Source organism: Bernardetia aquimarina (assembly GCF_042180575.1).
Classification (GTDB): Bacteria; Bacteroidota; Bacteroidia; order Cytophagales; family Bernardetiaceae; genus Bernardetia.
In genome coordinates this window covers 5,246,029-5,303,699 of the sequence record NZ_CP170094.1, presented here as the reverse complement: position 1 = coordinate 5,303,699, position 57,671 = coordinate 5,246,029, and the positions used below count along the sequence as shown (strand labels likewise).

Annotated in this window: 53 protein-coding genes (2 of these 53 only partly in view); 25 read left to right on the top strand and 28 right to left on the bottom strand. The window is 31.0% G+C overall.

All coding sequences use genetic code 11. The features are described 5' to 3' along the window. Positions 1–78, top strand: the end of a protein-coding gene (locus ACE193_RS22950; protein ID WP_375560518.1) for a PLDc N-terminal domain-containing protein. The gene continues 330 nt to the left of window position 1, outside the view; the window shows 78 of its 408 coding nt (coding positions 331–408); its start codon lies beyond the left edge, outside the window; it ends in the stop codon at positions 76–78. Between the two features lie 80 nt (positions 79–158). Here the strand turns inward: ACE193_RS22950 and ACE193_RS22945 are convergent, their stop codons facing one another. Together ACE193_RS22945 and ACE193_RS22940 are read right to left on the bottom strand one after the other, a co-directional pair. After that, positions 159–971 (bottom strand): hypothetical protein, encoded by an 813-nt coding sequence (locus ACE193_RS22945; protein WP_375560517.1) that lies wholly within the window; start codon positions 969–971, stop codon positions 159–161. Between the two features lie 178 nt (positions 972–1,149). Further along, the gene (locus tag ACE193_RS22940; protein ID WP_375560516.1) at positions 1,150–1,650 is read right to left on the bottom strand and encodes a thioredoxin family protein; all 501 of its coding nucleotides are present in this window, start codon (positions 1,648–1,650) and stop codon (positions 1,150–1,152) included. A gap of 486 nt (positions 1,651–2,136) precedes the next feature. Between ACE193_RS22940 and ACE193_RS22935 the strand changes: the two genes are divergently transcribed. Continuing rightward, complete coding sequence (locus ACE193_RS22935; RefSeq protein ID WP_375560515.1) at positions 2,137–4,296, top strand: hypothetical protein; 2,160 nt, start codon at positions 2,137–2,139, stop codon at positions 4,294–4,296. Positions 4,297–4,387: 91 nt separating this feature from the next. Here ACE193_RS22935 and ACE193_RS22930 read toward each other — a convergent pair whose 3' ends face one another. After that, entirely contained in the window at positions 4,388–6,688 is a 2,301-nt protein-coding gene (locus ACE193_RS22930; RefSeq protein ID WP_375560514.1) for a VWA domain-containing protein, read from the bottom strand. A gap of 319 nt (positions 6,689–7,007) precedes the next feature. Here ACE193_RS22930 and ACE193_RS22925 point away from each other — a divergent pair, with 319 nt between their 5' ends. The 3 genes from ACE193_RS22925 (at position 7,008) to ACE193_RS22915 (ending at position 10,924) form a co-directional block, all read left to right on the top strand. Continuing rightward, positions 7,008–7,784, top strand: coding sequence for an alpha/beta fold hydrolase (locus ACE193_RS22925; protein ID WP_375560513.1), 777 nt, complete (start codon positions 7,008–7,010; stop codon positions 7,782–7,784). Between the two features lie 280 nt (positions 7,785–8,064). Then, positions 8,065–8,763, top strand: a complete 699-nt coding sequence (locus tag ACE193_RS22920; RefSeq protein WP_375560512.1) for a CBS domain-containing protein — start codon at positions 8,065–8,067, stop codon at positions 8,761–8,763. A gap of 154 nt (positions 8,764–8,917) precedes the next feature. Further along, positions 8,918–10,924 carry a DUF3857 domain-containing protein gene (locus ACE193_RS22915; RefSeq protein WP_375560511.1) on the top strand — a complete coding sequence of 669 codons (2,007 nt, stop codon included), beginning with the start codon at positions 8,918–8,920 and terminating at the stop codon, positions 10,922–10,924. Positions 10,925–10,976: 52 nt separating this feature from the next. On the opposite strand, the gene ACE193_RS22910 is transcribed toward ACE193_RS22915, so the two are convergent. The 7 genes from ACE193_RS22910 to ACE193_RS22880 form a co-directional block, all read right to left on the bottom strand. Beyond that, positions 10,977–11,558, bottom strand: a complete 582-nt coding sequence (locus ACE193_RS22910) for an NAD(P)H-dependent oxidoreductase (protein WP_375560510.1) — start codon at positions 11,556–11,558, stop codon at positions 10,977–10,979. 95 nt (positions 11,559–11,653) lie between these two features. Next, complete coding sequence (locus ACE193_RS22905; RefSeq protein WP_375560509.1) at positions 11,654–12,220, bottom strand: Crp/Fnr family transcriptional regulator; 567 nt, start codon at positions 12,218–12,220, stop codon at positions 11,654–11,656. A gap of 61 nt (positions 12,221–12,281) precedes the next feature. Next, positions 12,282–13,049 (bottom strand): TIGR00266 family protein, encoded by a 768-nt coding sequence (locus ACE193_RS22900; RefSeq protein ID WP_375560508.1) that lies wholly within the window; start codon positions 13,047–13,049, stop codon positions 12,282–12,284. A gap of 82 nt (positions 13,050–13,131) precedes the next feature. Then, on the bottom strand, positions 13,132–13,968 hold the full coding sequence (locus ACE193_RS22895; protein ID WP_375560507.1) for a hypothetical protein: 837 nt from the start codon (positions 13,966–13,968) through the stop codon (positions 13,132–13,134). An 86-nt stretch (positions 13,969–14,054) separates the two neighbouring features. Then, a complete protein-coding gene (locus tag ACE193_RS22890) occupies positions 14,055–14,567 on the bottom strand; it encodes a hypothetical protein (RefSeq protein WP_375560506.1) in 513 nt (170 codons plus the stop codon). Positions 14,568–15,233: 666 nt separating this feature from the next. Continuing rightward, the gene (gene ffh, locus ACE193_RS22885; RefSeq protein ID WP_375560505.1) at positions 15,234–16,571 is read right to left on the bottom strand and encodes a signal recognition particle protein; all 1,338 of its coding nucleotides are present in this window, start codon (positions 16,569–16,571) and stop codon (positions 15,234–15,236) included. Between the two features lie 262 nt (positions 16,572–16,833). Beyond that, on the bottom strand, positions 16,834–18,567 hold the full coding sequence (locus ACE193_RS22880) for an OmpL47-type beta-barrel domain-containing protein (protein ID WP_375560504.1): 1,734 nt from the start codon (positions 18,565–18,567) through the stop codon (positions 16,834–16,836). Positions 18,568–19,252: 685 nt separating this feature from the next. Here ACE193_RS22880 and ACE193_RS22875 point away from each other — a divergent pair. The 6 genes from ACE193_RS22875 to ACE193_RS22850 all read left to right on the top strand — a co-directional run bounded on the left by ACE193_RS22875 (position 19,253) and on the right by ACE193_RS22850 (position 26,220). Next, on the top strand, positions 19,253–19,798 hold the full coding sequence (locus ACE193_RS22875; protein WP_375560503.1) for a hypothetical protein: 546 nt from the start codon (positions 19,253–19,255) through the stop codon (positions 19,796–19,798). 90 nt (positions 19,799–19,888) lie between these two features. Next, positions 19,889–20,923 carry an iron chelate uptake ABC transporter family permease subunit gene (locus ACE193_RS22870; protein ID WP_375560502.1) on the top strand — a complete coding sequence of 345 codons (1,035 nt, stop codon included), beginning with the start codon at positions 19,889–19,891 and terminating at the stop codon, positions 20,921–20,923. Positions 20,924–21,067: 144 nt separating this feature from the next. Next, positions 21,068–22,621 (top strand): 2,3-bisphosphoglycerate-independent phosphoglycerate mutase, encoded by a 1,554-nt coding sequence (gene gpmI, locus ACE193_RS22865; protein WP_375560501.1) that lies wholly within the window; start codon positions 21,068–21,070, stop codon positions 22,619–22,621. Positions 22,622–22,746: 125 nt separating this feature from the next. Beyond that, entirely contained in the window at positions 22,747–23,934 is a 1,188-nt protein-coding gene (locus ACE193_RS22860) for an ISL3 family transposase (protein ID WP_375558606.1), read from the top strand. Positions 23,935–24,054: 120 nt separating this feature from the next. After that, on the top strand, positions 24,055–25,020 hold the full coding sequence (locus ACE193_RS22855) for a hypothetical protein (protein WP_375560500.1): 966 nt from the start codon (positions 24,055–24,057) through the stop codon (positions 25,018–25,020). 318 nt (positions 25,021–25,338) lie between these two features. Further along, on the top strand, positions 25,339–26,220 hold the full coding sequence (locus ACE193_RS22850) for a neutral zinc metallopeptidase (RefSeq protein WP_375560499.1): 882 nt from the start codon (positions 25,339–25,341) through the stop codon (positions 26,218–26,220). A gap of 246 nt (positions 26,221–26,466) precedes the next feature. On the opposite strand, the gene ACE193_RS22845 is transcribed toward ACE193_RS22850, so the two are convergent. Then, entirely contained in the window at positions 26,467–27,072 is a 606-nt protein-coding gene (locus tag ACE193_RS22845; RefSeq protein ID WP_375560498.1) for a hypothetical protein, read from the bottom strand. Between the two features lie 124 nt (positions 27,073–27,196). On the opposite strand from ACE193_RS22845, the gene ACE193_RS22840 reads away from it, so the two are divergent. From ACE193_RS22840 to ACE193_RS22810, 7 genes are all read left to right on the top strand, one after another. Further along, entirely contained in the window at positions 27,197–28,801 is a 1,605-nt protein-coding gene (locus tag ACE193_RS22840) for a hypothetical protein (protein WP_375560497.1), read from the top strand. 299 nt (positions 28,802–29,100) lie between these two features. Continuing rightward, positions 29,101–29,556: a MarR family winged helix-turn-helix transcriptional regulator gene (locus ACE193_RS22835; protein ID WP_375560496.1), complete on the top strand. Its 456-nt coding sequence runs from the start codon at positions 29,101–29,103 to the stop codon at positions 29,554–29,556. 208 nt (positions 29,557–29,764) lie between these two features. Next, entirely contained in the window at positions 29,765–30,328 is a 564-nt protein-coding gene (rimM, locus tag ACE193_RS22830) for a ribosome maturation factor RimM (protein WP_375560495.1), read from the top strand. Between the two features lie 86 nt (positions 30,329–30,414). After that, positions 30,415–31,650, top strand: coding sequence for an esterase-like activity of phytase family protein (locus ACE193_RS22825; RefSeq protein WP_375560494.1), 1,236 nt, complete (start codon positions 30,415–30,417; stop codon positions 31,648–31,650). 193 nt (positions 31,651–31,843) lie between these two features. After that, on the top strand, positions 31,844–33,193 hold the full coding sequence (locus ACE193_RS22820) for a UDP-glucose dehydrogenase family protein (RefSeq protein ID WP_375560493.1): 1,350 nt from the start codon (positions 31,844–31,846) through the stop codon (positions 33,191–33,193). Between the two features lie 127 nt (positions 33,194–33,320). Further along, the gene (locus ACE193_RS22815; protein ID WP_375560492.1) at positions 33,321–33,491 is read left to right on the top strand and encodes a hypothetical protein; all 171 of its coding nucleotides are present in this window, start codon (positions 33,321–33,323) and stop codon (positions 33,489–33,491) included. Positions 33,492–33,520: 29 nt separating this feature from the next. Next, positions 33,521–33,643: a hypothetical protein gene (locus ACE193_RS22810; protein WP_375560491.1), complete on the top strand. Its 123-nt coding sequence runs from the start codon at positions 33,521–33,523 to the stop codon at positions 33,641–33,643. A 73-nt stretch (positions 33,644–33,716) separates the two neighbouring features. Here ACE193_RS22810 and ACE193_RS22805 read toward each other — a convergent pair whose 3' ends face one another. From ACE193_RS22805 to ACE193_RS22785, 5 genes are all read right to left on the bottom strand, one after another. Then, a complete protein-coding gene (locus tag ACE193_RS22805) occupies positions 33,717–34,127 on the bottom strand; it encodes a protein-export chaperone SecB (RefSeq protein WP_375560490.1) in 411 nt (136 codons plus the stop codon). Between the two features lie 12 nt (positions 34,128–34,139). After that, a complete protein-coding gene (locus ACE193_RS22800; protein WP_375560489.1) occupies positions 34,140–34,640 on the bottom strand; it encodes a hypothetical protein in 501 nt (166 codons plus the stop codon). Beyond that, positions 34,640–35,068, bottom strand: coding sequence for a hypothetical protein (locus ACE193_RS22795; protein ID WP_375560488.1), 429 nt, complete (start codon positions 35,066–35,068; stop codon positions 34,640–34,642). The genes ACE193_RS22800 and ACE193_RS22795 overlap by 1 nt, the downstream gene beginning before the upstream one ends. Positions 35,069–35,095: 27 nt before the next feature. Beyond that, the gene (gene nhaD / locus ACE193_RS22790) at positions 35,096–36,454 is read right to left on the bottom strand and encodes a sodium:proton antiporter NhaD (RefSeq protein ID WP_375560487.1); all 1,359 of its coding nucleotides are present in this window, start codon (positions 36,452–36,454) and stop codon (positions 35,096–35,098) included. A 364-nt stretch (positions 36,455–36,818) separates the two neighbouring features. Beyond that, positions 36,819–38,150, bottom strand: a complete 1,332-nt coding sequence (locus tag ACE193_RS22785) for an OmpA family protein (RefSeq protein ID WP_375560486.1) — start codon at positions 38,148–38,150, stop codon at positions 36,819–36,821. Between the two features lie 191 nt (positions 38,151–38,341). Between ACE193_RS22785 and ACE193_RS22780 the strand changes: the two genes are divergently transcribed. From ACE193_RS22780 to ACE193_RS22765, 4 genes are all read left to right on the top strand, one after another. After that, entirely contained in the window at positions 38,342–39,889 is a 1,548-nt protein-coding gene (locus ACE193_RS22780; protein WP_375560485.1) for a hypothetical protein, read from the top strand. Between the two features lie 115 nt (positions 39,890–40,004). Then, positions 40,005–41,531: a Na+/H+ antiporter NhaC gene (gene nhaC, locus ACE193_RS22775; protein ID WP_375560484.1), complete on the top strand. Its 1,527-nt coding sequence runs from the start codon at positions 40,005–40,007 to the stop codon at positions 41,529–41,531. Positions 41,532–41,914: 383 nt separating this feature from the next. Then, positions 41,915–43,096, top strand: coding sequence for a TerC/Alx family metal homeostasis membrane protein (locus tag ACE193_RS22770; RefSeq protein WP_375560483.1), 1,182 nt, complete (start codon positions 41,915–41,917; stop codon positions 43,094–43,096). A 115-nt stretch (positions 43,097–43,211) separates the two neighbouring features. After that, positions 43,212–43,559, top strand: coding sequence for a hypothetical protein (locus ACE193_RS22765; protein ID WP_375560482.1), 348 nt, complete (start codon positions 43,212–43,214; stop codon positions 43,557–43,559). Positions 43,560–43,641: 82 nt separating this feature from the next. Here ACE193_RS22765 and ACE193_RS22760 read toward each other — a convergent pair whose 3' ends face one another. After that, positions 43,642–44,994: a metallophosphoesterase gene (locus ACE193_RS22760; RefSeq protein ID WP_375560481.1), complete on the bottom strand. Its 1,353-nt coding sequence runs from the start codon at positions 44,992–44,994 to the stop codon at positions 43,642–43,644. A gap of 437 nt (positions 44,995–45,431) precedes the next feature. Between ACE193_RS22760 and ACE193_RS22755 the strand changes: the two genes are divergently transcribed. After that, positions 45,432–47,648: a tetratricopeptide repeat protein gene (locus ACE193_RS22755; protein ID WP_375560480.1), complete on the top strand. Its 2,217-nt coding sequence runs from the start codon at positions 45,432–45,434 to the stop codon at positions 47,646–47,648. Positions 47,649–47,681: 33 nt separating this feature from the next. Here ACE193_RS22755 and ACE193_RS22750 read toward each other — a convergent pair whose 3' ends face one another. The 6 genes from ACE193_RS22750 to ACE193_RS22725 all read right to left on the bottom strand — a co-directional run bounded on the left by ACE193_RS22750 (position 47,682) and on the right by ACE193_RS22725 (position 52,274). Continuing rightward, entirely contained in the window at positions 47,682–48,362 is a 681-nt protein-coding gene (locus ACE193_RS22750; protein ID WP_375560479.1) for an RNA-binding domain-containing protein, read from the bottom strand. A gap of 299 nt (positions 48,363–48,661) precedes the next feature. After that, a complete protein-coding gene (hpt, locus tag ACE193_RS22745; RefSeq protein ID WP_375560478.1) occupies positions 48,662–49,225 on the bottom strand; it encodes a hypoxanthine phosphoribosyltransferase in 564 nt (187 codons plus the stop codon). 200 nt (positions 49,226–49,425) lie between these two features. Further along, positions 49,426–49,821 carry a hypothetical protein gene (locus ACE193_RS22740; RefSeq protein ID WP_375560477.1) on the bottom strand — a complete coding sequence of 132 codons (396 nt, stop codon included), beginning with the start codon at positions 49,819–49,821 and terminating at the stop codon, positions 49,426–49,428. Positions 49,822–50,395: 574 nt separating this feature from the next. After that, entirely contained in the window at positions 50,396–51,238 is an 843-nt protein-coding gene (cysQ, locus tag ACE193_RS22735) for a 3'(2'),5'-bisphosphate nucleotidase CysQ (protein ID WP_375560476.1), read from the bottom strand. Between the two features lie 231 nt (positions 51,239–51,469). After that, positions 51,470–51,886, bottom strand: coding sequence for an ATP-binding protein (locus ACE193_RS22730; RefSeq protein WP_375560475.1), 417 nt, complete (start codon positions 51,884–51,886; stop codon positions 51,470–51,472). 52 nt (positions 51,887–51,938) lie between these two features. Beyond that, on the bottom strand, positions 51,939–52,274 hold the full coding sequence (locus tag ACE193_RS22725) for an STAS domain-containing protein (RefSeq protein WP_375560474.1): 336 nt from the start codon (positions 52,272–52,274) through the stop codon (positions 51,939–51,941). Positions 52,275–52,578: 304 nt separating this feature from the next. Between ACE193_RS22725 and ACE193_RS22720 the strand changes: the two genes are divergently transcribed. Then, on the top strand, positions 52,579–52,728 hold the full coding sequence (locus ACE193_RS22720) for a hypothetical protein (protein ID WP_375560473.1): 150 nt from the start codon (positions 52,579–52,581) through the stop codon (positions 52,726–52,728). 155 nt (positions 52,729–52,883) lie between these two features. Then, positions 52,884–53,063: a hypothetical protein gene (locus ACE193_RS22715; RefSeq protein WP_375560472.1), complete on the top strand. Its 180-nt coding sequence runs from the start codon at positions 52,884–52,886 to the stop codon at positions 53,061–53,063. Positions 53,064–53,125: 62 nt separating this feature from the next. On the opposite strand, the gene ACE193_RS22710 is transcribed toward ACE193_RS22715, so the two are convergent. The 5 genes from ACE193_RS22710 to ACE193_RS22690 all read right to left on the bottom strand — a co-directional run. After that, a complete protein-coding gene (locus ACE193_RS22710) occupies positions 53,126–53,845 on the bottom strand; it encodes a LytR/AlgR family response regulator transcription factor (protein ID WP_375560471.1) in 720 nt (239 codons plus the stop codon). 405 nt (positions 53,846–54,250) lie between these two features. Beyond that, on the bottom strand, positions 54,251–55,564 hold the full coding sequence (locus ACE193_RS22705) for an ammonium transporter (protein WP_375560470.1): 1,314 nt from the start codon (positions 55,562–55,564) through the stop codon (positions 54,251–54,253). 237 nt (positions 55,565–55,801) lie between these two features. Further along, on the bottom strand, positions 55,802–56,713 hold the full coding sequence (locus tag ACE193_RS22700; protein ID WP_375560469.1) for a hypothetical protein: 912 nt from the start codon (positions 56,711–56,713) through the stop codon (positions 55,802–55,804). A 129-nt stretch (positions 56,714–56,842) separates the two neighbouring features. Further along, on the bottom strand, positions 56,843–57,253 hold the full coding sequence (mce, locus tag ACE193_RS22695; RefSeq protein ID WP_375560468.1) for a methylmalonyl-CoA epimerase: 411 nt from the start codon (positions 57,251–57,253) through the stop codon (positions 56,843–56,845). 122 nt (positions 57,254–57,375) lie between these two features. Beyond that, positions 57,376–57,671, bottom strand: the 3' portion of a protein-coding gene (locus tag ACE193_RS22690; protein ID WP_375560467.1) for an aminopeptidase. The gene runs 790 nt beyond the window's last position; only the last 296 of its 1,086 coding nucleotides appear in the window; its start codon lies off the right edge, out of view — the gene reads right to left on this strand; it ends in the stop codon at positions 57,376–57,378.

Genomic DNA, 57,671 nt, shown 5'->3' with positions numbered 1-57,671 from the left:
TATTTTGTTCGTATTTGGAACAGAAAAAAAGGTGGGATTTTGAGAAATAATGAAAAGTATAAAATGGCTGATTTTTAATTTTAGCTCAGAAAAATAGATAAACGAAAAAGGATTTTTTGTATTCATAGTAATACAGAAATTCCTTTTTTATTTGTAATTTACTTCTTAAAAAATCGTTCTTCTTGTCCTTCAAAAAGCAAATAATAAGCTCCCAAATTGAGATTCGAACAATCTACTGTAAGTCCATTTCCTTCTAAAACTAGCTTTCCATTATTATCTAAGATTTGATACTCTGTAGAACGAGAAAAAGTAATTCTATTAATAACACTTTTAGGATAAAAAGTAATTTGTTGTTCTCCTTCAGATACAAATTTTATTTCAGGTGAATAATAATATTTTCCTGTTACATCTAAGTATTTTAGCCTATAAATATTTTCTCCCCCACGATGTGTAAGAGGTAAAGTATAAACATTTTGTTGTGCACTTCCTTTGCAGCTAATTACCTTTTCTACTATCCAAGTGCGATTATTTTTGATTTGAATAAAAAATTGACCAAACTTTTTTTCTCCTCGTGTTACCCAAATCATCGTATTCATATCTACATTTATGGATGAAAAACGAAAAGGAAGTCGGTCTTTGATAGCTTGTGGGTTTAGTACCTTTGGAGTACAATCTGTTGCATGAATAATTCTGACAACTACTTCGTCATTGATTTTCAAAAAGGACATATTAATATCAAATGCTGTCGTAGCAGGAAATTTTACGACCTTATTATTTACAAAAATTTCTTTGATACAGTATTCTGTATTGCTAGTTTGAGGGTTTTGAACATACAGATTTGTACCATGATAAACCCCTTTTATAACTAATTCTTTCTTTGTATTGTCTTGAGCAAGGAGAGAAGTAGAATATAAAACAGAAATTAAAACAGTAAGAAAACTAAATAAATAAAAGAATATTATTTTTTTCATACATCTGTATAAATAAAAATCAAGTATATAAAACAGTTTAATAAATGGGTACACCAAATTAATCAAAAAAAAACAGTTTCCTAAATTATACCCATAAATTGTTAGTTTGTGAATTAAATTTAATTAGAAAACTGTTGGTATGAAAATGTGCATTTTTTTCACAAAAATTAGACGGTTTTTATTGATTAGCAGCCTTGAATTGTTCTAACATTTGTACAAAACCATCTTTATCACGATAACCAGGAGCAACGGCAACTTCTTTTTTACTATTTATCAAAACAATAGAAGGATAACCTGTAACTTTAAAAACACCTCCAGAAAGTTGTCTGTAAGTTAGTTTCTGTCCATCAAATGAAGTAGCATCTTCACTTTCGGCATCTAGTTTTACAGCGTGATAATTTTGAGCTACATATTCAATTACTTCATCAGTTTGAAATGTATTCTTATCCATTTTTTTGCACCAACCACACCAATCTGTATAAACATCTACAAAGATAGGTTTCTTATCTTTGGCTGATTTTTCCATAGCTTCTTCGAAAGTAAGCCATTCTATTTTTTGTTTTTTTGCCGTTTCTATTGTCTTAGGAGTTTCTTTTACATCATTTTTAGAGAAAACAACGAATCCACTCACAGTAAAAAAACAAAACATAAGAGCTACCAATACACTAACTTTTTTCATGCGATTTAATTTTTAGAATAAAATAGTTAAATAAATAAGACTTTCACAAAGTTAATATTTTACAATACTTTTTTTTGATGTAATTTTGAACATTAGACCTTAAATTTTAAAGGAGTAGAATTACTAACCATAAAGTTAAAATCTAATTAATACAGCTTTTAAAACCAATTAAATAACAAAATTAACTTTGAAAAGTTATATAAACAGAAACTCTATTTGTTTTATCATACTAAAGTTGCTACTTTTCATTTTTAATTAAAACAAATGCAACGCCAAACTTCATAATAATAACTATTGATTGAATCAATTTATAATAAAATTAATAAAATAGCTATTAATTTATCCTAAAAGCCTTAAATTAGCGTTCTTAAATCAATTTCAAAATTCAAAATATAATAATAGGTAGCGTTTTTCTATTTTTTGACCTCACTTTACTTTTTTAGCCTTACCCTTTTCCTATCCTTATTAAATATTATTTTAATTCTCATGAGAAATCTCAAAAAAATCAAATATCCTTTTCTTCTCTTTTTCTGTGCTTATTTTTTATCTTTTGTAATGGTTAGTTGTGGCTCTGCTCCTCAGACTATTTCTAAAGACTCTTATAAAGTGTATAAAAAACAAGCAAAATCAGGTAGCTCTACAGCTATGCTCAAAATTGCTAATGCTTTTAAAGGTGATATGTTTACAAGTAACGAGCTACGAGATTATGAAAATGCCATAAAATGGTATTCTCAAGCTATGGCAGCAAGTTCTACACAGAAAGTACCAGCAGCCAAAGAGCTATTCAAAATTTATATGACAGGAAGTGAAGATGTTCCTAGAAATATTGATGCAGCCAAAAAATGGTTAAAAGTAGTAGCTGATAGTATGGATGTACATCTCTATTATCAAGACAACACAGACCTTTATTTGATGGATATTTTTGATAAATATAAAGAAGCTACCAAAACAGAACCTAGTGCAGAAAGCCAGTTTTTGTTGGGACGTTATTTTTTAGAGTTTGAGATTGACTACAATACAGGAATTCGTTTTTTGGATAAAGCAGCTACTATGGACAGTGCAAGATATAGTCAAGATGTCAATTATCTCAAATCAAAATGGCAATTTTTTAGAAACCGTCGCAGTGATTTTATTAATGATATGCCTTTTGCTTATCAAAAAGATAAAGCACATCAAGTCATGAAACGTTTTGCTGATGAGGGAAGCGAACTAGCTAAATTAGAGTATGCAAATTATATCGTTCATAATGCAGAAAAGCCACAAGATGTAAAGGAAGACACACAAAAACTTCTTCGTAATTTTGTCGTGGCTAAGTTTGTCAACAAAGAACAACAATTAAAAGCAACTTATTTAGTAGCCTTGACACAAGAAGGCAAAGACCATGTTATTGCTTTTCGCAAATTATATGCACTCAAAAATCAAAACTTTAGTGCAGAACAGTTTCCATATATGGACAATGCCATTGATGAATATAAAGAAATTGCCAATCAATTAGAAACCCTTACAGGATTAGGAAAACTGACTGCCGAGCGTCCAATGTTTATTGATATTCCTTTAGAATTACCTAAATATTATCAACATTATGATGGAGATATTCGTCCTTTGGTAGCCGTAAAAGATGCCATAACGACAGAGGAAAATATGGAATTTTTGACACCTCAAAATGTAGAAAAATACAAACAGACACTTTTAGAACAGGTAGATGATATTTTTGCAAAAGCAAATACACCTTCTGAATTATATAGCTTTAAAAATGCTTTGGAAAAAGATAAGTTTTTTGCGCCTCTTGCAAAACCTTATTTGGATAGTCTTATTCAGAAACAACTAGATGCAAAAGGACTTGTACAAGAAGACTTGGTTTATGAATATGAAAAAGGACGTTTGGAAAATATTACTTTTTATAATTTAGAAGAAGGCAGAAAATTTATAGAAAATTTATCTAAACGAAATGACTTAGACCCAGAGCCAGAAGCTCCAAAAAGTCGTTGGGCAAGAAAACCTACAAAACAAAATACTCGTAAGAATGCTCTTCTAAAACGTGCTAAAATAAAAGTTTTAGAAGATATTTATGGTTCTTCACCTACCATCAAACAAATTGAAGAACTTAATAAAACTATTCCTAGATATTCTTGGCTTGCTCCTGAAGGCAGAGAATGGGCAGTTGGATTGAAAGGGAATAGTGATAGCTGGTTTACAGGAATTGTTGATGTAGCAAAAACTCGCACACAATATTTTTATGAAATCAAACGCTTTGGAGATTCTGACCGTTTTTTGATGGAAATAAAATCCATTAAAAATAATAAATCCAATAACGCATATAGTACTAATATTGAGGTAGAACAAATAAAAAAAGGTGGAGAATCTGGCGATGTAGAAGGATATAATGTTACTATTTTTGGAGCAAAATATCAAACGTATGGTTGGAAACAGAGCAAAACAGACTTTTTTAGAGTTATCTGTAAACCCAAAAAGAGTAAGTTAGAGGATGCTGTTTGTACAGGATATATGGCAATTAATAGAGATAAATCTTTTTCAGATGATTTTTTGAAAAAACATGATGTGTCTTCTAATTCTCAAAAAGATTCTATTCGTGCTGTTGTACGTTATTTTATCTTAGAAATGCACCAAAATTTAGGAATTCGTTAAGACCATTTTTTGAATAAAGCAAAAACACCTTTTATGGAAATTAAGCCATAAGAGGTGTTTTTTTATTGATGAAATAGTTATCAATTCTCTACTATTTTATTCTACTTAATATTTCACTGTATTGAGCAGCTTGTTTGACCAACTCTTGTATAATTTCATCTTCTAAATTTGGATAAAGTCGTTTTATTTCTGCAATGGTTTCATCTAGTTGAGCTTTTGCACCTTTAGCATTTTCTTTGACAAACTCTTCAGCCATTACTTTCATGCTTTGATTCAGAACAGCAATAGCATATAATCGTTGGTCTTCTGCTGCCATTTTCATTTCTAGCTCTTGATTTTCAGGATTCCATTCTAAATAGGCTTTTGTTTCTTCTGTATAGGTTTTGCCATCTATTAGATTTTTGTAGCTTGTCTTGATGATTACAGGTTCTTTTGTTATTGATTCTGTTGGGTTTTTGACGACAAATTTTACCAACGCCAAATCCCTCAAACCATCATATACATTATTGAGTTTTAATACTACTTTTCCTTCTCGCTTTTCTTCTACCTCAAAACCCATTAATTGTGTAAAAAATAGATTTTTATTATAAAGAACTTCTACTTTTACTTTTTTGGCTATTGGAGCAGTCAAACTATTTAATTCTTTTTCAAAAACAACAGGAAGTCCATCTGCATCAATCGTTGTTTCCATAAGCCCACCTCCTACAGTAGCCAAATGATGCAACAAACCTCTATTATACCCTTCTCCTACACCAACGGCTGAACATTCTACACCATCATCTTTATAGCCTTGCACTGTTTCAACCATTTTATCTACTGGTGTAACTCCATAGCCATCAGTAAGAAGAATCAAACGATTGGTCGAATTTTTCTTAAATTGTTTTTTTACTTCAATATATCCTTTCTCTAATCCATTATAAATATTTGTACCTCCGTCGGCTTCCAAACGAGAAATAGCAAACAAAATCTCCTTTTTATTATCTTTTATTTGTCCTGCTGGAATAATCGTTTCAGCTTCATCATTAAAAACAACCAATGAAAATGTATTCTCTTCTGGTAATTGTTCGACAAATTTAGCTAATCCTTTACGCAGATAATCAATGCGTTTTTCGCCTGCCATCGAACCACTAATATCCACAATCGCAACAATATTTACAGGCGCAGTAACAGAAGAATTAAGTTTTGCTGAAAAAGTTACTTCTAATAGAGCTTGTTTGGATGAAGGAGTAATAGAATTGAGAAAATTAGCTCGGATAGCAAAATCTTGTCCTGTTGGGGGTGCTTTTATTTCTTTTGTTAGGTATTGTTTGAATCCTTCCAAAATAAGTTCTGCTGGACTAGGAATAAAACGCTCTGGATATTGATAACGCTCTAAAGGTGAATAAGTAACTTTCTTATATCCATAACCAATTCCTCTAGAACGAGAAAAATCTAAAACATCAACATCAAGCTGATAACGAAAATCAATCATATATTTTTTACCTTTTGGAAGTAAAAAAACGGCTTCCCCTTCGTCATTTGTATAGGCTTCATATACTTTTTTTTCTCCAATTACTTTCAAAAAAACAGGCTCTTTTTTCCAAAAACTACCATCTGATTTTGTGGCTGTTACTTTGCCTAATACTCTTGAACTTGTTCCGTTTTGTCCTTCTGGAAGAACTTGTGTTATTGTATCTCCTCTATTTGTTTCGGTAATTTGGGTAGGTTCATAAGTAAAGTTTGTCCCTGCCATATAAAATTTTCTATTTGGAATATCAACATACTTATAACTCTCAATTCCATCAATATCAATTTCATAATCAGTATTCTTCGGAACAAGAAAATAAGCTGTTCCTGTACGGTCAGTTTTGGTTGTCCATGTTTTGAGATGCTTGTAAGATGTAATACTAATTGTATAATTTGATAAAGGAGCTCTGTTTAATTTTTTTATATTTAAACGAATAAGAGCTTCATCTTCGGTAGGTTTTAAACTTGAATTAACAGGAAAATCTATTTTTTCTATCTCCAACAAAGAACGGTCAATGGCTGGACGACTTTCTCGCTCATAATTTTGATAATCATAAGTAGTGGTTATCTTTTGTGAGCTTGTTCCTCGTTGTGGCGCACGCAACTGCCATTTATAATAATTTTTTATTTTATCAATATTGTACTGCCAATATTTTCCTCCTTCCAGTTTTACTTTCAAGATACCTTGACTATTGGTTGATTCGGTAACTGTTTTTTTGGTTTGCATCTCCACAAAATCAACTTTTTTGTTGGCAAATGGACGACCTTTATTATCCAAAACTTTTAATTGTAATAAAATATCTTGACCAAAAATAAAAGAAGTAGGCAAACAAAAAAACACAAAAATGAGTAATAATTTGCTCAAAGAAACTGGAATGGTATTCATACGTGAAATCATAAGGAAAGTAGTATTTTTTGAAGTAATAAGATAAGAATAAATGATTATATTTTAACATCTATTTCGCTTTTTTTATAGAAACGAGAGAATAATTCTTTTATTACATCATTATTTTATTTAGATGATATTAAAAAATGAATTACACCAAGCCAAGTAGATATTTTTTTGAGCCACAAGCCAAAAAACACTTTGACTAATGACTATAATTATGTTATGTTTGTAGATAGCGACTTTTAGGATGTATAATTTTTGTAAATTTGTCGTTTAAACTATATCTAAACTCATTATACCATTCAATTTTACGAGCATGACAATAAAAGAAAAAGGAGGATATCAATATATAGATGAAGGCGAAGGTGAAGTTCTTTTGCTTTTACACGGGCTTTTTGGCGAAATGAGTAATTGGGAAGGCGTAGTAGCTCATTTTTCCAAAAATTATAGAGTTTTGATTCCGATGATGCCGATTTATACGATTTCCCTTCGAAAGGCGCATTTAGAAGGTCTGATAGATTTTGTAGAAGGATTTGTACAGATGGAAGACTTAAAGGATATTACTTTAGTAGGCAATTCTTTGGGTGGACATTTGGCTCTTATTTTTATGCTTCGCAATAAAGATATTTCTAAGAGAATGGTCTTGACAGGTAGTTCTGGGCTTTTTGAAAACGGCATGGGAGGTTCTTTTCCGAAGCGTGGAAATTATGAATACATAAAAGAAAAAGTACAATATACATTTCATGACCCAAATATTGCAACAAAAGAACTAGTAGATGACGTATTCGAAGTAACAAACAACAATGCAAAGTGCTTGCGTATGATTACGATTGCTCGTTCGGCACAGCGCAATAATATGGCTAAAGAAATTCCACAGATAAATATTCCTACGCTTTTGGTTTGGGGATTGAATGATACGATTACACCACCTCTTGTAGCTCATGAGTTTCATAGACTGTTGAGAAATAGTGAACTTCGTTTTATTGATAAATGTGGACATGCTCCTATGATGGAACATTCAGCCATTTTTAATGCGTATTTTGATGAGTTTTTGAGAAAAAATCCATTAGAAAAAACTGCTCATTTGGTTTAATATTGTTTTTTTTGAAACGACTAACAAAATAAAAAATAGTGAGTGGATTTGATACGGATGTAAAACATAAAATTTGAACAGTTTTTTTAATAAAAGTAATTTGAATTGCCTATTTAACTAAAAATAATAGCGTTTCTAAATAAATTAGCATACAAATTGTTATTCTATTATAGTAGCAAAGTATTTTATTTTTTGTAATCTTTCATTATTTCAAATAAATTAGAATAAAATAAATAAAAAACCTTTTTGCTATCTATTGCCTTATCCAAAAACAACCACTATGACCGATACATATAATACTACTACTTCTATTATGGTCGCTGCTGACCTTATAAACGAAATGATTCCTCCACTAAAGAGTAATGATAGTGTAAAAAAGGCTCTTAATTGGATGGATGCTTTCAGAATTACGCAGCTTCCTATTGTCGAAAATAATGTTTATAGAGGCATTATTACAGAAGATATGCTCTATGAAGTCAATAATCCAGATGCGACTATTGATACGATTGAGCCACTTTATGAAGAGGTTTTTGTAGGCGAAGACCAACACTTTTATGATGTCATGCGATTAGCAACTGACCATAATTTACGTATTATTGCTGTTGTAGATACTACGAATCTTTTTGTAGGTGTAATTACGGTAAGGGATACATTGGCAGCCTTTGCTCGTACATTTGCCAATCAAAGTGCAGGTGCAATTATTGTTTTGTCGATGAATTATAGAGATTATTCTTTGTCGCATATCAGTCGTTTGATAGAAGAAAATAATACCAAAATTTTGAGTAGTTATGTAGATACAGACCCGTATGACACTAATCTTATAAAACTTACTCTAAAACTAGATAAAACAGAACTTACGCCTATTTTGGCAACTTTAGAGCGTTTTGAGTATCGTGTCATTGCCAAATTTCAAGAAAACCCAGATGCAGATATTCAAAAAGAACGTTTGGATATGTTCTTTAGATATTTTGATATTTAATTGTCAGACATCCCAACCTATAAAGTTTTGAAAACCTTATAGGTTTAAAGAAAATTGAAAAGCATTTTTCTATCTACATCGGAAAATGCTTTTCTTATTTTATAAAAATTCTATTCTGAATTATTCATTATACCAATCATTTCTTATTTATTCCATGAATTTAATTAAATCAAATTTATTTTTTGTCGCCTTGTTTTTTCTAACTTGTCTTTCTTTTTCTGTTTTAGCAAAAAAAGATAAACACCAATACGCAGATTACGATTGGGAAGAAAACCGAAAAAGGAATGAAATTCCTTCACATTTAGAAGAGGTCGGCTCAGTTGTTTTTTTAGATAAAAATATGATAGAATATTTTTATTTAGAAGAAGAACAAAATGTAGTTCTTTACAAAACACATCATATTATTCGTTGGCTCGGAAGCACAGATGCTGTTGAGCGTTATAATGCAATTTTTATTCCTTTGGGAGAAGGAACACTAGAAAAATTAAAAGTTCGTTCTATTTCTCCAGATGGAAAAGTAGTTATTTCTGACCAAGATAATCTCAAGGAAATAAAAGACGAAGAGTCTGGACGTGGGTATAAAATGTTTGCTATCGAAGGAATAGAAAAAGGTAGCGAAATTGAATATTTTTATACAACTAAAGAACCTGTTTTTGGTGGAAATCAAGAGGGAAGAGAATACATGCAGAGCAGTACACCTACTAAAAATGTTTTGTTTGAGCTTATTAGTCCATCTTTTTTAGATTTTGAAGTAAAAAGCTATAATGGTTTGGCTGATGCAGAACTTATCGAAGATGAAGAAAGTGAAAAGCGAATTCAACGTATAGAACTAGACAGTATTGCTCCTCTGAATGGAGAACCTTTTGCATATTCAGACCCAAATAAAATGAGAATTGATTATAAATTAGCTTATAATTTGGCTACTAATTCTCGCCAACGTTTTTATACCTTTACAGATGCTGCAAAACAAATTTATGGTATTTATTGTCAGACTAGAGATAAAAAAGAGGAAAAAGCACTCAAAAAAATCTATAAAGAAATAGATATAAAAGACAAAGATTCAGAAGAAACACGCATCCGTAAAATTGAAAATTATCTGAAAGTAAAAATACAAGGTACAGAATCTCCTGCTCCCGATTTTTCAAGTATAGAAGAAATTGAGAAAACAAAAATTGCTAACGAGCGTGGATTGGTTCGTCTTTTTACTACTATATTCGAATTGGCAGAAATAAATTACGAATTAGTCTTGACTTCGGATAGAAGTGAGGTGAAATTTGATGGCGAATTTGATTATTGGGGAAATATGCGTGAGTTTTTGATTTACTTTCCAAGCACAAAAAAATACCTTGTACCTGCTGTTCCTTTGTATCGTTATGGAATTGTACCTGATACGTGGACGGCTACTGACGGACTTTTTATTCGTAGAATGAAAGTAGGAGATCAAGTTTTTGGAATGGGAACTGTCAGAGAAATAGAACCACTAGAAGGCGAGCAAAATTTTAGTAATATTCATCTAAAAATGAATTTTAATGAAGATATGGATGCCGTAGAATCTGAACTTAAATATGGTTTTGGTGGACTTTCGGCTGTGGGACTTCAACCAATTATTCCCTACTTATCAGAAGAAAAACGTACTGAAATGATAGAAAATGTTTTGAAAGGACTTTCTGCAGATGCTGAATTTGAAAATATCAAATTAGAAAACGAAGCAATGAATACAGACCTTTTAGAAAATGAGTTTGCTATCAAAGCTAATTTTTCCTCTAAATCTTGGATAGAAAAAGCAGGAAATAAATATCTGTTTACAATCGGAAAATGTATAGGACCTCAATCTGAATTGTATCAAGAAAAAGAACGAAAACTAGCTGTAGAAAACGGACACAATCGCATTTATAAAAGAACATTAATTTTTGAAGTTCCAGAAGGCTATCAAATCAAAAATTTAGATGATTTGAAACTGAATGTTATTTTTGATAAAGACGAAAAAAAGAATTGTGGTTTTGTTTCAGATTACAAACAAGATGGAAATACCGTAACTGTTGATGTTTTTGAATATTATTATGAAATTTATCTTCCTTTAGAGGATTTTGAAGAATATAGAAAAGTCATAAATGCAGCAGCCGATTTTAATAAAATGGTCTTGGTTTTAGAGAAAAAATAATTTTTGTATAACAAACTGGTTCAAGCGTCGACGCTTGAACCAGTTTGTTTTTTTATTTTTGATTCATTCCTAATTTCTTAATTTTTTCTAGCCATTTTTCTCTCTGTTCTTGTTTAGATGTTTTTACAATTCCTATGTAAGTTACTTTTACAGGCTTGACACCACAAAATTCTAATGTATTTTTTTTGAGTTGTTTTGTGCTTGGCTGACCGTTTATGAATTTGTAATACCAACTTGGTTGGTCTAATGTTGTGATAATATGTGCTGTTTTTCCTTTCAAAAGTTTGTCCCAAAAGATAGAATTTTCTCTATATGCAAAAGCAAAATTAGGCAAAAATAATCTATCAATAAACCCTTTCATAATAGCTGGCAAACCTCCCCACCAAACAGGATGAATCCAAACCAAATGCTCTGCCCATTTTATTTTTTCCCAAGATTCTATCAAATCAGGTTCTAATTCTGTTCTTTTTTGATAGCCATATTGTAGATTTGGGTTAAAATTTAGTTCTGAAATAACGATTTCTTTAATTTCTGCATTCGAACTTTCTGCGCCCATTTTATAGGCTTCTGCAATTCCAAAATTAAATGAATCTTTGTTTGGATGTCCGTTTATAATCAAAATTTTCTTACTCATTTGCTTACTATTTATTCTAAATTTAGTCTAATTGATTTAGAGCTTTGTGATAAACAAAGGTAGAAAAGAGCTTTATGAGGATATAGGACAAATGTCTAAAAAGTAATTTCTTTACGAATCCGACTTAAATGTCTTTGAGTAATTCCCAAATAGGAAGCTAAATAGTTTAATGGAATTTGTTGAATATATTGAGGCTGATTTTCTATTAAATCTTTATAACGTTGAACAGCATTGTCTTTTTGGAGTTGGAAAACTCTTTTTTCTAATTCAATGTATTGTTGTTCGGCTATAATTTTGAAAACTTTGAGCCAGTTTATATTCTCTTGTAGTAAATTATCTACTTTATTTTTTGAAATAACTAATAATTCAGTTTCTGTAATAGCTTGTATATTTTCAGAAGTTGGTTCTCCTCTAATAAATGAAGAATAAGCAGCCAAAAAATTATTCGGAAACATAATACAATACGTAAACTCTTCACCTTTATTCGAAGTATAAAAAGAACGAAAAGTACCAGATTTAATAAAAGCTATTTCTTTGCAAATTTCGCCTTCACGAATAAAAAAATCAGATTTAGTGAGTTTTTTTGGAGTGGTATTTTTTACAAAATCATCAATTTCTGTTTCTGAAAGAACTTCAAATGTTTGAAGATATTTTTTAATCATATTTTTATCTTAAAACTTACCGAACGGTTCGCTTTGAGCGAACCGTTCGGTACGGTAATTATTAATCTCCTCCCAAAATTCCACCTAAAGAAGTAGCCTTTGAAGCTGCTTTACTCATTGGAGAAAGTGCTTGAACGAGTTTTGAAAGTGGCATTGATTGCAACCAAACTTTTCCAGTTCCACTAAGCGTAGCTAAAAATAGTCCTTCTCCACCAAAAAACATAGATTTTAAATCCCCTGCTTTTTTGATGTCCATTGTTATTCCTTCTTCGAAAGCAACAATACAACCTGTATCTACTTTCAATGTTTCTCCTTTGAGTTCTTTTTCAATAACAGTTCCTCCAGCGTGAAAAAATACCATTCCATCGCCTTGTAATTTTTGCATAATAAACCCTTCACCTCCAAAAAAGCCAGAGCCAAAACGTTTGTTTAAATGAACGGAAATTTTTGCACCCAAAGCAGCACATAAAAAACTGTCTTTCTGAACAATCAAAGTACGATTATTACAAGAAGCAAGTTGAACAGGTGTAACCGTTCCAGGGTAAGGTGCAGCAAAAGCAACTTTTCCTTTTCCACTTCCTCGCTGTGTAAAGTGTGTCATAAAAAGAGATTCGCCCGTTATCATTCTTGCGCCTGCTGACATAAGTTTTCCAAAAATGCCTTGTTCGGGTTCAGAACCATCCCCCATTTTAGTTTCGAAGTTAATATTTTCTTCCATGTAAAGCATTGCACCAGCTTCTGCAATAACCGTTTCATTTGGGTCTAATTCGACTTCTACAATCTGAATATCGTTTCCGATAATTTTATAATCTATTTCGTGTGATTTCATAGGAAAAGAAAAAGTTTTTTGTTAGAAAAGAATAATTATCAAAAAATACGGATTTTGTAAATCAAATGCAAAGTTGGAATTGTTATTTTACTTCAAAAAAAGTAACCTCATGATATTCTTCTTTTGTAAAAGGAGCATAATAAGTTTTTTGAGTTTTGATAATTCCATTTTGCCATTCTGTTTCGGTGGTAAAGTCCCATTCCTCATTTTGATAAACTTCCTTTTTTATTACTTGATTTTCATCATTGTAACTATAAATGAGCTTAAATTTTTCATCTGTTTTAAAATCTAAGCTCAATTCTTCTATTAAATTATTATTTTTATCATATTTATATGTTATTAATCTTATTTTTTCCTTACCCATAGCTTGAGTAAGCTCAATCAAATTGCCTTTTTTGTCGTATTTGTTCTTAGTATAAGAAGCGTATTTTTTAGCAAATTCTTTTGGAACACCTTCAAATCTACCAATCGTTTCTATTAGATTTCCATTTTTATCATATATATTTTCTTGATTGATTGTTTTTACTTCTTCGTTATTAGTCAATATTTGTCGGAGTAACTGATTATACTCGTCTCTCTCAAACTCACTACTTTGAAAAAAAGAACTATCATTGAGTATATATTCTTTCTTTTTGACATCTTGATTTTTTGTATAAATAATACGTTCTATATTTTTACCTTCTTCTCCTATCCAATAGCGTTCTTCTTTGGCTAATTTATTACTCTCATCATACCATTTTAGAGCAGACAAAACAGTATCACTTGTTATTTGATTTTGTTCAACTTGATACATATAACCTTTTACTATTCTTAAATTTTGATGTTTAGTTGTTGATGCATCTGAATTTTGAGTTGTTTTTTTAGCTGAACCACAAGAAAAAAGTAAGACAAGTGAAAAAGCTATATAAATAAATTTCATGATTTAGGATTAAAGTGTGAAGTTGTTTAAGAGTGAAGTTAAACTGTATTTTGTTGGTGTCGCAATGCTAAAATACCAACATGGGATTAAGGAATAATGAATTGACAAGAATCTACATGTATATTTTGATAACCATAATACTTCCAATCTTTCTTCTTTGTATCACAACACAATTTTGATTCTTTATCTTTGTATTTCAAATAGATATTTTCCAAATCAGTAATATTAGTATTTTCATCTATTAAAAATTCACTAATAAAATAAGATTTAGTCAAACTGTCTGTTGGGATATTAAGATAGTAGGGGTATTTGCTTATTCTGATGCTATCTATGTACCAACGACTTTCCCTTGGTCTAAGTTCATATACCATATTTTCATTAGAATCAATCTTCGCTACATATATTCGTTTGGGTTCTAAGGTTCTTCCAAAAGGAAAGTTTCCAGAAAACACATACGTATAAATAGAATTAGGACTTGAATATTTTTTGTGTAAATTATTTTTATATATTTCCATTATATTCTCCTCTTGTTGCTTATTTTCCACTCTATTTACGCAAGAAAACTGAAATAACATAATTATCAATATAAATAGTCTCATTTTTATTTGAAATATTTAGTTCTGGGAACTACGGAAAACTCAAAAAACTGATTATACAACATATAAATATTGTTTACCAAAAGAATAAAATTTGGATTTGAACTATAAAAGTTATTATTCGAATACTTTTTGACTGAAAAACAGAATTTTATTTTTTTTAAGATGTGTTTGTAAGTCATTGATAATCAATTAGTTAATAACTACTCCGTAGTTCTCAGTTAGTTTTTAAACTCTATTTTGAAAAAAGATATAATACCAAAATAAAAACTATTTTTCCCTTTAAACCTTGTCTTTTTAGTTTACGAAAACTAAAATTTTCAGTACATTTTTCTCACGCTAAAGCGTAAGCTACAAGAAAAGTCATTATTAAAAAGGATTGTTTTGTTAGTGAACTGTAGTATTTATTTTGGAATAACTCCAAGAAAGAAATTTTTAAGAATAAAAAAAGCGTCTTAGAGTTAATCTAAAACGCTTTTAAAAGTTCATTTACTAATAATTAAGGGTTGTTTGACAATTTTTGTGGAAGTCGTCGGTGGGGACACCAACAACAGCAGAAAAAGAGTTTTGTACTACTTCCTCGCCATTGTCGGTGTCCCCATCGACAATTTTTTGCCCATTCACACAAAAATTGTCAGATAATCATAATTAATAACTAAACGCTAATCACTATTTCTTGCCTTTCATCATTTTAGCTAATTTTTTACTTCCACCTGCTCCTTGGAACTGGTTCATTTTACGCATCATTTTACGCATTTCACCAAACTGTTTGATAAGGTTGTTTACTTCTTGAATTGTACGCCCACTACCAGCAGCCAAACGACGACGACGACTTCCATCTAATACATCTGGATTTGCTTTTTCGTGAGCCGTCATTGAATTGATAATTGCTTCGATAGGACGGAACGCATCATCATCAATTTCAAAATCTTTCATTTTTGAGCCAATCCCTGGTAACATTCCTACCAAGTCTTTGATATTACCCATTTTCTTGATTTGTTCGATTTGAGAAATAAAATCGTTGAAATCAAATTGGTTTTTACGTATTTTTTTATTGATTCTTCTTGCTTCATCTTCGTCATAAGCCTGTTGCATACGATCAACAAGTGAAAGAACATCACCCATTCCCAAAATACGCTGTGCCATACGGTCTGGATAGAAAGCATCTATTCCGTCCATTTTTTCACTTGTACCGATAAACTTAATAGGCTTATCAACTACTCTACTAATAGAAAGGGCAGCACCACCACGAGAATCACCATCTAATTTTGTAAGAACAACACCATCATAATTGATACGGTCATTGAATATTTTTGCAGTTGTAACAGCATCTTGACCTGTCATGGCATCTACTACAAAAAGCGTTTCAGAAGGATTCAGAACTTTTTTCATTTCTGAAATCTCTGTCATCAAAGATTCATCAATCGCCAAACGACCAGCCGTATCGACAATAATGATTTTCTTTCCTATACTTTTACCATGTTTGATAGCATTTTCTGCAATCTGAATAGGGTTTTTGCTATCAGGCTCTGCATATACTTCAATATCGATTTGTTCTGCAAGTGTTTTCAACTGGTCAATCGCAGCAGGACGATAAATATCACAGGCTGCTAAAAGAACTTGACGACCTTGTTTTTTGAGATGATTAGCTAGTTTTGCAGTAAAAGTAGTTTTACCAGCACCATTCAGACCAGCCACCAAAATAATAGAAGGATTACCAGAAAGATTCATTTCTTTTCTCTCTCCACCCATTAGCTCAGTAAGTTTGTCATAGACAATCTTGGTAAAGAGTTCCCCTGGTTTTACGGCAATAAGAACATCACGTCCATAGGCTTCTTCTTTTATTTCGTCTGTAACCGTTTTAGCTACTTTATAATCTACATCGGCATCAACTAAAGCACGACGAATTTCTTTGATTGTCGTTGCTACGTTTACTTCTGTGATTTTTCCTTCGCCTTTCAGCGATTTCATGGCTTTGTCTAATCGGGCTGTTAAATTATCTAACATATATGAAAATCGGTTGTATTTTTTCTATTAAAATGGAATTTCTTTTGTTATAACCGTCAACGAGACTCTATCATCGTTGAGGCAAAAACCTTTCAAAAAGGTTTAAACACACAAAGGTAAAGAAAAAGGAGTAATAAACAATATTTTTGAAAGGAAGTTATAGAAAATACTATTTCAGATTTTGATTAAAAAACGAAGTACAAATTATTTAGATTAGATTCTTAATTTTGGTTGTCTAGCAAAATAAGTTTAGAAATAAATTCTAATACTCCAACGTTTCAAAAATAATTTCTTCTTCGGCTATATTCCCTAACTTATCTTTTACTTCTACCAAAATAGTATAGCTTTTATTTTTGGCAAAACCACTTATTTTTCCGTTATAAAGACGTTTTGCACTGCCATTTATACGATAATAAATCTGTTCGGTATTTGTCTGCCCGTCTTGCGCTCCCAAAAATAACTGAACATAAGAAGGATAAGCTGTATCTCTGCTCTCATCTGGCAACGTACTGAAATGATAAAAAACAGTAGGAGCTTCTGCATCAACAGCAAAAGAAGTATTAATAGTATTTCTATTGTTTACATTGTCATAACCAATAATTTCAAGACTTTGCATACCTGATTCTTGTACATTGAAAGGAGCGTCATACTCTATTTCTTCACCTTGTCCATTCAATTTATAGGTTACGTTTTGTAATCCTGATTCGCCATCAGTAGCTGTCAATCTCAAATTTGTTTCTGGACTGATATACAAGACATCACCTTTTTTGAAGGTTTTTCCTTGATAATTATAACCCAATTTTGGTCCTGTCAAATCTACATAAACAGCACTTACATTGTGTCTATATGTATCAAAACGTGGGTCAATCGCTCCTTCAACTCCCATATTTTCTGTATTATCGATGGCATAATAACGAATTGTATGCGTTCCCGATTTAGATGGCAAGTAAAAAGGGTCTGTATATTGCGCCCATTCTCCACCATCAATCGAATACCAAACTTCTTTTACACCTGATTTATTATCAACGGCTGTTAGCTTCAATTTTGTACGACCTGAAAAATACACTTGCTGACCAACAATAAACTTATCCCCCAAAACATCAGCCGACATAATTGGTGCCGTTCTATCTAAATAAAATGCAAAACTTTGTGCAGTTTCTTCATTTTTTAGATAATCTGTTGAATAAAAATGTAATGTATGATTTCCATCACTCAATGCCTGTAAAGGCAAATTTCTTTTGTTATAGTAAGGTTTCCAGCTTTGCTCATCAAAACGATAAAACGTATTTTTTACACCTACACTATTATCTTCTAAGGTAAAATAAATTTTTGTACCCAACGAAATTACATTTTCAGAATTGATACCAACTACATTATAGGTACTTATTGGTGGAGAAACATCGACAACAAATTCTTTCGTATTTTCTGTTTCTACATTTCCTACTTTATCTATTGAAAAATATTTTAACAAATGGTCGCCTTCTGAATCTACCGAAATGGTATTGGTATAAGGCTGATTTCCCATTCCATCAAGATTGAAATAAAAACCTTCCACACCTGACATTTGGTCTTTTACATCCAATGTAATTTTCAAATCCTGTCCATAAAAAGTAGTTCCTTGCTTGCGATACACATACGGAGTTGTAAATTTTGAAGTAGAATTTGGTGGAAGTCCGTCAGCATAGATTATATATTCGTAGCTATTTCTAGGGTTTTTGCCATCACTATGTTTAAGGATGTGAACACCATGCCCATCCAAAATGATAGGTTCGACAGAAACTTCTTTCTCGCCTACTTTTTTTCCAGAAAGAGGAATTTTTTCTCCATTTGGACTAGTAGAAATATGAAGATATACAGGTAATTCTGCTTGTTGATAGTATTTTCCTTCTTCATCTACATACGTCCCTGAAAGGGAATCAGTTTGAGCAGATACATTAAAGGAAAATAATAAAACAAATAAAAAAGTAAAAAGTAATAGAAAGTATTTTTTTTTCATCAGAATGAATAGGATAATAAAAATCAGTAGTATTATTTATCTAAAGATAAAATTCATTGAACTTTATCAAGAGTAAAAAATAAGCAGATACAGCAAATAAAAGAAAGGATTATTTGTTGATATAATTTTGATGTAAATTAATGAATTTATAAGCACTTATGCAATTATGAACCAAATATTTAAACCTTTCAAATTATATTATTAAGAATCATTCTAAATTCGTACTTTTGTGCTTTAATTAAAAACTACGGTTGTTTGACAATTTTTGCACCTTATTGATTTTATTCAAATTTTGAATATTGATGGTCGTCGGTGGGGACACCATAGTCGTAAGGCTATTGAGAAATTTTGCCCTCTACTCCGTTAGGAGTTTTATATTGGTAGATAAAAACAGAAAAGTTAAAAATCATTTACTCCATAGGAGTTGTATATTGGTCGCATTTTGTATTAAAATTCTTGAAATCCTACCAATATGTAGTTCCTAACGGAACAGAATACACTCTTTCTTTCTTATTTTTACTACCAATATAAAGTTCCTACGGAACAGAAAGACAAATAAATTTTTAACCTTACGGCTATGGTGGGGACAACAGCTATAACCTGCTGTTATTGGTGTCCCACCAACGACATAATGCAAAAATTATCAGAGAACCAAAACTACTCACTATCTATATTTTAATCAACTATGAAAGTTTCCTTTGCTATCCTTGCTACTTTATGTATTGTTTTTTTTGGTTTCCAACAGTTTAGAATAAATGATTTAAAAAATGATTTGGAAATTTTAGCATCAAAACAACAAGAAGCTCTACAAAAAATAAAATCAAGTCCCAATAAAGAAGAAAATAAAACAGAAGAAGAACATTACGAATTAGCTCTTGCAATGGCAAGAATGCAAACCTATATGCAAAAACTTCATTTTGCAGGACAGAATGAAAACTGGAAATTAGCACAGTTTTATACGCACGAGTTAGAAGAAACAATGGAAGATATTATTGACCATAATGTAGTAGATGAAGGGACAGAAATTAGTAATCTAGTCAAAACAATGGCATTTCCCAATATAGAAAAATTAGAAAAAACGATTGAATCAAAAGAAAAAATTTCTTTTGTAGAAGGCTATCAATTACTTTTGCGTTCTTGTAATAATTGCCACATAACAAGTAAGCACGAATTTATTAAAGTCACAACACCACAAAATGAAGATTTTATTAATCAAGACTTTGGAAAATAGTTGTGAATGATAAGTAACTGAGTACTCATTTCTTTCTCTTAAAAAAAATGTATTTGATTTTCTGATTTCTATTCTCTATTCTCCAAAAACTTGAACAGACAAAATTACCCATTCATCTTTAGTGTTCTTTTTATAGTCTTGATTTTCTTGTTTGGATTAAATCTGTCTTTAGGTTCTGTGCATATTCCATTTTCTGAAATTTGTACAATTATTTTTCAAAAAACGGCTTCTAAGTCTTCTTGGATTACAATTATTTGGGAATTTAGATTACCAAAAGCCCTAACGGCTGTGATTGTCGGAATGGCTCTTTCTGTTTCTGGGCTTCAAATGCAGACCCTTTTTAGGAATCCTTTGGCAGGACCTTTTGTGCTTGGAATTAGTTCTGGAGCAAGTTTGGGAGTTGCTATTTTGATGCTGTTTGTTTCTGGACTTTCGGCAAATAGTTTTTTTAATCTTATTTTATCTCAAAATTCACTTTGGCAAACGAGCATTGCTTCTACTTTGGGAGCTGCTTTAGTTTTATCTTTGGTTATTATTGCTTCTATTCGAATTTCGAATAATATGGCTTTATTAATTGTAGGCTTAATGTTTGGAAGTGCGACAGGTGCAATCGTCAGTATTTTGCAGTATTTTAGTGAGGCAGAAGCTATAAAATCGTATTTATTGTGGACATTTGGAAGTCTTTCACAGGTTACTTGGGACAAATTACCTTTTTTGATAGGACTTAATTTTCTAGGTCTTTCGGTAGCTTGGGCAATGCACAAACCTTTAGATGCACTTCTTTTGGGCGAACGTTATGCACAAAGTATGGGGTTGAGCCTTCAAAAAACTCGTTTAGGAATCATTTTTACGACCAGTATTTTGGCAGGAAGTATTACAGCTTTTTGTGGACCGATTGGGTTTATTGGTTTGGCAGTTCCTCATCTTACCAAAATTTTGATAAAAACAGCTCGTCATCAAATTCTTATTCCTGCTGTGGCATTAGGTGGTGGTATTTTACTTCTGATTTGTGATAGTATTTCACAACTTCCTATGTCTTCAAAAGTATTACCTATCAATGCCGTAACAGCTCTTATTGGTGCGCCTGTCGTGATTTGGGTAATTTTGAAGAAGCGCAGTTTGTAAACTAAAAATTACCTAGATTAAGTCTGATTAACCTACTTCTCTTGATACATTAATAAAAAAAGAATAGTTTTCTTTACCTTCGTTTTTGAAAAAGACAAATAAGCCGTTTTCGGTATTCTCTCAAAGATACAATTACACAAAGACATGAATAATACAGAAAATAATCTCTCAAATAATAAAGTCATTTTATTGATTTTAGATGGCTGGGGAATTGCTAAAGACAAAACCGTTTCAGCGATTGATGCAGCAAAAACACCTTTTGTAGATAGCTTGTACACAAACTATCCAAACTCAAAACTTCGAACTGATGGCGAATTTGTAGGACTTCCCAAAGGACAAATGGGAAATTCGGAAGTGGGACACATGAATATTGGTGCAGGTAGAGTCGTCTATCAAAATTTAGCTCGTATTAACGTAGCTATCGAAAATAATGAATTAGGACAAAACAAAACACTACAAAAGGCTTTCAATCACGCAAAAGAAAAAGGTGTAAAACTTCATTTTATAGGATTGCTTTCTGATGGTGGTGTTCATTCGCATACTTCGCATTTAAAAGCATTGACTTCACTAGCAACAGAAGCAGGTTTGAAGGATATTTTTATTCATGGTTTTACAGATGGAAGAGATACAGACCCAAATTCAGGCGAAAAATTTATAACAAGTTTGGAAAATTACTTGAAAACTACAAATGCAAAAATTGCTTCTTTGGTTGGGCGTTATTATGCAATGGATAGAGATAATCGTTGGGAAAGAGTAAAGCTGGCTTATGATGCAATGACAAAAAGCGAAGGTAAAAAAGTAAAAAATGCTATTTCAGCCTTGAAAGAATCGTATAAAAAAGGAATTACAGATGAGTTTTTGAAGCCGATTATTATTACAGATGATAAGGATGAGCCTTTAGCAAAAATTGAGAAAGGAGATGTCGTAATTGCTTTTAACTTCCGTACTGATAGATGTAGAGAAATAACACAGGCTCTTTGTCAGCAAGATTTTGAGGAGGTAGGAATGAAAAAGTTAGATTTGTATTATGTTACGATGACTAATTATAATAAGAATTTTAAAAATGTAAAAATCATTTTTGATGATATAAACTTGAGTAATACCTTAGGAGAAGTTTTGGAAAATAATGATAAAACCCAACTTCGTGCAGCCGAAACTGAAAAATACCCTCATGTTACTTTCTTTTTTTCTGGTGGAAGAGAAACTCAATTTGAAGGCGAAAACAGAATTATGTGTGCTTCTCCAAAAGTGGCTACGTATGATTTACAGCCTGAAATGAGTGCCTTTGAACTAAAAGACAAAGTAATAGACGACTTAAATCAAAACAAACCTGATTTTGTCTGTCTAAATTTTGCCAATCCTGATATGGTCGGACATACAGGAGTTTTCGAAGCTGCCATAAAAGCCTGTGAAACGGTTGATGTCTGTGCAAAAGAAGTTTCAGAAACAGCTTTGAAAAATGGTTATCAAGTTATCATTATTGCAGACCATGGAAATGCTGATAAAATGAAAAACGAAGACGGAACACCAAATACAGCACATACGACAAATGCAGTTCCGATGTTTTTACTTTCAAATGATACAACAAAAAACAATTATTCTCTCAAAAATGGAAAACTAGGAGATATTGCTCCAACTATTTTGAGTTTGATGAATGTAGAAATTCCTAAAGAAATGACTGGAGAAATACTTGTGTAATTTGTTTTTAAAATAGTTATCTTATGAGATGAAAATCAAATTGTTATATTTACTACTAGACATGTTCATAAAAAAATATTGGTTCTTCCGACAATTTAGCGATAATTTCTTAATTTAGCCTTTCTATGGATACTAACACAATAGCAATTTTATTAGGTTTTTCAGATTTTTCAGTAACGAAAATAGAATCTTCTCCACTTCGCTTAACTATTTATGGAGAAAGTAATTTAGCCGATTCTATTTGTCCTAATTGCTTGAAAAAGTGCAATAAAGTGACTTCTACTTCAGAACGTATTGTTCGTGACCGAAATATTTTAGACAAAGAGGTTTATTTACACTTAACTTCTCGTCAATTTCATTGTCAAGATTGTACTCGTTACTTTCAAGAAGTTTTTAGTTTTGTTTCTAAGCAAAAAAATCAAACTCATCGTTTGGAAAAATATCTTTATTTATGTTTGAAAGATAGCAGTTTCAAAGAAGTAGCTATCCGAGAAAACATACTTTGGGATGTTTTAGATGGTATTTTTAAAACCTATAGTAAACGTGAGATAAAAAAACACCTAGATTATTTTCCTCGACGTTTAGGTATTGATGAATTTGCTTACAAAAAAGGAAAAAAGGAATATGCTGTTGTTTTAGTAGATTTAGATACAGGTCAAGTTTGGGATATTTTAGAATACCGTAATAAAGAGTATTTAAAAGCCTATTTTTTATCCAAAGGCGAAGTTTTTTGTACTAGTATAGAAGTATTTTCTTGTGATATGTGGGAGGGATTTTCAAATACAGCAAAAGAAGTATTTCCTAACGCTGATGTAGTAATAGATCGCTTTCATTTTTTTCAGCATTGTAATAAAGTGCTAGATAGCATTCGTAAAGAATTACGACGAAAAGATGATAAAAACGTTCATTTCAAGCAAATAAAATGGCTTTTATACAAGGCATGGAAAGACCTTACTTATAAAGAAAGACGAGTTTTACTTAAAGCGTTTAGGTTTAGCTCAACGCTTAGACAGGTGTATTTTATGAAAGTGGAATTACAAAATATATTTAATACTGATTTGAGTAAACAAGAAGCTAAAAAACTACTAGACCAATGGATAGAAGAAGCTCAAAAAATAAATCATAAGGCTCTAAATAGATTTATAAATACGTTTAATTCTTGGAAAAATGATATTATTAATTTCTTCAAAGATAGATATTCTAACGGAATAGTAGAGGGAATTAATAATAAAATTAAGACCCTCAAAAGGAGTGGGTATGGGTTTAGAAACTTTCAAAATTTTAGATTGAGAATGATAGTCAAATTCATATAATCGCTAAAAAGTCGGAAGAGCCAAAATATTTGTCTGTTCGTTTGCTCACAAACGAACTTTACGCTTCCTCAGCGAAGCTAAACTAAACACACGATTTTTATTTTTATGAACATGCCCTATATGAGTTTATCTTTATCTACTCTTTATAAATTTACTATTATTATTCCTTTTCGTTGGCTTGTTTTTGGGAATTTTTGGATATCAATAGGAGCTGCTCTTATGGGACTGAGTAGTTATGTTTTGCTTTTCGATTCTGTTCGTATAAATTATGAACTTGCGCCTCTTTGGATTCTTTTTTTTGGAACGCTTGCCACTTATAATTTATGTGTTTTTTATACAAAAGGAACAGCTTCAGAGAAATTTGAATTTATTTATAAAAAAAGAAATGCACTAAAAATTATTTTCTTTTTGAGTTTGATTTTACTAATTCCTGCTCCTTTCTTTCTTACACTCAATCAATTTTGGTTTTTGGTGCATTTGGCTATTATTTCTATTTTTTATACTGTTCCTATTCATATAGAGCTACCTTCAGATGAAATCTTGGAAGAGGAAATAAATGGAAAACAAAATCTAAATGAAAATAAAAAGGAAGAAAAACTAAGTAAAAAAAGCTACCTTTCAGTTCCTGCTTGGCGAAATATTCCTTATCTAAAAATATTTTTGATTGCTTATGTTTGGGCAAGTGCGACCGTAATTTTTCCGATGTTACATGAAGATTTAATTATTCAAAATTCAAAAACAATAGCTTTATTTTTCGAACGTTTCTTTTTTACTTTAGCAATAACAATTCCTTTTGACATTAGAGATAAAGAAGGCGATAAAAGGGTAGGTTTGAATACATTAGTTAGTTTGCTGACACCTCAAAATAGTAAAATTTTAGCTCTTTGTTTACTTGTTATTTGTTCAGTTTTGATTTATTATTTTCATATAAATTACCTTTTTCATTTTGGAATAGTTTATATTCTGACTGCTTTTTTGATTATTGGAAGTTCAAACAAACGTTCAGAATGGTATTTTACAGGTTTTATTGATGGACTCTTTGTTGTAGAATTTTTGATTTTGACCTCTAACTTTATAAATACATAAGGAACAATTACAAATACAACACCCTGAATATCAATAATTTGTTATTTTAAAATAAGTATATTATTTAATTCAAGGTACGTTCCATACCACTAGACAAAAGTATTATCCTTGTGTTAAACGGTCTGCCCTTTGGGACTGACCTATTTAATCAAACAAATTAGCTACGCTGCTCCTTCGGAGTATAGCACTTTTCTACAAAGTTTTTATGAATACCCTGCTTTTCAGTTCTAATTCAAAAAAAAATATAATTTTTAATGTAAATTTACTATTTTAGGATAATTTTTTATAACTATTTTTTTTAATCCAAATTTTTAAGATATGCGTTGGAAAGGAAGACAAGGAAGTGATAATGTAGATGACCGTCGTGGTGGTAGTGGTGGTCGTCGAATGGGTGGAACTGCTGGAAAAGCAGGATTAGGCATTGGTGGTGTAATCATTGTTATTATTGTGATGTTGCTAGGGGGCGATCCTTCAGCATTTTTGGAAGGAGGTTATGTATCTTCTGGACAAACTGAAAATCAAGTAACCACAACCAATACAAATGAAAAGCCCAACGATGAAATGGGGCAGTTTGCATCTGTCGTTTTAAAGGATACAGAAGATGTATGGAATAAAATTTTTAAAGAAGAACTAAATAGAGATTATCCCGAACCACAACTTGTGCTTTTTAGTGGAGTAACAAATACGGCTTGTGGCACAGGTCAATCTGCAACAGGTCCTTTTTATTGTCCAGCCGACCAAGATATTTACATTGACCTTACTTTTTTTGAAGAATTACAAAACCGTTTTGGTGCAGGAGGAGATTTTGCAGCAGCCTACGTAATTGCTCACGAAGTAGGACATCATATCCAAAAACAACTTGGTGCAAGTGATTATGTAAATTCTCAAAGAGGACGAATTTCTGAAACAGCACAAAACGAACTTTCGGTTAGATTAGAACTACAAGCCGATTTTTATGCAGGAGTTTGGGCGCATTATGCCGACAAATGGAAAGATGTAGTAGAAGAAGGCGATATTGATGAAGCTCTAAATGCTGCAAATGCTATCGGAGACGACCGTTTACAAAAACAAGCGCAAGGATATACTGTTCCAGAATCATTCACACATGGAACATCAGCACAAAGAAAACGTTGGTTTTTGAAAGGCTATCAGACAGGGGATATTCGTCAAGGTGATACTTTTAAAACAAATGATTTGTAAACTTGAATTTGTTGCAATTTGTCTTTACTTCTAAAATCTAAATTTATTTGTACCTTTTTCTCAGAATTCTATCATAAAACCTAACCTTTAGATAAAAATGACTCTGAAGTTGTTTAAGAATGAGTTTTGTGTGTATTTTTGTTGGTGTCGCTACACTAAAACACCAACAAAGACTGGGTTATTTTTCCTTAGAATTGGGTTTGCAAAGGAAAAATGCACATTCTTTAAACAACTTCTATAATTGTTTTATTTCCAAGCAAACTCTTCAATAGATTGTCCTTGTAAACACCCATCAGCACAGCCTTCTGGAAAATAACCATACAGATTGATAATTCCGTTTTCATCTATTCCAAAATAAATTGTGTTATCAGTAATTGACATAGAAAAAAGTTCATTCAGACAATATTCATACATTTTGTCTATACTTCTGATTCCTTTTAGTTCATAACTTCCTTTTTGAGTTCGGACATTAAGTTCTGTTTGTGTAGTTTCTTCAGTTCCATAATTCCTATGTATAATCAACGAAACAGCATCATTTCCTTTAAAGGTAACTTCTTTGATATATGAACCTCCATGTTGAAGATTTTTGTATGAATACAAATCATCAGATTTTTGCTTTTCCCAAGTAGCTTTGCTTTTCAAACACAATGCTTTGAGTTCTTCTAAAGAGTTTTTATCTGTACTAAGTACTATTCCTTTGTCGTTTTTTTGAGGCAAATCAGTTCCTTTTCCTGCCGAAGAGTTATAATCTATTACTTCGATTGTAGCATCAGAAGTTTGTGTTTGTGCCGAACAAGCAACAGAAAACGAAAGCAGTCCCAAAAATGAAACAGAAAATAATATAGACTTCATATATGTATGAGTTTTGAGTGAGTTAATTTTTCAATTTTTTCCCAAAAATCGTTCCTAGATAAATTTTTCTGTACTTTTGGTACTTGATACTTACATTTTATTTTTGAATAAAAGCATTAAGAATTTGAATAATACTGAAACTACTACTTTTTTAAAGAATCCTTTTTTGAGTTGGCTTTTTAGCTTACTGTTGCATAGCATTTTATTAGCCTTTGTTTATTCTGTTTTTTGGGCTTCGTATAGCGAACCTACTTTGGAATTTCTATATGACTTTGCCAACCAAATTACTACGAATAACTTTACTTTTATGTCTTGGGTTTTGATAGTTAGCTTGGGTTTTAGCTTTTCGGCTGTTTTTGCTCAACTTTTCACATCTCTTTCTGATTTAAATCAAAAAATTAGAGTTCTTATTCTTTATATTTTGGTCTTTTTTGTTGCTTTTATTCCGATGCTTTTGTGGTTGGATAGGCATGTTGTGGCAACAATTTGTGTACTTTCAGGCGTAAGTCTTTTGATTATTAATTTCAAAAAAAATACAGCTTTTTATATCAATAGTTTTGTCGGAACGCTTCTTTGTGTGGTAGGTCTTTTTTGGTCTGTAAAAGGTTTTGGGTGGGCAATGGCTGCCAGTATTCCATTTTCACTTTGGTATTTGAAGAAGGAAAATTTCAAAAATCAGATTCCTCAAGTTGTTATTTTGGTTTCTATTATTTTATTGGCTTTAGTTTGGGATTTGATTCAAAATGAAATAAGTAGTAATGAAAATACAATTCATTTCTCATCAGAAAAGATTGAAAAAAATGTTCCTCAATGGCTTTTAGATGAGCATTTGATAGAGATAAATTGGTCTAAAAACGATTTTAATTTATGGCTTAGTGGTTTTCAAGAATTTGATTTAGAAAAAAACACAACAAACCCACATTTTTCAGAAGAAGCTATTCAAGAAATTACAGAATTTTTATTGCACTATGATTCTGTTTTTCCTGTTGAGGGAAATCCAATTTTAGAGTTTCGTTATGTTGTTTTACAAATTGCTTTGCTTATTTTTTGGTTTTTATTTTTGGGAAATTACAATCTTTCTCGGTATCGTCTGATTACATATTGGATTGTTATTTTTCTGATTTGGGCGTGGACAGAATATGTTAGTTTGGATACAGAAAATGGTTTTTTATTGGCTCTTTGTGCGTATGGAGGACTTTTACCTTTGATTGGTGCAAATAGATTTAAGGATGTCGTTTCTTTCAAAATTCATCAAAAAATTATTTTTGCAGGAATAGTCATTTTGATTGTTATTGAATTAAGTGGAAGTTTGGCTGTTTATATTTCGGAAAGTCTTGTTACTCGCCAAAAATATATCGAAGCAAAAGCTGTTTTAGAGAATATTTATAAAAGTTATTTCTCCGACCAAAAAACATATATTGATTGGAATGCAAACTTAAATAACAAAACATCACTACCATTTTTTACTTCGGTTACTTCAAAGTTTGACAAAGACCAATTACAAAATAATTTAGTTATTCCAATTCAGAATATAAAAAATACAAAAATTACGGATAATAATCATAAAATAAATTTATCCAATATTTATTTTATTTTACCTGCCAAAACCAGCAAATTACAAACAGATATGCTTACTCTTTATTTTAGCGAACACCAAAACAAACTCATAGAATGGCAATCAGTTTGGAAAACAGAAGAAATTGAAGTTTGGAAATTGATTGTCTTTTAAAGAAAATCTAATTACAGATTCTATCAAACCATGTTTATGACAATCCAAAATTACTCTGACAGTTTGAGGTAAAAAAATACCCTAATTTATTTGATTAACCGTATTTGTTAGACTCAAGTATTTTTTCATACGACTAGACATTTTTATTGATTGTAGTGTAAGTCAATCTCGTAGAGCAGACTGTTTGTAGGCACATACCCTAAATAATATTAAAACATAAATCAATCAAAAGTAGTTGTAGGTACAATAATTGAGAAATCAGTTAATCACTCCCAAAACAATCATTTACTTTATTAAAAATGAAAATAGAAGAAGCATTAAAAACGAACAAGTTCAAATCTGACCAACACAAGGCAATGTTAAATATTATGTTTACAGCAAGTTGGTTACGTGGTAAAGTAGTTGGTAAACTCAAATGTTATGGAGTTTCACAAGAACAGTATAATGTGCTTCGTATTTTGCGTGGCTCACATCCTACTCCTTTGTGTGCAAAAGATATTACAGATCGAATGATTGATAAAAATTCGAATACAACACGAATTATGGATAAATTAATTAAAAAAGATTATATCAATAAATGGCGTGGAGAAGTAGATAGAAGAGAAGTGAATATTTCGATTACAGATGCAGGACTAGATCTTTTGAAAGAAATAGACAACGAAGAACCCATTGACAAACCAAATTATCTAAATCTTTCAGATGCAGAAGCAGGGCTACTCAGCGCACTTTTGGATAAAATGAGAGAAGAAAAATAAAGTCAGAGGTACAATTTTAAATTTCAGAAGTTGAAATACAGGAATATTTTTTTGTTTTGACAATCGTTTTTTAATACAGGAAGTCGTATTTTTGTGTTTCCTATAAAAATATCAAATATAATTTTTCAATAAAAATAAATGTAAGTAGTTGGTATTTGGCATAGTGTATTTACTTCCAAAATCTAACTTCTGAATTTTTACTTTGTATATGAATAAAGAAAACTGTTTCGAACTCGGTTCACTCATCAAACCTCACGGACTCAGAGGCGATATTCAAGCTTTTTGGGATACTGATAACATTGATTTATATCTTGGCATTGAATCTATTTTGGTGGAACAAAAAGGACAATTAGTTCCTTTTTTTGTAGAAAATCTGCGTCCACAGGTCGGACAAAAAGTAATCTTAAAACTAGAAGGAATAGACACAATCGAACAAGCAGAAGAGTTTCGTAAACTAAAATTATTTTTGCCTGATGAGTTTGTTCCAAAATTAAAAGACGATGAATTTTTTTATCATGAAATAATTGGTTTTTTAGTTTCTGATATAAAAACAGGTGAAATTGGAAAAATAGAAACAATCTATAATCTTCCTCAAAATGATTTGTTAGTTATTAATCATAAAGAAAAAGAAGTTTTGATTCCTCTCAAAAAAGAATTGATAAAAGAGTTTAATAGAGAAAATAAATCTATTTTGATGCAACTTCCAGAAGGTCTTTTAGAGGTTTATTTGAGTGATGATAATGAAAAAGAAGAAAAAGATTTGCAAGAGTAAAGAAAAAACTAGCCTGTTTATACTACTATTAAACTACCTGTTGTTGTTGGTGTTTTAACGACAGCGACACCAACAACATAAGTACGATGAGAAAAATTTACAATCAAAAAATAACTTATCTAAGTTTATATAGCCTAGTTTTTTTTGTTATTTTACTACTCACAAATTGCCAAACTCAAAAAAATAACTCTACCCAAACACAAAATCAAAAAGAATCAAAACCACCTTTTAAATTTCGTTTTATTGGAGAAAAGATTATTCCCTTCGAAGAAACTTTCGGAGAGGATAACGAAAAAATGACAGTAGGAGGAATCTCAGGAATTGATTACAACAAATCAACAGATAGTTATTATTTACTTTCAGATGATTTGTTTGATGAAAATGGACGTTTGCGTTTTTATACAGCCAAATTAAATTATACAAAAGATAGCTTCACAACCCTTCAAATCAACTCTGTCAGTTTTCTCAAACAAGAAAATACTCAACTCTATCCCACAAAAAGTGAAGGAATGAAAACTGCTGACCCTGAAAGTATTATTTTTTCATCTCAATCAAATACACTTTTTTGGAGTAGTGAAGGAGATAGAGAGCGAAATATTCTTCCTTTTATTGCAGAAATGGACACAAATGGAAACCAAATTAGAAAACTAAATTTGCCTCAACATTTCATTGACACCACTCAAAATAAAGGTTGGTATCACAATGCAGCCATTGAATCACTTACTTTTTCAACACAAAAAGAAGAAAAAATTTGGTTGCTTTCCGAAACTTCTTTACAACAAGATGGCGAAATGACTAAAAAAACAGAAGGGATATTTCCTATTCGTTTGATGTGTTTGGATAGAAATACATCAGAGTTTGAGCAAGAATTTGTCTATTTAGCTGAGCCAGTAGCTAAAGAACCAATTCCAAAAACAGCTTATGGACTTAATGGAGTTGTAGAAATTTTGGAATGGAAAACAGATAAAAATACAAATTCAAAGAATACACAATTCTTAGTCTTGGAGCGTTCATATTCACAAGGCTATCCGAAAGATGAAGGAACTGTTGTAAAATTATTTTTAGTAGATACAGAAAATGCAACTGACTCTAAAAATATAGAAAGTCTAAAAAACCTAGTTCCAAATAAAGATTATGTTCCTTTAAAGAAAACGTTGGTAGCAGATTTATCAAAAATGAATCTCAATCATGTTGATAATATTGAAGGAATGAGTTTTGGTAAAAACCTTGAAAATGGTAACAAAACAATCATTTTTGTATCTGATAATAATTTTCAAGCTATTCAAAAGACACAGTTTTTGATTTTTGAGATTATTGAATAAATAGCCAGCAACATACAAGCACAAGTATAAAGAAAATATTCCCTCTTAAAATCTTTCTTAAAATCTACTTTTTGTATCTTTGTAATCATAAACATAAAACGGCATAACTATTTATCTGTTATTTTTTTATATATTCTAATAAGAATCCGTTTTATTCATTTCTTTTTAATTCATTCAAAATTATTTTTTATATATGAAATTAGCAGTCATTGGTACAGGATACGTAGGTTTAGTATCAGGAACTTGTTTTGCAGAAACTGGAAATCAAGTCATGTGTGTGGACATTGATGAGAATAAAATTAATCGCTTGAAATCGGGAAAATTAACGATTTATGAACCGGGATTACAAGTTTTATTTGAAAGAAATATCAAACAAGAACGTCTATTATTTACTACTGATTTAGAGGAAGCTATCAAAGATGCTCAAATTATTTTCTTAGCTCTCCCAACTCCTCCAGGAGAAGATGGCTCTGCTGACCTTTCGTATGTATTGGGTGTTGCCGAACAGTTGGGCAAAATGATAACTGATTATAAAGTTATTGTTGATAAAAGTACTGTTCCTGTTGGTACTGCCGAGCGTGTACATGCTGCGATTGCTGCCAATGCCAAAACAGAATTTGATGTAGTTTCGAATCCTGAATTTTTGAGAGAAGGTGTAGCTGTTGATGATTTTATGAAACCTGATAGAGTGGTGGTAGGTACTTCTTCGGATAGAGCCAAAAAAGTAATGGAAAAACTCTACAATCCGTATGTAAGACAAGGAAATCCTGTTATTTTTATGGATGAGCGTTCGGCTGAAATGACAAAATATGCAGCCAATTCTTACCTTGCAACTCGCATTAGTTTTATGAATGAAATTGCAAATATTTGTGAACTTGTAGGTGCAAATGTTGATTTTGTTCGTAAAGGAATGGGTTCGGATAATCGCATTGGTCAGCGATTTTTGTTTGCTGGTGTGGGTTATGGTGGAAGTTGTTTTCCAAAAGATGTACAGGCTTTGGAAAGAACAGCCAATGAAAATAAATATGAATTTAAGATTTTGAGTTCGGTAATGAAAGTAAACGAACGTCAAAAAATAGTAATGGTAGATAAAATCAAATCATTTTATGGTGAAGATTTGACAGGAAAACATTTTGCAATGTGGGGACTTGCTTTCAAACCAAATACAGATGATATTAGAGAAGCTCCAGCACTTTATATTATTGATGAGCTTTTGGCAGCAGGTGCAACAGTGGCTACTTTTGACCCAGAAGCAATGGAAAATGTACACGAACAATATGAAGGAGATGAGAGAGTTTCTTTCGAAGAAAATCAATATAATGCCCTCAAAAATGCTGATGCTTTGATTATCGTAACAGAATGGAATGTTTTCCGTACTCCAGACTTCGAAAAAACATTCTCTATCATGAAAGAAAGAGTTATTTTTGATGGAAGAAATGTATTTGACCTAGCTCAAATGGAAGACCTCAAAACATATTACAATAGCATTGGAAGACAAGCTGTTGATACAAGAGAGAAAAAACAAATTCCTCAAGAAGCATAGAAAGAATGATGAATTGTGAAGGATAAATTGTACACTGAGTTAGTATTTGAACATATTTACTTCATTAAATTTCTATTACCTAGATTTTTTACCCACGAATTTATTCGTGGGTTTTATTTTCAAAATTATGCTAAAATTTCTTTTCAAAGTAACTTTTCAATCAGCCATTTTATTTTTTGCTGTGTCTTTTCTGACTTTTTTATATAGTATTTTACCTGATTGGTTTAACTTTCCAAAAGAAAGAGCTTTTGAAATAAAAATTGGTTTTCCTTTCAGTATTACGAACGATTTTGGATAAATGAAGGCTACCCAAATGAAGGCTGGAATTTGAAAAATCTATTTTATAATTGTGTCTTATTTTGGCTGCTTACTTTTGTCGTTTATTTCTTTAAAGATAAGCCAAAACTCAAATCAGATACTATGGAAGAAAATGATATTTTAGATAATTGATAAAAATTCTGAAACAGAAAAATAACGCTACGAATTTCTTCATAGCGTTGTTTTTATTTCATTGCATTAAAAATTATTTTTGTGATAACTTCACAAAGTTTACAGGAGGTAATAAAATAGGATTTATACCTGCTTTCATTGAAACAGATGCTAAATTTTCTCTTATAAAAGGAAATAATATAGCTGGGGCATTAATTTTCCCAAACGTATCAATAGACAAAGCAGAGTTTTCAGGACATTTGAATACACCTATCATTTTTATAAAAGCCTCTATTTCCTTGCTATCTTCTATACCAGAAGAGTAAGTTAAGGATACTTCAACAAAAAGTATACTGTCTTTTAATTGATTTTCTATTCCTATATCTATGTTACTTTTAAATTCTTCGTCTGTATAACTAATTTCAACATCTCTTTTAAAGTTACTTTCTAAAAGAATTATGTTTAACAGTTCAAAAGAATCCTTCGAAGATGTAGTAGGTTTCATACATTGTTTGGTTTATGCAGCAAGAACAAAATCCTCCTCTGCACTAGAATTAGATACAGATTTATCTTTTAATGGAACAGATAGCAAATACTGTTCACAATATTTACTAAAATTATCTTTTATTGAAAAATTTATTTTTTCTGGAAATTTGGGGGCATAATTCTTTATAATTCTTTGTAAAGGAAAAGCAAAATTTTCAACTTTTGAACTTAAATTTTTTGTTAATTCAAATGATTTACCTTTTTTAGAATAAGTTAAATTTTCAATTTCATATAAAGATCCTTCATTTAAAAAAGCTATGTTTTCGTTAGAAAATAAACTAACAAAACTTGTAAGAAGTTGTAAAGTAAATTTATCTATAAAATCATCAAAAGTGTTATCTTGAGATGATTTTATTTCTATAAAATGACTTCCCTCTAAATCATTTTCATATTTAACAAAAATGTAAGGTAGTTTTTCTACTAAATTATTTAGTTTATTTATTATAAAATCTTGAGATTGAAATGTATTCATTATGATGACTTATTTTTGATGTAATTCTGTAAAATCTTCAAAATATTTTCTGAATAGGTTTGAGCTTGTTTGGCTTGATCTGAAGTTATTTTTTTCGCCTTATAATCTGCGAAAACCCTCCATTTTTTTAATTGTGTCGCATCGCTGCTAAAATCTCTAGCTATTTTTCCACCTTCAAAAGGAAGAAGTTTTATAACAAAGAAATTTATTATCCACACATGAAAACCTCCTGCCAATTCTTTAGATATTTGCTTTTGCTGTATACTTATTTCTTCGTCACTCTTCTCGTAATAATCATATAAAAGATGTGTCATAAATTGTACACAAGCATAATAAGAACAATGAATAGAAGTAGCATAACACGCTTTCTCTATTGACAAACGTGCCATTCTTAAATTTTGTTCAGACTTGCTTTCAATTTCTGACATCTTTATTTGATCAAGATTACCTTAAAGTTAATGCACAACAATTAATTGCATTGCCATAAATGTAGCAGCACCAGCAATATATCCGATAAGTGAAAGCCAAGCAATTTTTTTGAGATACCACATAAAATTAATATGTTCCATTCCCATAGCAGCTACACCAGCAGCCGAACCGATAATAAGCGTACTTCCACCTGTTCCTGCACAGTAAGCAATAAACTCCCAAAATACGTGATCTGGTGGATATACACTTAAATCATACATACCCATAGAAGCAGCTACCAAAGGCACATTATCCACAATAGCAGACATTAGTCCTAAAAGAAGACCAATAATATAGACTGCTCCATCTCCTGTAAAAGTAGCATCTAAAAATACAGCTAATTTATTAAGTGTTCCCATAGACTGCAAGCAACCTACTGCAAGCAAGATTCCGAAGAAAAATAATACACTTGGAACATCTACACGCTCTAAAATCGCAACAACAGAAAGTTTTCCGTGCGCTCCATCTTCTGCTTTTTTACGGTTATGAAGTACCTCAGTAACAAGCCAAACAACTCCTAAACTAAACGACATTCCCATAAAAGGAGGAAGATGTGTAATTGTTTTGAAGATTGGTACAAACAAAAGACCACCAAGCCCAATTCCAAACACCAAATTTCTATCAAAATCATTTACTTTAACAGGAGCATGTCCACCATGTCCACCTGTATCTAGTGTTCCTTTTTTGTCTGGTTTCAAATCTCCTTTCATCATGAAAGAAACAATAGTAAGAGGAGCAAGCAAACAAATAATACTAGGAAGCATCAGTTTTGTAATAATATTCACTGTTGTTACTTGTCCACCAATCCAAAGCATCGTAGTAGTAACATCTCCGATAGGCGACCAAGCACCACCAGCATTCGCTGAAATAACAACCATACTGACATACATAAGACGGTCATTTTTATCTGTAACAAGTTTACGAAGCATCGAAACCATTACGATTGTAGTTGCTAGATTATCTAAAGCTGCTGATAAAAAGAAAGTTACGATACAGATAATCCAAATCAAGTTTCGTTTTTTCTTTGTTGTTATTCTTTTCGTGATTACTTCAAAACCTTGATGGGCATCAATTACCTCAACAATAGTCATAGCACAAAGCAAAAAGAATAGAATTTGAGAAGTTTCGGCAAGGTGTGTAAGTAAGCCTTGATCATGACCATGAACAATTTTATGAATCATTTCTTCATTGTGGGGAAGGATTCCCTCTGCAACGATATAAACTGTCCAACAAAGAACAGCAATGAGTAGCGCAGGAGCAGCTTTATCTACTTTAATGTTATGTTCGAGGGCAATAGCCATGTAGCCCAACACAAAAATTATAATAACGACAATCTCGTAAGACATAGGTTTAAGAATGGTTAGAAAATAGCCAAAAAGGATAGAAATTGAGATAGATTACTTTACTATCTCAGTACATATAAATTTCTATTTATTTGAAATTGATTAGATAAAAAAGTTGAATACTTAATTATGTTTTAACCTTAAAAACTAAAATTAATCCAATATAAAATTCAAAAAATAATATTCAATCAATAATATAGTTAAAAAATAGGTAGAGAATAAATAGGTTTTGATAAACCTACTGCAAAGTTAAGTTTCTAAACTTAGGAAACAAGAAAAAATAAAAAAGAATAGACAAACTTAATTAGAATTTAAAGTAAGAAAATATTTTTTAGTTAAACTATACACTGCTTATCTTTATACAGTTTTATCTCCAAACCGTAACTACTACTTTTCTATCTTTTTGCACTCCATTTCCTCTTGCTGTTTCATCATTGCGAGCAAAAAACTCTCCGTGAGATTTGCGTAGAATTTTTTCATACTTGATTCCAAACATCTGTAAAGCATAGCTCACATGACTTATTCTATCCTTAGAAAGCTCCAAATTTACACTTTCAGAACCTTTTGCATCAGTGTATCCTTCTACTAAAGCAGCTTTCCAACGCCTTGCGCCAATAAAATCTCTCAAACGAGCTTCTTCTTCAGAACTTAATTGACTTTGATTTGCATCAAAATAAATAGTAATTTGAGATTTTCTATCAGGCTGGTGATGTTGCAAATTTATTCCTTCTTTTCCTTTAGGAACTCCATAGAAAACTCTAAAACTTCGTACCTCTCCTTTTCTCAATGTCTTTGTATTCCATCTTAACATAATAGCACTATCATCTGTATATTTTCCTACTTTTTGCTGTTCCAGTTGCAAAACATTTGTCAAATAAGCCCATTGTCCTACATACGCCAAATCTGGACTAATTACATTTTTGTGTTTGGTTACTAATTGTGCTTGCAAATCTCCATTATAAAAATTAAAATGTAAAGGTATTTTATTAGCTTCAAATTTTCTATCCATTCCAATATGCGAACCATCAGCCGAAAGTTTACAAATATCATTGGCATCAATCATAGGATCTAATAAAAGAGTAAACTCAACATCTCTTGGTGCATCAGATTGATTTTCTATTTCATATTCTATTTTATAATAATTTCCCCTAGATGTATTTTCCAAATCTTCTAAATCTGCACCAACAGGTTCTAAAGTTTGAGTAATCAATAAATTATCATACGTATAAATTACTTTTGAGGTAAAAGTAAGGTCAGAGTTTTCTTCCACTTCTGAAATAAGCACACCTTTTAATGGTATAGTTTGAGTAAGTTCAGGATTATTAGAAGCATATTTTCCACTTGATTGCAAAACAAAATGAGATGTAGAAAAAGAATAAGGATAACCAAATAAAATACTTTTATCGCCATAACCTATTGTAAAACGCCCATCGATAAGCTGATCATCCAATGGATTAGAGAATGAAGATAAAAAGTTTTTAGGTAAATAATTGGGAGGAAGAAAATGATTATCTTTGACTTTGTTGTAATCATTTTTGTAAGGTATAGTTGTCCAATTTTTGTATAACTTCAAAAAAGAGCTTTCAACTATATGAGTTATAGGAGAAAAAAATGATGAAAAAACAAAAAGCAAACAAATGCAAGCTAATGCTACTATTTTTTTATTGAGTTGAATAGTTGGTCGTAATTTTTTATTCATTTTTGGTAAACATATTTTGATAAAGATAGGATATTTTTTTAGCTCTTACTTCACAATAAGTATTTTTTATAATTATAGGTAGTAAGCAAAAAACGTTCTTTTTTAATCTTTTTTTAGATTTATACTTTATTCTATTTCGAAGATATAATCTGTGAGTGTGTCATTTGCTTTTACAAAAATGTTTAAAAAAAGTGTCTTTACAAAAAAACAAGATTAGTTTTACGGATAATAAGCACATAATAAAATTCAAACTCTCAAATTATCATTTTGATTATCAATCACTTTACTTTATCAACCTTCGAAAAATGATAGGTGTATCTGTTTTACTTTTTCTAGGAATTATTGCTGTTCATTATTTTTTTAATGCCACTAAAACTCTGGCAAAAGTATATTTTCCTGCTTTGTTTTTCAAATTTTTTTGTGGTACTTTATTGTATCAACTTCATTTGAGTTTTATGATTCTTCCTGACCTTATTTTTTATAAACAGGACATAATTCGTCTTAGTGATTATTTTTGGAGTGATACGTATGGTTATCTAACTTTTTTATTGACAGGCAAACTCAATTCTTCTTGGAATTATATTTTTGCAACAGAAGGCGAACGAGCCTTTTTCTTTGTCCGTTATTTGAGTTTAATGAATGTTTTGGCTGCAAAAAATATGTACTTAACCAGTCTTTACAGTTCTTTGATGGCTTTTTTTGGTCTTTGGGTGTGTGCAAATCGATTGGCAGAATGGTTTATAAAACCAAATGATTCTGATAAGAAAATTAGAAAAATCAAATTAGCTCTTTCTGTTGGTTTCTTTTTTACTCCTTCGGTTGCTTTTTGGGCATCTTCTATGATGAAAGAGAGTTTTTTGTGGCTAATTATGGGTCTTGTGATTGCTCTCTTTTTAGATATTTTGAGATTCAATTATTCAAAAATTTTCGTCAAAGAAAACAAATTAAAATTTATAGGAATTGTTATAAAATTAATTTTATTTTCACTTCTTTGTCTTTGTCTATTTTTACTCAAATACTATTATTTTGCTCTGCTTATTCCTTTACTTCTGGCTTTTGGAATAAGTTTTTTTGCCCACACTTATTTTGCTAAGTTTTATAATCCATCTTTTCGTTTTCAATTAGCTGTCTTTTTAGGAAGTTTTGTTTTTATTGTCGGCTTGGCTTCCAATCTGCATCCTAACTTATGGTTTTCACGTCTTTCAGAGGCTATTTTTATTAATCAACAAAATATTTTAGCTACTTCTAACTTTGACAGTCAAATAAATTTTACATATAGTTATGATTTTGAACCCATCTATCACAATTATAAAAATGGAGAATATCAAACTTACCCTAGTTACTTTCAACTTATCGAACAAAGTCCAAAAGCACTTTTAGCAGGTTTATTTTTTCCTTTAGAGATAGATTTTTCTAGTTTGGGTAGTTCTGCTTTCAATTATTATCGTTTGGCTTCTGTTATCGAAAACTGGATTATCTTGTTTTTATTTGTTCATACTATTTCTATCAAAAAATTATTCTATAAAGTTCGTTCTTTATTTTCTTCTCAAAAATCTAATTCAAAGTCTAATTCTACAAAAAATGATTCTTTAGCTATTCTATGGCTCGTAGGAATTATTTTTTGTGTGGGAATGGCTACTCTTTTGGCTCTCTCTGCACCTAATTTGGGTACGCTTGTTCGATATAAAATTGGTTTTCTTCCATTTTTTATTTTTGGAATTTTTATGTGTTTAGATTAATTTTTTATTAATTTGCTTCAAAATTAGTGATACGTGTTTAGTGATTAACAATTAGTTATTTAAAACCACAAAACTGAAGCGAATCACTAAACACTCACAAACAAAACACTAAATAATGTCCACGAACCAAAAAACGCCTACACCTACTCTCTTTCAATCCCTCATTCCGATACTTTCCTTAATTGTTTTGTTAGTCTTCAATGTGCTTATTTTTGGAGATAATGCTACTTCTGGAGCAAATCAAGTCGCTTTGCTTTTGGCTGGTGCAATCGCTGGTTTAGTCGCTTGGTATCTCAAAATGAATTGGACACAGGTAATGGATGGTGTTTTGGACAGTATTAATTCAGCTATGTCTGCCGTTTTGATTTTATTGATGATTGGTGCATTGGCTGGTACTTGGATGCTTAGTGGAATCGTTCCAGCCCTTATTTATTATGGTTTACAAGTTTTGACCCCTACTTTTTTCTTGGTGGCTTCTTGTATTGTTTGTGCTTTGGTTTCACTTGGAACAGGAAGTTCTTGGTCGACGATTGCAACAGTTGGAATTGCTCTTTTGGGTATTGGTGCTGCTCTTGGTTTTGATGAAGGATTAGTAGCTGGCGCAATTATTTCGGGTGCTTATTTTGGAGATAAAATGTCACCTTTATCAGACACAACTAATCTTGCTCCTGCAATGGCTGGAACAGACCTTTTTACACACATTCGTTATATGTTATTTACGACAGTTCCTTCTTTTACAATTACTTTGATTTTGTTTTTAATAATTGGCTTGATGAGTGAAAATACAGCTTCAGCAAGTAATGTTAATGAAATTATGGCTGCTATTGAAAACAAATTTTCTATAAACCCTTTACTTTTTGTTGTTCCTGTGGCTGTTATTGTTTTGATTGTCAAAAAAGTTCCTGCTTTGCCTTCACTTCTGATTGGAAGTGTTTTGGGAGGTGTTTTTGCTATTATTTTTCAACCTGAAATCATTGACCAAGTAGCCAATGTAGCTCCTACTTTAGAAAGTTTGAGCAAAGAACCAGAAACAGTTTATAGAAATATGAGGATGTTTGCTTTAGAAAATTTTGAAGGTTATACGGCTGTTATGATGGCAATGTTTGGTGATGTAAGCCTTGTTACGGATAGCGAAACAGTAAACGGACTTTTATCTAGCAGTGGAATGAAGGGAATGTTAGGAACAATTTGGTTAATTTTGTGTGCAATGATTTTTGGAGGTGTAATGGATTCGGCTGGAATGTTGGCACGTATTAGTAATGCTGTTATTTCGCTTGCACACTCTACTGGTTCGATGATTGCAGCTACAGTTGGTACTTGTATTGTATTTAACTTAACAGCTTCTGACCAATATTTGGCAGTGGTTGTACCTGGAAAGATGTATGCCAATGCTTTTCGTCAAAAAGGACTTGCACCTGAAAACTTGAGCCGAACGCTTGAAGATTCAGGAACAGTTACTTCTGTTTTGATTCCTTGGAATACCTGTGGAGCTACACAAGCAGGAGTTTTGAAAGTAGCTACTTTAGATTATGCCCCTTATTGTTTTTTCAATATTATTAGCCCTTTTATGAGTATTATTTTTGGTTATGTAGGAATACGTATCAAAAAAATAAATCCAGAAACAGGAGAACCTATTAACTAAAGAATAGTTAGGAACTGAAAGATTACAGTTTTAATTTATTGATTATGAGCTTATAGAATAATAGTAATTTGATTTCTATTCCTAAGCTACTTTTCTTTTGAGGAAAATTATATATTTTTATGCAAATTCTCAAAATTATTACTGTTAGAAACAAATTTTGTAAAATGCAGTGTAGAATTATAGTATTTTTTGACTTTCTTTGTAGGGTTATTAAAAATTCTATATCTTTCAGTTAATTTTTAACTCGCCTTTAGCAACGTACTATCCATAAAAATCAATCAAACTAATTAATGAATTGGCATTTTAATATAAAAAAATAATTAAAAAGCACATTCAACACTTTACTTATACTCTATAATTGAGTGTTTGCAGTCAGTAATTTTATGAACGAATATATATTTTTTGGACTCTTTACGATTTTTATTATCCTTATCCTTTTAGTTGATTTAGGTGTATTTTCGAAAGAGAATCACGTTATTTCATTTAAAGAGGCAGCTATTTGGAGTGTTTTTTGGATACTATTAGCATTAGGTTTTTGGGTATTTTTAGATTTTTATGGCGACCTTGTCCATGGAGTAGAAAGTTATGATGATGTCAAACGGATTGTAGAAAAATATATTGCAGAAGAAGATAGAGGTGGTATTTTGGTAGAAGGTAATTATGCACTAAGTGTTCAGAATTATAGAGATAAAATGTCATTAGACTTCATAACAGGCTATTTATTAGAATATTCTCTTTCAGTTGATAATATTTTTGTTATCATTTTGATTTTTAGTTCCTTTGGAGTTGCTGAAAAATATTTCAAAAAAGTACTCTTTTGGGGTATTTTAGGAGCTATTGTGATGCGCTTTCTCTTTATTTTTCTTGGAGCAACGATTATTCAACATGCACATTGGGTTTTATATGTATTTGGAGCATTTTTGATTTTTACGGGTGGAAAGATGTTTTATGAATTTATAAAAGGGGAAGAAGAAGAAGAAATTGATACTAATGATAGCTGGATAGTAAAATGGGCTTCTAAAATATTTAATGTGTATCCTCGTTATGTGGGTTCTCATTTTTTTATTCCACTTCCTACGTTTGAAGGAAAGGAAAAATTAAAGACAAGTAAAAAAGATAAGACCAAAGAAAAAAGACGCTCTACAAAGAAAATAACTTGGGCAGTTACTCCACTTTTTATTGTTGTTTTAGTTATTGAGTTTACAGATTTGATATTTGCTGTTGATTCTATTCCTGCTATTTTTGCTGTTACACAAGACCCTTATGTAGTCTTTTTTTCTAATATTTTTGCGATTTTAGGTTTGCGTTCGATGTTCTTTTTCTTGTCGAATATTATGCACCTTTTTCATTATCTCAAACTGGGTTTGGCTTTCCTTCTTAGTTATATTGGCATCAAAATGCTTGCAGGAACATGGCTCAAAACATTAGGTTTTACCAACAAACATTCTATTTTTATTATCTTAGGAATACTTGCTATCAGTATTTTAGCTTCTGTTATTTTTCCCCAAAAAGCAGAGGTAATCTCTCAAAAAGAAGATAAAGGGAATATAAGAGATGTTGGATAGTCCAAAGACAGTTTTTTATTTTCTCCAACATTTAAGTAGTTTTTAGTGTTTATAAGTGAAAGAAGGTAATAAATTATTATTCTTTCTCATTTTTTAATCTAAAAATCATACTTTTATGAAAACGCAAGACAAAAATAATGAACAAAATAAAGATACAGACTCTTCACAAGAATACTTCAAAGACAAATTTGATTATAAGCCTAAAGAAGATATTTATAGTAAAGGAAAAAAAGTAACTAATATCGCCAATGATAATGAATCAATCATTGATAAAAGCATTCCTACTCCTAATGACAGGAATGAACTCTATGAAGAAACTCCTTTGCACAATGCAAAATCAAATTTTGAAGGAGAAACGATAGATGTTCCTGGTTCTGAGTTAGATGACCAACAAGAAAGCGTTGGTTCAGAAGACGAAGAAAATAATTATTATAGTTTGGGAGGAGATAATCACAAAAACTAAAACCTTTTCAGATTAACCAATAAAGCCCATATTTCTATCCTTAGAAATATGGGCTTTTCTATTGTCTTTTTTAGCTTGTATTTTAAGCCGATTTCAATTCTAAAACTGTAATCTCTGGTAAAACTCCAACTCTTCCTGGATAAACCAAATAACCAAAACCACGATTGACATATAAATACTGGTTTTCATGCTTGTACAAATCTGCCCATTGCTCATACATCCACTGCACAGGACTCCATTTAAAAACTTCTGTATCAATACCAAACTGCATTCCGTGTGTATGTCCTGCCAAAGTCAAATCAATATCTTTGAAAGCACGTTTTTGAATACCAGCTTTATCAAAACTTTCAGTATAAAGGTGTGCCTTTGAGCCATTTACTTGTGCGTCCCAGTGGCTAGGGTCGTGAGAAAGTAAAACTTTGACAGGTGCATCTTGAGTACCTTGATATGCTTTTTCTAAATCTCCATGACGAGCAAAATTTCCCTTCGCCCCCCAATTTTCAATGCCAATAAGCGCAATTTTTTCATTATTGGTTTCTAAAAAATGATGTTCATTCATTAATAATTTCCAACCCATCCTGCCATGTGTTTGCTTCAAATCTTCTAAATTTTTGCGTTTTGCTGCTGGAGATTCCCACCTAACATAATCGCCATAATCGTGATTTCCTAAGGTAGAATAAACTCCCATTGGAGCTTTGAGTTTGCTAAAAATATCTTGATAATCCTTCATTTCGGTTGCCATGTTATTTACCAAATCTCCTGTAAATAAAATCACATCAGGTTTTTGTTTCATAATTAAATCAATTCCACCCTCAACAGCTTTTTTATTAAAAAAACTTCCTGAATGTACATCAGAAATCTGAACCATCTTTATTCCATCAAATGCCTTTGGAAGATTTGGCAAAACGATTGTCTTTTTTCTGACTGTGTAATCATGCGCTCCCGAAACAATTCCCCAACTCAGCGTAACTAAAGGAGTTGCCATTGCCACAACACCAGCTTTCATCAAAAATTCTGAACGAGGAATTTTGTTTGTGGTATCTTGAATTCCTTCCGTATTTTGAGTTGTTGTTCCTACTACATCAGAAATCTCAGAAGTAATTGATGGATTTATTTTGTAATATGCCCAAGTAAAAAGACGAATTACATCATCAATAATCAAAAATAAAGCTCCAAAGATTTTAGAAATATAAAGCATAAATGCCCAAGTCAGCAAAAACTGTCTGAATGTATAAGGAATTTGGTCAGGAGGAAAGAAATTATAAACCACAATTCCAGCCAAAGTAAGAACGTTTATTCCCCAATAAATAAAGTGAATAGTTTTGCGAGTCGTCTCACTTGATGAAATTGTAAGCGTTTTGATGAGTTGAAAAATATAAACATCTAATAAAAGAAGTACTACTATAAGTACAAGTGAAAATAATTGTCGGTTCATAAGAAGTAAAGAGTGGAAGATAAAAGTTTTGAAAAGGTAATTTTGAAGTTCTATTTTGAAGCAAAAACATCAACCTTTGGTTTATTTCGACGAGTAAATTAAAAAAGCCGATTGATAAATTCTTTTTGGTAAACGAATTGAACTTTGTTTGGTTAGTTTTATAACCTCATTTGAGAAAAATTAAACACTATTTAACTTCATTGTTGATTATGGTATCTACAATGATAATTTATAGAGTTAATTAATTTTATTAATTTCCTTTCATTTTATTCAGACTTTTGTTTGAAGTTTTAGGAAAATCAATATCTATCTACTATTTTTAGGTTAGTTTAAACAAATAGTAGTTGTAAAACTTTAAAGCAACAGATTGTAACAGTTCATTTGATTTTATAATAGAAATCAAATAGTATAATTTAATAGTTTAATATAAATTTTTGATGAAACAACGCTCTACTTTTCTTTTATCTCTTCAAAAATTCACTCGTTATTTAGGCAGAGAGTGGCTTTCTAGTCTTACCTTTCAACGTATATTTTTAGTAGTTTTTGCTATTGGTATTTATGCCAATACATTTACTCATGAGTATGCCACTGAAGGTTCTCGTTTGCTTTCTCAGAGTGATATGGCACACAAAGGTTTGGGAGTAGATGGAATCATGAATATTTTTAAACAAGATAGTTATGCAGAAGTAAATGATAGACAGTCCAAATTTATTCCTGCAAATGAACATTATCAGCCTGTTACTCTTCTTACTTATGCTATTGAATATACGTTATTTGGAGAAAGTCCACATATAAGTCATATCATCAATGTCCTTTTGTACGCACTTACAGGGATGCTTTTACTTTCTGTTTTGAATAGAATTTTTGCAGGTTATTTGGAGGAGCGACCTCGTAAAATTTTAGCTTTTGTAGCCACTCTTATTTTTATTGCTCATCCAGTTCATACCGAAATTGTAGCAAGTATAAAAGGGCGAAACGAACTTCTTTCCTTTTTATGGCTTCTTTTAATGACTTATTTGCTACTTCGTGCAGCCTTTGCTAGAGGTGCAATCCGTTTTATTTATTTGCCATTAGTTGCAGTTTCATTTTTCTTAGCTCTTCTGACAGAAGAGACAGCAATTTCATTTTTGATAATTTTGCCTTTGATTCTCTATTACTTTATTCCACTTCGTAAAACAGATATTTTCGTTTTAGCAATTCCTGTTTTGTTTACGGCTGTTGGATATTGGTTTTTAAGAGACCTTTTTACAAAGGATATAGACCAAGCACATTTGATGCACAGCATTCTGAACAACCCATTTGCAAATGCTGATTTGTCTCAAAAAATAAGTACTCTCATTTTTGCTTTTGCTAAATATATTGAGCTTTTGATTGCTCCTATCAATCTTTCTCATGATTACTCTTTCAATCAGATTACACTTAAAGAATGGACAGATGTACGAGTAGTCATGACATTTTTAGGTATAGTCGGAGCAGGTGTTATCTCAGTTGCTAATATTAGAAAAAAAGGAATTTATACTTTTGCTTATTTTTACTTCATTGGTTATTTACTATTCATTTATGTCACAGAATTTTTAATTAATCCCGATGAGTTTGTTTTTCTTTCCCCTGGAACAATTATTTCAGAAAGACTACTTTATTTACCCTCTTTAGCTTTTTGTATTGCTACTGCTTTTGGTTTATATGATTTATTTGGTTGGTTTGTGGCAAATAAAAAAGGAGCTGCAAAATGGGTTTATACTTATACTTTTTTAGGAACTTCACTTGTTTTGGTTCTTTATAGTATCAAAACAGTAGTACGAAATGAATCTTGGAAGAATGATTTTACATTAATGAAAGCAGATGCCAATAATTCGCCCAATAGTGTACGACTTCGCTATATGCTAGGACGAAGTTATATTATTGAAGCTGATAGTACAGTTTCATTTAGGCAAAAAGCAAGATATTTAGAAAAAGCAGCCGATCAACTCCGAAAAGCAGTTACTATTTATCCAAGTTATGCTGATGCGATTGCTCTTTTGGGTACTGTTTATACTGATTTAGGACAAGAAGATAAGGCTGGGCGTTATTACAAACGAGCTATTCAAATTAATCCACAATCTATCGTAACGCAGGAAGAATATGGAAAAATGTGTTTAGCAAATGGAGATTATCATCAAGCCGTAGAGTGTTTTAAACAATGGGGAATTTTGGAAATGAACCCAACTGCATTTTTATATTTAGGAAAAACGTATGAGTTTTTGGAAGAACCTGATTCGGCTACGGCAGCTTATGGACTTGTTGTATCTTTTAAAGATAGTGATTACAATGAAGTGGTAGGAGATGCTTATTACAGAATGGCGAATATTTATGTTAGTCAAAGTTTGAATGATTCGACGACAAATAAAACCAAAGATGCCGTTGATTTGTATATGAAAGCTGTCAGTAAAAACAAGAGAAATTTAGATGCCTATCTAAAATTAAGCAAACTTTATGAAGATGAAGGAAAAGTAACAAAGGCTATTTATACTCTTGAAGGGGCAATTATTTATTTTCCAAAATCAGAAGAGTTATACAGAACGATTGCTAGATTATATGGAATAGAAGAAGACGAAGAAAAACAAGAAAATTATATAAAACAAGCTGATTCGGTTTCTGCATTGAATGAAGAATGATTTTAAAAAAACAGGGTTTAAACCCTGTTTTTTTTATGCTTTAAAGCCCACTCTTCCATGTACAAAAAAATCATAACCACCTTCTTGTGGCTTTACTTCGATGATATTTGCAAGTGTCATGTTTACTAAAATAGTCGAGGCTTCTTTTTCAGAGATATTTACCAATTTGGCATACTCTTCCAAATTAATGCGTTTATGCGAACCTAAATATTGCAAAAGTATTCTTTCATTTTGACCATATTGTAACAAAACATCTTTTTCATTTGCTCGTGCCTTCATTATTTTACGCATTTCTTTGCTTGCCTGTACACTCTTATCTGCAATCCTAACATACGCCTTTCCTACTCGTGTATTTTTTTTATACAATAAATAAATAGGACGTTGTGGATGTGGTTCAAAATCAAAAACAACTACTTCACAACCATTTGTATAAGGAACTGATACTCTATAAATGGTATAAGTAACAGCAGGCTTACAAAAATCCTCCATTGCTTTTTCCATCATATAAATAGCTTCGTCAGGATATTTCAAACCAGGTATTTGTCCGTCATCTGACACACCAATACATAACTTGCCTCCATCTGTATTTACAAATGCAACTACTTCACGCAATATTTTTTGAGGGTAATATACTTTTCGTTTAAATTCTATATGCAAACCTTCTCCTTCTGCAACCAATTTTCTGAGGTCTTTATATCTCATGGTATGTGTCATGGCAAATAGTATTTTAGTGTGGATAAAAGAATAATACAAATAAAATTTGCACATTATTTTTAGCTATAAAGTCTAAAAAAAACTAAAACTTATTTATCAAATCATTTTTGATTGTATTATTCACTAAAAAATAAAAGGGGAAAAGAACAAACAAAGTTCCTTTTGACTCTGCTAATTTTAAAAAATAGCTGTTAAATATTTTTCAGAAAAAGAAACCTATTTAAAGTAACACCCATAAACCACTACTAATCAACGAGTTAAAACACTTTTTAAGTTCTCAGTAGTTAGCTTTGTTATTTTTATTCCTCTTCATCAACGATATAAATTCCAGCTAAATGTCGCCCATAATTATCATAGTCTAGTCCATAACCAATTACAAAATAATTTGGAATAGAAAAAGCAATATATTTTGGGGAAATATCAAATTTGAGTGCGCTAGGTTTGAAAAGACAAGTAGCTATTTCGATACTAGCAGGTTTATGAGAGGAAAGTTCTCTTAGGAGCTTATCCATTGTAGTTCCTGTATCAACAATATCTTCAACGACAATTAAATGACGATCTTTTAAATCTTCATTAAGTCCTTGAATGCCTAATAAATCTTTAGCATTATTAGAAGATTTATCTTTGATATAAGAAGAGTATTTTAGAAAAGAAACTTGGCAAACTGTGTCCATTGAGCGAACTAAATCGGCTGCAAAAACAAAAGAACCATTCAGAATACAAAGTAAAAGTGGGGTTTTACCTTCATAATCTGTTGCAATTTGTTTTCCTAATTCTTGTACACGTTGGTACATTTGATGCTCAGACAAATAAGGAACAAAATATTTGTCTTGAATAAGCAAACGAGAGGTAGAAGATTTCATATCCTATAAAACTACAAAATTTGTGTATTGTTTGGAAATATGATAATATAGTTTTCTATTTTTTAATAATAATTTGCATAAAAAAAACCGAACATCATCAAAATGTTCGGCTATCAAATTGGAATAAGTGCCATATAATACGTAGTTATGTTAAAATCAAAAAAGCTAAATTCTCAAAATTATAATTTTTCAATTATTTTCTAAGGATTTTGAATCGTGCTACTTTTTGCATGATTACTTCCAGAAATGCGAGTTTGCTTTTGTTTAGCTGCATCTTTTGCTTTCTGACAAATCAAACGCTCTTCTTTAGTTTCTTGATTACAAGGCTTTTTGGTCGTTGGTTTTGTAGAAATAATAGTTGCTTCTGTGTCTGAACTTACATCTTGATTTGAAACGTCAGATTCGTGTTGGCGAATTGTTACTACTACTTCTGAGGGTTGAATTGACGATTTATTCAATTCACTCTCCGAAGAATGTGTATATGTGTTTTTCGATTTCTCTTCTAAAAAATTACTTTTGGCATCTATATTGAGAAATATAGTTTGTCCGATTGCTGCAAAAACAAGCAGAAAAAGAATAAAGAGTTTGAGTTTCATGATTAAATATGTTAAGGTAAAAGAGTTTAATTTATAATCCTATACAATTTCACAGCCTTGGTAAACACTTGAAAATGAGCAAAAATATTTTTTTTTCTACCATTTTTTTTGCTTTTAAAAAGATTAAAACTCAGTTAAAGATTAATTTTGCTAAGGTATCTACTTATATAGACAGTCTTTTTTAACAAACGTTGCATCTTATTCAAAAAAAATTAGAAAAAAATCAAAAAATGTCTAAAATTAAGTGTATTGCCTCTTTATATATCACTATCTAGTCATCTTTTTGTTATGAGTTGCAAGTTACAACCATTTTTTCATAAAATCAGTAGTCTTTTTTACCAAAAACTTACAAATTTTAACAAAAAATTAATTAATTCTACTTGCTCTTCATTTTTAATTAATGACGATAAAAATAAGCTATCCCCCTATTCTACAATCTATTTTTTTATAGATAACGACTGATACTTACTATATTATCTTAAAAAAGTAAAAAATGTTTATTTTTTTCACTAAAAAACTTCAACATTTTTCAAAAAATCAAAAAACTAATAATTTCTCATAATAATTATTACTTTTATAACTCTTTAAATGTTTCGAAAATAACGGCATTCATTGCACAAAAGGGTGGGTTTTCTAAATTTTCTTTATTGTATTTTAGATCAGTATCAGTATCTGCATTCAGAATTACTCCTCCTGCTGCTTTCAAAATAGCTTCTCCTGCTGCTGTATCCCACTCCATTGTCGTTCCATTTCTATAATACAAATCAGCAATTCCTTCAGCAACTAAGCAGAATTTAACAGAACTTCCCTTCTTACGAATCTCCTTAACATTAAATTGATTCAAATAATTATTATCTTTTGCTCCTGAATGCGAACGACTCTTAAAAGCAATTATTCCCTCTTCATTTTTACGTAAACTTACTTTTATAGCTTTTTTTTCTGTTTTTTCTATTCTATTTTCTAAATCTATTGCTTTCAAACCTAACTCTTGTTTGTAAGCTCCTTTACCTAATTCTCCCACATATAAAACGCCACTAACAGGAACATAGATAATTCCCAACACAGGAATATTATTTTTCATTAGAGCAATATTTACTGTAAAATTTCCATTTCGTTTCACAAATTCTCTTGTTCCGTCAAGAGGATCAATAAGCCAAAACTTATCCCAATTTTTACGTTCAAAATACGGTATAACTTTGCCTTCTTCAGACAAAAGTGGCAAACCAAGTGGTTTTAAGTGCTTTTCAATAATTTTATTAGCTTCTTTATCAGCAAGTGTAAGAGGTGAATCATCCGATTTATAACTTACAATAGTAGAAGTTGTGTAATCTGTATCGTTTTCATTATCAAATTTATCATAAATTTCTTTGATACGCTCGCCTGCTTTTACGGCTGCTTGAATGGCTATTTCTATCATAATTAGTGGTTAGTGGTTAGTGGTTAGTGGTTAGTGGTTAGTGGTTAGTGGTTAGTGGTTAGTGGTTAGTGGAAAATTCCTTTTATAATTTATTGTTTACAGTTTTGAAACAAAAAAAGCAACCTTTTTTAAAGTTGCTTTTTATAAAAATTCTTTTAGAAAAAAATAAATTAATAAACTACTAATTTTACATTTATGCTTAAACTCGTAATTTTTAATTCGTAATTATTCTTAGGGAACTAATCGTTTTGAAACTCTACAAATATTAGCCGAACCTGTTCTTTCATATTGTATTTCGTCCATTATTTTTTTGACAAGAATAAGACCGATTCCCCCACTTCTTTTTTCTGCAATAATTTCTTGCATATCAGGTTCTTTATAAGAAAGTAAATCAAAACTTGGTGCGCTTTCATCTTTTATTTCAAATACAAATTGGTTATCCTTTCTACTTACACTTACTTCTATATCTTCCTTCGGATTACACTTGTGGGAATGAATAATTAGGTTGGCACAGAGTTCATCTACTGCCAAAACCATCAGATTTATATCTATCGGCGAAATTGCATGCTGCTTGAGTGCTCCCTCCACAAAGTTACGAACTCTGCTAAGGTTGTTTTTCAAACAAGAAATTCGAATGCTATGAATCATTTATTATTTATTACTTTATAGCTAGTGATTATTTTGCTAATGAATTAGCTTTTTATTTAGCTCTATTTTTTGCTTCATCTTTTGTTTTTGTTATCGGAATTATTTCATCTAAACCTAAGATTCTAAAAACCTTTAGTACTTTATCATTCATCCCGTATAAAACCAAGCTAATATTTCTAGCTTCACACTCTTGCAAGTGTGAGGTAAAAACACCAATTCCAGGAGATGAGATATAATCTAAACGATTACAATCTACCAAAATTGGATTACGATTTTCTCCAATGGCTTTGGCAAGCACTTTATCTAGCTTAATAGAAGAAGAGGCATCTAAGTCTCCATCAATGCTGATAATATAGTTTTTTTCTTCTTCAGTAAATTTGACTTCCATTATATCTTACGAAAAATAATTGCAATAGGTTTGCTACAAGTAATAAATTATAATAAATAAAGTATAATTAGGAAGAAAGATAGAGAATTCTAATTAAGAATGTCTTGTTTCTCTCAAAAATCTACTTTTATTTGAATTGACAAATTTACTATTCTTACCGAGAGTTTTCAAGTTTTTTTGAAAATAAATACCAAAGATGTCATTTGATTCGATTATTAATAAGCCAAAAATATATAATTAATTCGTTAATTAGCATTTTTTATACTCACTGTTTTAGTTTATTACTGATTATCAATCTATATAAATGACTTACCATTCTCACAAATTAGATTCAACTCACTCTCATATTATTGGAAGAATTGACCCAATTACAGGAGATAAAAGAAAATGGATTAATCAAAATTTTGATAGAAACTATCAAGGTAACATAGAAATTGGAGAACCAAAAATATAATCCAAAGGAGAATTAAATTTGCACTTCCTTATTGTATTTATTTCTAACTTCATAAATCTGATTTCTAATTTTATTTTTATTTGGAATTAATCTAAATAAACTTTAGATTTGTAAAACATTACAAACTCCTTTACCTCAACATCTTATTTTAAGTCATGCAAACTACATTCCCTGCATTTCCTTCAATTATTGGTTCTCAGACAAATTCTTTTTCTACTAATTTGAATACTGAAGACGAATCATTTTGTCAGTCATTTAGCTGTTGTAAAAAAGATAAATGTTGTAAAAAGTATAAGAAAAAAGGAACACATTGTAAAAAATGTCCGAAAATATAGGGTTATGATGTTTGATGTTATTGGTGTCGCTTCGCTAAAATACCAACAATAGCATCTAGTTTTCATTTCTCCAACAGTTTTTGGATTTTCTGTCTATATGTTTGTCCAATCGGAACAACTGTATTTTCTAAAAAAATCTGATTTCCTTCAATCGTTTTGACTTTTTCTAAAGCCACAATAAACGATTTGTGAACACGCAAAAAATATTTTTCAGATAAAATAGTTTCTAAATCTGATATTTTTTCATTGCAAATAATCATTTCCTCTTCTAAGAATAGTTTTGAATAATTGCCATAGGCTTCTACATAAAGCAATTTTTCAGGATTAATTTGATGGTGTTTTTTATCGCCCTTTACAAAAAAAGAATCGCCTTTTGATTCTGTACTTTCTAAATTTGTAGGAGGAAATAATACATTTTTGATAGAATTATTCTGAACAGAAATAGCTTTATTAACAGCTTTCACAAAACGTTCAAAACTAAATGGTTTTACCAAATAATCTACCACACCGAGTTCGTACCCTTCCAAAGCAAACTCTTGGTAAGCACTTGTTACAATTACTTTAGGCGAATTAGCCAGCGTTCGTAAAAGCTCAAATCCGTTCAGTTTGGGCATATTTATATCTAAAAAAATAAGTTCTACATTATTTTTATGCAAAAATTCCATTGCCTGAAAAGCATCATAACAGTTTTTCTGTAATTGCAAATGAGGTAACATTCCACAAAATTTTTCTATAAGTTGATGTGCTAGTGGTTCGTCGTCTATGATAATGTAATTTGTCATTTTTTTATTTTAAATATTACTAAATATACTGTTTAATAAATTTATGTGTCTGTTTATATTATTTTATTTTTATCAGACATTTTAACTTCATTGAGGGCTAAAGCTGTTCAGAAGTACTAGATAGTTTAGCTCTTTCTTAACCGTACTGACACTTCTGAAAGTATATGACAGTTAGTTTGGTGTTGTTTCACAGTAGAAAGTGGTTTAAATGATGTTTTTTTGCTTGCTTTATAACATTTTCAAAAGTCATATTTTTACTTCAAAATAAAAAAGAGTTTACAGTTGTATTTTTAAGAAAATACGATGATATCATCTTCTATAAACTCTGCTAAATTTAAATATAAAGTTCAAGATTGGCAAGCATACAATAAATCTGAGAATAGTTTAATACATGTCTAGAAAAAATTACTGAATATTAAACCCTCTTTCTCCATGATAGGCTTCGTCCAAACCTGTTGCTTCCATAGTTTCATCTACTCTTGCGCCTTTTGTGATAAAGGAGCTAACAAAATAAACGATAGTAGTGGCAATAGCTGAATAAGCAATTACCGTCAAAATAGCGACTAATTGTACTCCTATCTGTGTAATATTTCCATACAAAGCACCAGTAGCATCAGGATTAATAGCAGGACTTGCAAAAATACCAGCAGCAATCGAACCCCAAATACCTACCAATCCGTGGATTCCAAAAGCATCTAATGTATCATCATAATCTAATAAGTGTTTGAGTTTGACTACACCATAATAACCAATAACTCCAGAAAGAAGTCCGATTGCAAGCGCACCACTCACACTTACATATCCACAGGCAGGCGTAATTCCAACTAAACCAGAAACAGCACCCGAAGCAACACCCAAAAGACTAGGTTTCTTCTTATTAATCCATTCAATAGCTATCCAAGAAAGTCCTCCAATACTAGCAGCTACATTAGTTACTAAAAGAGCATTTGCAGCCGTTCCATTTGCAGCCAAAGCACTTCCAGCATTAAATCCAAACCAACCAAACCACAAAAGAGCTGAACCAACAACAGTAAGTGTAAGAGAAATAGGCATTTCAGTTACCTTTCCAAAGTTTTTACGTTTTCCTAATAAAAGAGCTAATACAAGTCCAGCTACACCTGCATTGATATGAATTACAGTTCCTCCTGCAAAATCTAATTCGCCACTATTACTCAAAAATCCACCTCCCCACACCCAGTGTGTAATTGGACTATAAACCAATAAAACCCATAAAAAAGAAAAGACTAGCCAAAATGAAAACTTTACTCTTTCTACTACCGAACCACTTACAATCGCTACTGCAATAGCAGCAAAAGTTCCTTGAAAAACTACAAAAAGTAGTTTAGGAATAGAAGTACCAGCAGCAATTTCATTGATACCAATATTTTCCAAAAACAAATTATCTAAATAGCCAATAAGTCCATTTCCATCACTAAAAGCAAGGGAATAACCAACAATTACCCAAGCAACAGAGGCTACACAAAAAGAAACATAGCTCATTCCGACTGTATTAAGGGTGTTTTTACTGTGCGAAAGTCCTCCATAAAAAAGAGCTAAACCAGCAGGAGTCATAAGCATAACAAGGGCAGTCGCAATCAGAACCCAAGCTGTATCACCAGTATTGAGAGTGGGCGTAGATTCTGCTTGTTGAGCGAAAGCAAATAAGGGGAATAAAGTAAGTAAAGCAGATAAACTAACTTTTTTGAGAATAGATGTCATTTTTTATTTTTTTAGAAAAATCACAAAATTAATTGATAGTGTGTTTTTTAATCAATTTTCTATAAAAAATCAGGTTTTAAAAGAAAAATAGGTGTGTTTTTTAGGTCGTTTTCGTAAACATAACAAAAATATCTCAAAATACACTAAAATTAAAAACCTAATAGTGTTTTTTTTTTGCAAAAAAATAAGCACAAGATTTTGTCTTGTGCTTATCAAAAAATATTGAATAAAAATAATCTAATTTCCTACTTTAATATTAAATGTAAGTGTACCTACTGTAGTTGGTGGGGTTTCATCAAAAACTGTACGCTCAAATTTTGTATTTAAGACAGCATTTTTATAGGCTGTATAAGTTGCAATACCAATACTTTGACTTTTTTCTTTTAAATCTACCTTAGTTACATTTCCATCTTGGTCAATGGTAATATTGAAAACGATTCTTCCTTGTTCGTTAAGTACATCATTTGGTTGAGGTTTTTGCTTCCATCTCCAACCATAAACACTAGCCTCTGCACCATTTTTAACTCCTACTTTTCCTGTATCATTTGGGTCGTCTGAATTTCCTTGTTTGTCATTTGTTTTTGAATCTCCTTCTTCCTTCGAATTGCTAGTTGCATCATTTTTTTTATCGTCTTTTATTGGAGTTGTACTTTCTTCTTTCTTCTCCTCTTTCTTAGTTTCTTGTACTTCTGGTTTCTTTTCTTCCTTTTTCTCTTCCTGTTTTTCTTCTTTTGGCTCAACTTTTTTCTCTGATTTTTTTTCTACAAGCTCTTTTTTGTCCTCTTTTTTTGTATCAGGTACACTTACTGTATTTTCATTTTTAGTACTCTGAATATTAGGAGTTTGTTCTTGAGGTGTAATATCTTGTATTTCTTCTGTTTGTACTGCTTCTTCTTGAGTTTCACTTTCAGTAATTGAAGGTGTAAACTCACTTTGAGAAGGGGTAGGTGTTTCAGTTGGTGTAACAACATTTCCAAAACTCACCATAGTAATCCCAGCAGGTTCGGGGGCAGGAATAGGACGCTCCCAAACAGGACGCACAAAAAGAATAATTGCCAAAAAAATATGAATAATAACGGCTACAATAGCAGTAATTACACGTTCGTTAGGAGAAAGAACCGAATCAGAATTTATCTCAGAGTTTATCATGAGTCAAAGAATACAATATTATTTTTAGGATAGTTTTTTAGGTTTTCTTTTAAGAAACTTCTAACTAAAGTTACAAATTTGTTTTGTAATCACAAAATTCATTCTCTTTTTCTTATTTCTTTCTAACTTCTAGCTTTTTTGTTCCTGACAGAGTTCTACCAAAACGCCATTTGTAGATTTTGGATGTAAAAAACAAATCAGTTTGTTATCTGCTCCTGTTTTTGGTTCTTGGCTCAAAAGTGTAAACCCTTCACTTTCTAAGCGTTTCATTTCAACATAAATATCATCTACTTCATATGCAATATGATGGATTCCTTCACCTTTTTTTTCTATAAATTTTGAAATTGCACTTTCTTCTGTGGTGGCTTCTAAAAGTTCAATCTTAGTTTCTCCTAACTGAAAAAATGATGTACTTACGCCTTCTCGCTCTACTTTTTCTACTTTATAATGTTCCTTTCCAAATAATTTTTGAAAAAGTTCATTTGATTTTTCTAAACTTTTGATAGCAATGCCGATGTGTTCTACTCTTAAAAATGCCATTTTTTAGTGATTAGTTGTTAGTGATAAGTGATTAATAGAATTATACTTTTTTTAAAAAAAAATAATTCTTCAACTCTTCAATCTATGTGGTTAAAAATTGTATCTCGTAATTAATTCAGACTTTATAACGAGGGATATTTATCAGCAAAATATTTCAAAAATGCTTTCAAATCTTGATTAAAATCTTCTTCAAAAATATTTTTTAATGTATCTTGACTTGAATTGTATCTACGTACACTCATAAAATTAGTATTATTGAGTTCTCGCTGCTGAAAACGTTTTGCCCAGTTTTTATTAGAAAACGAAACGGTATCTATTTTTGATTTAATTAAATTTAGATAATTTTGTTTAGCAATTTCTTTTTGTTTTTTTGAAAGTTCCTCTAAAAAATTATCTGAATTATAAAGCGAATCTAAAG

Coding starts and splice junctions, on each gene's coding strand:
- ACE193_RS22895 (WP_375560507.1), bottom strand. CDS start 13,968: ATGAAATTTATTTATATAGCTTTTTCACTTGTCTTACTTTTTTCTTGT.
- ACE193_RS22700 (WP_375560469.1), bottom strand. CDS start 56,713: ATGATAAACTCTGAGATAAATTCTGATTCGGTTCTTTCTCCTAACGAA.
- ffh (WP_375560505.1), bottom strand. CDS start 16,571: ATGTTAGATAATTTAACAGCCCGATTAGACAAAGCCATGAAATCGCTG.
- ACE193_RS22725 (WP_375560474.1), bottom strand. CDS start 52,274: ATGGAAGTCAAATTTACTGAAGAAGAAAAAAACTATATTATCAGCATT.
- ACE193_RS22740 (WP_375560477.1), bottom strand. CDS start 49,821: ATGAAACTCAAACTCTTTATTCTTTTTCTGCTTGTTTTTGCAGCAATC.
- ACE193_RS22715 (WP_375560472.1), top strand. CDS start 52,884: ATGCAAACTACATTCCCTGCATTTCCTTCAATTATTGGTTCTCAGACA.
- ACE193_RS22785 (WP_375560486.1), bottom strand. CDS start 38,150: ATGAATAAAAAATTACGACCAACTATTCAACTCAATAAAAAAATAGTA.
- ACE193_RS22720 (WP_375560473.1), top strand. CDS start 52,579: ATGACTTACCATTCTCACAAATTAGATTCAACTCACTCTCATATTATT.
- ACE193_RS22800 (WP_375560489.1), bottom strand. CDS start 34,640: ATGAATACATTTCAATCTCAAGATTTTATAATAAATAAACTAAATAAT.
- ACE193_RS22760 (WP_375560481.1), bottom strand. CDS start 44,994: ATGAACCGACAATTATTTTCACTTGTACTTATAGTAGTACTTCTTTTA.
- ACE193_RS22940 (WP_375560516.1), bottom strand. CDS start 1,650: ATGAAAAAAGTTAGTGTATTGGTAGCTCTTATGTTTTGTTTTTTTACT.
- ACE193_RS22900 (WP_375560508.1), bottom strand. CDS start 13,049: ATGAAATCACACGAAATAGATTATAAAATTATCGGAAACGATATTCAG.
- cysQ (WP_375560476.1), bottom strand. CDS start 51,238: ATGATAGAAATAGCCATTCAAGCAGCCGTAAAAGCAGGCGAGCGTATC.
- ACE193_RS22755 (WP_375560480.1), top strand. CDS start 45,432: ATGAAACAACGCTCTACTTTTCTTTTATCTCTTCAAAAATTCACTCGT.
- ACE193_RS22820 (WP_375560493.1), top strand. CDS start 31,844: ATGAAATTAGCAGTCATTGGTACAGGATACGTAGGTTTAGTATCAGGA.
- ACE193_RS22825 (WP_375560494.1), top strand. CDS start 30,415: ATGAGAAAAATTTACAATCAAAAAATAACTTATCTAAGTTTATATAGC.
- ACE193_RS22880 (WP_375560504.1), bottom strand. CDS start 18,567: ATGAAAAAAAAATACTTTCTATTACTTTTTACTTTTTTATTTGTTTTA.
- ACE193_RS22770 (WP_375560483.1), top strand. CDS start 41,915: ATGAACGAATATATATTTTTTGGACTCTTTACGATTTTTATTATCCTT.
- ACE193_RS22815 (WP_375560492.1), top strand. CDS start 33,321: ATGCTAAAATTTCTTTTCAAAGTAACTTTTCAATCAGCCATTTTATTT.
- nhaD (WP_375560487.1), bottom strand. CDS start 36,454: ATGTCTTACGAGATTGTCGTTATTATAATTTTTGTGTTGGGCTACATG.
- ACE193_RS22835 (WP_375560496.1), top strand. CDS start 29,101: ATGAAAATAGAAGAAGCATTAAAAACGAACAAGTTCAAATCTGACCAA.
- nhaC (WP_375560484.1), top strand. CDS start 40,005: ATGTCCACGAACCAAAAAACGCCTACACCTACTCTCTTTCAATCCCTC.
- ACE193_RS22845 (WP_375560498.1), bottom strand. CDS start 27,072: ATGAAGTCTATATTATTTTCTGTTTCATTTTTGGGACTGCTTTCGTTT.
- ACE193_RS22795 (WP_375560488.1), bottom strand. CDS start 35,068: ATGTCAGAAATTGAAAGCAAGTCTGAACAAAATTTAAGAATGGCACGT.
- ACE193_RS22750 (WP_375560479.1), bottom strand. CDS start 48,362: ATGACACATACCATGAGATATAAAGACCTCAGAAAATTGGTTGCAGAA.
- ACE193_RS22890 (WP_375560506.1), bottom strand. CDS start 14,567: ATGAGACTATTTATATTGATAATTATGTTATTTCAGTTTTCTTGCGTA.
- gpmI (WP_375560501.1), top strand. CDS start 21,068: ATGAATAATACAGAAAATAATCTCTCAAATAATAAAGTCATTTTATTG.
- ACE193_RS22765 (WP_375560482.1), top strand. CDS start 43,212: ATGAAAACGCAAGACAAAAATAATGAACAAAATAAAGATACAGACTCT.
- ACE193_RS22925 (WP_375560513.1), top strand. CDS start 7,008: ATGACAATAAAAGAAAAAGGAGGATATCAATATATAGATGAAGGCGAA.
- ACE193_RS22875 (WP_375560503.1), top strand. CDS start 19,253: ATGAAAGTTTCCTTTGCTATCCTTGCTACTTTATGTATTGTTTTTTTT.
- ACE193_RS22915 (WP_375560511.1), top strand. CDS start 8,918: ATGAATTTAATTAAATCAAATTTATTTTTTGTCGCCTTGTTTTTTCTA.
- hpt (WP_375560478.1), bottom strand. CDS start 49,225: ATGAAATCTTCTACCTCTCGTTTGCTTATTCAAGACAAATATTTTGTT.
- ACE193_RS22935 (WP_375560515.1), top strand. CDS start 2,137: ATGAGAAATCTCAAAAAAATCAAATATCCTTTTCTTCTCTTTTTCTGT.
- ACE193_RS22920 (WP_375560512.1), top strand. CDS start 8,065: ATGACCGATACATATAATACTACTACTTCTATTATGGTCGCTGCTGAC.
- rimM (WP_375560495.1), top strand. CDS start 29,765: ATGAATAAAGAAAACTGTTTCGAACTCGGTTCACTCATCAAACCTCAC.
- ACE193_RS22945 (WP_375560517.1), bottom strand. CDS start 971: ATGAAAAAAATAATATTCTTTTATTTATTTAGTTTTCTTACTGTTTTA.
- ACE193_RS22910 (WP_375560510.1), bottom strand. CDS start 11,558: ATGAGTAAGAAAATTTTGATTATAAACGGACATCCAAACAAAGATTCA.
- ACE193_RS22705 (WP_375560470.1), bottom strand. CDS start 55,564: ATGACATCTATTCTCAAAAAAGTTAGTTTATCTGCTTTACTTACTTTA.
- ACE193_RS22855 (WP_375560500.1), top strand. CDS start 24,055: ATGAGTTTATCTTTATCTACTCTTTATAAATTTACTATTATTATTCCT.
- ACE193_RS22860 (WP_375558606.1), top strand. CDS start 22,747: ATGGATACTAACACAATAGCAATTTTATTAGGTTTTTCAGATTTTTCA.
- ACE193_RS22730 (WP_375560475.1), bottom strand. CDS start 51,886: ATGATTCATAGCATTCGAATTTCTTGTTTGAAAAACAACCTTAGCAGA.
- ACE193_RS22710 (WP_375560471.1), bottom strand. CDS start 53,845: ATGACAAATTACATTATCATAGACGACGAACCACTAGCACATCAACTT.
- ACE193_RS22850 (WP_375560499.1), top strand. CDS start 25,339: ATGCGTTGGAAAGGAAGACAAGGAAGTGATAATGTAGATGACCGTCGT.
- ACE193_RS22905 (WP_375560509.1), bottom strand. CDS start 12,220: ATGATTAAAAAATATCTTCAAACATTTGAAGTTCTTTCAGAAACAGAA.
- mce (WP_375560468.1), bottom strand. CDS start 57,253: ATGGCATTTTTAAGAGTAGAACACATCGGCATTGCTATCAAAAGTTTA.
- ACE193_RS22930 (WP_375560514.1), bottom strand. CDS start 6,688: ATGAATACCATTCCAGTTTCTTTGAGCAAATTATTACTCATTTTTGTG.
- ACE193_RS22805 (WP_375560490.1), bottom strand. CDS start 34,127: ATGAAACCTACTACATCTTCGAAGGATTCTTTTGAACTGTTAAACATA.